At 59.8% G+C, this 55866-nt stretch carries 55 protein-coding genes (2 of these 55 only partly in view); 22 read left to right on the forward strand and 33 right to left on the reverse strand.

The features are described from left to right. The 3 genes in view from leuS to holA are tightly spaced (at most 11 nt apart) and all read left to right on the forward strand, a layout consistent with a single transcriptional unit that may run on beyond the window. Positions 1–1235, forward strand: the 3' end of a protein-coding gene (gene leuS / locus ACQZ5K_RS11215; RefSeq protein WP_448740388.1) for a leucine--tRNA ligase. 1396 nt of this gene lie to the left of the window's left edge; only the last 1235 of its 2631 coding nucleotides appear in the window; its start codon lies beyond the left edge, outside the window; the stop codon is at positions 1233–1235. Then, positions 1228–1773, forward strand: a complete 546-nt coding sequence (gene lptE / locus ACQZ5K_RS11220) for an LPS assembly lipoprotein LptE (RefSeq protein WP_161987770.1) — start codon at positions 1228–1230, stop codon at positions 1771–1773. The genes leuS and lptE overlap by 8 nt, the downstream gene beginning before the upstream one ends. A gap of 11 nt (positions 1774–1784) precedes the next feature. Beyond that, positions 1785–2822 (forward strand): DNA polymerase III subunit delta, encoded by a 1038-nt coding sequence (gene holA, locus ACQZ5K_RS11225; protein WP_448740389.1) that lies wholly within the window; start codon positions 1785–1787, stop codon positions 2820–2822. Positions 2823–2897: 75 nt separating this feature from the next. On the opposite strand, the gene fdxA is transcribed toward holA, so the two are convergent. The 4 genes from fdxA to ACQZ5K_RS11245 all read right to left on the reverse strand — a co-directional run bounded on the left by fdxA (position 2898) and on the right by ACQZ5K_RS11245 (position 8679). Continuing rightward, a complete protein-coding gene (fdxA, locus tag ACQZ5K_RS11230) occupies positions 2898–3236 on the reverse strand; it encodes a ferredoxin FdxA (protein WP_448740390.1) in 339 nt (112 codons plus the stop codon). Positions 3237–3394: 158 nt separating this feature from the next. Then, a complete protein-coding gene (locus tag ACQZ5K_RS11235; RefSeq protein ID WP_448740391.1) occupies positions 3395–3811 on the reverse strand; it encodes an RNA-binding S4 domain-containing protein in 417 nt (138 codons plus the stop codon). Between the two features lie 4 nt (positions 3812–3815). After that, entirely contained in the window at positions 3816–6896 is a 3081-nt protein-coding gene (locus ACQZ5K_RS11240; protein ID WP_448740458.1) for a helicase-related protein, read from the reverse strand. Between the two features lie 457 nt (positions 6897–7353). Continuing rightward, positions 7354–8679, reverse strand: a complete 1326-nt coding sequence (locus tag ACQZ5K_RS11245) for a ubiquinone biosynthesis hydroxylase (RefSeq protein ID WP_448740459.1) — start codon at positions 8677–8679, stop codon at positions 7354–7356. On the opposite strand from ACQZ5K_RS11245, the gene tesB reads away from it, so the two are divergent. The 6 genes from tesB to ACQZ5K_RS11275 all read left to right on the forward strand — a co-directional run bounded on the left by tesB (position 8655) and on the right by ACQZ5K_RS11275 (position 16101). Further along, a complete protein-coding gene (gene tesB / locus ACQZ5K_RS11250) occupies positions 8655–9539 on the forward strand; it encodes an acyl-CoA thioesterase II (protein WP_448738012.1) in 885 nt (294 codons plus the stop codon). The two genes, ACQZ5K_RS11245 and tesB, sit on opposite strands and share 25 nt — an antisense overlap. A 212-nt stretch (positions 9540–9751) precedes the next feature. After that, positions 9752–10102: a P-II family nitrogen regulator gene (locus ACQZ5K_RS11255; protein WP_004444057.1), complete on the forward strand. Its 351-nt coding sequence runs from the start codon at positions 9752–9754 to the stop codon at positions 10100–10102. A gap of 29 nt (positions 10103–10131) precedes the next feature. Next, positions 10132–11478, forward strand: coding sequence for an ammonium transporter (locus tag ACQZ5K_RS11260; RefSeq protein ID WP_003520288.1), 1347 nt, complete (start codon positions 10132–10134; stop codon positions 11476–11478). Positions 11479–11692: 214 nt separating this feature from the next. Next, positions 11693–14359, forward strand: a complete 2667-nt coding sequence (locus tag ACQZ5K_RS11265) for a DNA translocase FtsK (protein ID WP_168208090.1) — start codon at positions 11693–11695, stop codon at positions 14357–14359. A 50-nt stretch (positions 14360–14409) separates the two neighbouring features. Continuing rightward, positions 14410–15135, forward strand: a complete 726-nt coding sequence (locus ACQZ5K_RS11270; RefSeq protein WP_052025744.1) for an outer membrane lipoprotein carrier protein LolA — start codon at positions 14410–14412, stop codon at positions 15133–15135. 162 nt (positions 15136–15297) lie between these two features. Further along, positions 15298–16101, forward strand: coding sequence for an exodeoxyribonuclease III (locus ACQZ5K_RS11275; protein WP_448740392.1), 804 nt, complete (start codon positions 15298–15300; stop codon positions 16099–16101). Between the two features lie 20 nt (positions 16102–16121). On the opposite strand, the gene ACQZ5K_RS11280 is transcribed toward ACQZ5K_RS11275, so the two are convergent. Further along, positions 16122–16577 carry a cyclic nucleotide-binding domain-containing protein gene (locus ACQZ5K_RS11280; RefSeq protein ID WP_020810625.1) on the reverse strand — a complete coding sequence of 152 codons (456 nt, stop codon included), beginning with the start codon at positions 16575–16577 and terminating at the stop codon, positions 16122–16124. 147 nt (positions 16578–16724) lie between these two features. Continuing rightward, positions 16725–17408 (reverse strand): response regulator transcription factor, encoded by a 684-nt coding sequence (locus ACQZ5K_RS11285; protein ID WP_003505216.1) that lies wholly within the window; start codon positions 17406–17408, stop codon positions 16725–16727. Positions 17409–17694: 286 nt separating this feature from the next. Between ACQZ5K_RS11285 and ACQZ5K_RS11290 the strand changes: the two genes are divergently transcribed. Next, positions 17695–18198, forward strand: a complete 504-nt coding sequence (locus ACQZ5K_RS11290) for a L,D-transpeptidase family protein (protein WP_448740460.1) — start codon at positions 17695–17697, stop codon at positions 18196–18198. Between the two features lie 72 nt (positions 18199–18270). Here the strand turns inward: ACQZ5K_RS11290 and ACQZ5K_RS11295 are convergent, their stop codons facing one another. Continuing rightward, complete coding sequence (locus ACQZ5K_RS11295) at positions 18271–18840, reverse strand: CarD family transcriptional regulator (RefSeq protein ID WP_003505223.1); 570 nt, start codon at positions 18838–18840, stop codon at positions 18271–18273. A gap of 542 nt (positions 18841–19382) precedes the next feature. On the opposite strand from ACQZ5K_RS11295, the gene ACQZ5K_RS11300 reads away from it, so the two are divergent. Beyond that, complete coding sequence (locus ACQZ5K_RS11300) at positions 19383–24143, forward strand: NAD-glutamate dehydrogenase (protein WP_448740393.1); 4761 nt, start codon at positions 19383–19385, stop codon at positions 24141–24143. A gap of 106 nt (positions 24144–24249) precedes the next feature. After that, positions 24250–25626, forward strand: a complete 1377-nt coding sequence (locus tag ACQZ5K_RS11305) for an MFS transporter (RefSeq protein WP_448740394.1) — start codon at positions 24250–24252, stop codon at positions 25624–25626. A 56-nt stretch (positions 25627–25682) separates the two neighbouring features. Here ACQZ5K_RS11305 and phaR read toward each other — a convergent pair whose 3' ends face one another. Continuing rightward, positions 25683–26258, reverse strand: coding sequence for a polyhydroxyalkanoate synthesis repressor PhaR (gene phaR, locus ACQZ5K_RS11310; protein WP_003520279.1), 576 nt, complete (start codon positions 26256–26258; stop codon positions 25683–25685). A 243-nt stretch (positions 26259–26501) separates the two neighbouring features. On the opposite strand from phaR, the gene ACQZ5K_RS11315 reads away from it, so the two are divergent. From ACQZ5K_RS11315 to bfr, 4 genes are all read left to right on the forward strand, one after another. Further along, the gene (locus ACQZ5K_RS11315; protein WP_080815507.1) at positions 26502–27683 is read left to right on the forward strand and encodes an acetyl-CoA C-acetyltransferase; all 1182 of its coding nucleotides are present in this window, start codon (positions 26502–26504) and stop codon (positions 27681–27683) included. Between the two features lie 171 nt (positions 27684–27854). Next, positions 27855–28580: an acetoacetyl-CoA reductase gene (gene phbB / locus ACQZ5K_RS11320; RefSeq protein ID WP_448740395.1), complete on the forward strand. Its 726-nt coding sequence runs from the start codon at positions 27855–27857 to the stop codon at positions 28578–28580. Positions 28581–28846: 266 nt separating this feature from the next. Beyond that, complete coding sequence (locus ACQZ5K_RS11325; RefSeq protein ID WP_003505234.1) at positions 28847–29158, forward strand: (2Fe-2S)-binding protein; 312 nt, start codon at positions 28847–28849, stop codon at positions 29156–29158. Continuing rightward, entirely contained in the window at positions 29124–29609 is a 486-nt protein-coding gene (gene bfr / locus ACQZ5K_RS11330) for a bacterioferritin (RefSeq protein WP_003520274.1), read from the forward strand. Before ACQZ5K_RS11325 ends, bfr begins: the two co-directional genes overlap by 35 nt. Before the next feature lie 42 nt (positions 29610–29651). Here bfr and ACQZ5K_RS11335 read toward each other — a convergent pair whose 3' ends face one another. The 14 genes from ACQZ5K_RS11335 to rplU form a co-directional block, all read right to left on the reverse strand. Continuing rightward, entirely contained in the window at positions 29652–30164 is a 513-nt protein-coding gene (locus ACQZ5K_RS11335) for an RNA pyrophosphohydrolase (protein WP_020811992.1), read from the reverse strand. 46 nt (positions 30165–30210) lie between these two features. After that, complete coding sequence (locus ACQZ5K_RS11340) at positions 30211–31410, reverse strand: divergent polysaccharide deacetylase family protein (RefSeq protein ID WP_448740396.1); 1200 nt, start codon at positions 31408–31410, stop codon at positions 30211–30213. A gap of 62 nt (positions 31411–31472) precedes the next feature. Continuing rightward, positions 31473–32801: a S41 family peptidase gene (locus ACQZ5K_RS11345; protein WP_448740397.1), complete on the reverse strand. Its 1329-nt coding sequence runs from the start codon at positions 32799–32801 to the stop codon at positions 31473–31475. After that, the gene (locus ACQZ5K_RS11350) at positions 32791–34188 is read right to left on the reverse strand and encodes a murein hydrolase activator EnvC family protein (RefSeq protein ID WP_080857110.1); all 1398 of its coding nucleotides are present in this window, start codon (positions 34186–34188) and stop codon (positions 32791–32793) included. Before ACQZ5K_RS11350 ends, ACQZ5K_RS11345 begins: the two co-directional genes overlap by 11 nt. A 159-nt stretch (positions 34189–34347) precedes the next feature. Continuing rightward, positions 34348–34830, reverse strand: coding sequence for a 23S rRNA (pseudouridine(1915)-N(3))-methyltransferase RlmH (gene rlmH / locus ACQZ5K_RS11355; RefSeq protein WP_174039746.1), 483 nt, complete (start codon positions 34828–34830; stop codon positions 34348–34350). Between the two features lie 159 nt (positions 34831–34989). Beyond that, positions 34990–35433, reverse strand: coding sequence for a ribosome silencing factor (gene rsfS, locus ACQZ5K_RS11360; protein ID WP_035236703.1), 444 nt, complete (start codon positions 35431–35433; stop codon positions 34990–34992). A 113-nt stretch (positions 35434–35546) separates the two neighbouring features. Next, complete coding sequence (locus ACQZ5K_RS11365; protein ID WP_127756613.1) at positions 35547–36131, reverse strand: nicotinate-nucleotide adenylyltransferase; 585 nt, start codon at positions 36129–36131, stop codon at positions 35547–35549. 42 nt (positions 36132–36173) lie between these two features. Further along, on the reverse strand, positions 36174–37460 hold the full coding sequence (locus ACQZ5K_RS11370) for a glutamate-5-semialdehyde dehydrogenase (RefSeq protein ID WP_175422046.1): 1287 nt from the start codon (positions 37458–37460) through the stop codon (positions 36174–36176). After that, complete coding sequence (gene proB / locus ACQZ5K_RS11375; protein WP_059759775.1) at positions 37453–38622, reverse strand: glutamate 5-kinase; 1170 nt, start codon at positions 38620–38622, stop codon at positions 37453–37455. The genes ACQZ5K_RS11370 and proB overlap by 8 nt, the downstream gene beginning before the upstream one ends. Continuing rightward, positions 38619–39689 (reverse strand): GTPase ObgE, encoded by a 1071-nt coding sequence (gene obgE, locus ACQZ5K_RS11380; RefSeq protein WP_448740398.1) that lies wholly within the window; start codon positions 39687–39689, stop codon positions 38619–38621. Before obgE ends, proB begins: the two co-directional genes overlap by 4 nt. 168 nt (positions 39690–39857) lie before the next feature. Then, complete coding sequence (locus tag ACQZ5K_RS11385; RefSeq protein ID WP_003520260.1) at positions 39858–40451, reverse strand: GNAT family N-acetyltransferase; 594 nt, start codon at positions 40449–40451, stop codon at positions 39858–39860. After that, a complete protein-coding gene (locus ACQZ5K_RS11390; protein ID WP_003505256.1) occupies positions 40448–41080 on the reverse strand; it encodes a GNAT family N-acetyltransferase in 633 nt (210 codons plus the stop codon). Before ACQZ5K_RS11390 ends, ACQZ5K_RS11385 begins: the two co-directional genes overlap by 4 nt. A 131-nt stretch (positions 41081–41211) precedes the next feature. Next, positions 41212–41481 carry a 50S ribosomal protein L27 gene (rpmA, locus tag ACQZ5K_RS11395; protein WP_003492686.1) on the reverse strand — a complete coding sequence of 90 codons (270 nt, stop codon included), beginning with the start codon at positions 41479–41481 and terminating at the stop codon, positions 41212–41214. A 40-nt stretch (positions 41482–41521) separates the two neighbouring features. Then, a complete protein-coding gene (gene rplU / locus ACQZ5K_RS11400) occupies positions 41522–41836 on the reverse strand; it encodes a 50S ribosomal protein L21 (protein WP_386910712.1) in 315 nt (104 codons plus the stop codon). Positions 41837–42166: 330 nt separating this feature from the next. Here rplU and ACQZ5K_RS11405 point away from each other — a divergent pair, with 330 nt between their 5' ends. Continuing rightward, positions 42167–42607 carry a metallopeptidase family protein gene (locus ACQZ5K_RS11405; protein ID WP_003520258.1) on the forward strand — a complete coding sequence of 147 codons (441 nt, stop codon included), beginning with the start codon at positions 42167–42169 and terminating at the stop codon, positions 42605–42607. 19 nt (positions 42608–42626) lie between these two features. Here the strand turns inward: ACQZ5K_RS11405 and ACQZ5K_RS11410 are convergent, their stop codons facing one another. Together ACQZ5K_RS11410 and ACQZ5K_RS11415 are read right to left on the reverse strand one after the other, a co-directional pair. Continuing rightward, positions 42627–42833 carry a DUF1737 domain-containing protein gene (locus ACQZ5K_RS11410; RefSeq protein ID WP_003505258.1) on the reverse strand — a complete coding sequence of 69 codons (207 nt, stop codon included), beginning with the start codon at positions 42831–42833 and terminating at the stop codon, positions 42627–42629. Beyond that, positions 42830–43741, reverse strand: coding sequence for an HpcH/HpaI aldolase/citrate lyase family protein (locus ACQZ5K_RS11415; protein WP_448740399.1), 912 nt, complete (start codon positions 43739–43741; stop codon positions 42830–42832). The genes ACQZ5K_RS11410 and ACQZ5K_RS11415 overlap by 4 nt, the downstream gene beginning before the upstream one ends. Before the next feature lie 110 nt (positions 43742–43851). On the opposite strand from ACQZ5K_RS11415, the gene ACQZ5K_RS11420 reads away from it, so the two are divergent. The 3 genes from ACQZ5K_RS11420 to leuB all read left to right on the forward strand — a co-directional run bounded on the left by ACQZ5K_RS11420 (position 43852) and on the right by leuB (position 46189). Further along, positions 43852–44082, forward strand: a complete 231-nt coding sequence (locus ACQZ5K_RS11420; protein ID WP_003520256.1) for a hypothetical protein — start codon at positions 43852–43854, stop codon at positions 44080–44082. 166 nt (positions 44083–44248) lie between these two features. Then, on the forward strand, positions 44249–44854 hold the full coding sequence (gene leuD, locus ACQZ5K_RS11425) for a 3-isopropylmalate dehydratase small subunit (protein WP_448740400.1): 606 nt from the start codon (positions 44249–44251) through the stop codon (positions 44852–44854). Positions 44855–45076: 222 nt separating this feature from the next. Next, positions 45077–46189 carry a 3-isopropylmalate dehydrogenase gene (gene leuB, locus ACQZ5K_RS11430; protein WP_031233748.1) on the forward strand — a complete coding sequence of 371 codons (1113 nt, stop codon included), beginning with the start codon at positions 45077–45079 and terminating at the stop codon, positions 46187–46189. On the opposite strand, the gene ACQZ5K_RS11435 is transcribed toward leuB, so the two are convergent. From ACQZ5K_RS11435 to cobA, 3 genes are all read right to left on the reverse strand, one after another. Beyond that, the gene (locus ACQZ5K_RS11435; protein ID WP_448740401.1) at positions 46170–47420 is read right to left on the reverse strand and encodes a cytochrome-c peroxidase; all 1251 of its coding nucleotides are present in this window, start codon (positions 47418–47420) and stop codon (positions 46170–46172) included. The two genes, leuB and ACQZ5K_RS11435, sit on opposite strands and share 20 nt — an antisense overlap. Positions 47421–47643: 223 nt before the next feature. Continuing rightward, positions 47644–48960, reverse strand: a complete 1317-nt coding sequence (locus tag ACQZ5K_RS11440) for a cobyrinate a,c-diamide synthase (RefSeq protein ID WP_448740402.1) — start codon at positions 48958–48960, stop codon at positions 47644–47646. Further along, a complete protein-coding gene (gene cobA / locus ACQZ5K_RS11445) occupies positions 48957–49745 on the reverse strand; it encodes a uroporphyrinogen-III C-methyltransferase (protein ID WP_448740403.1) in 789 nt (262 codons plus the stop codon). Before cobA ends, ACQZ5K_RS11440 begins: the two co-directional genes overlap by 4 nt. A 58-nt stretch (positions 49746–49803) precedes the next feature. Here cobA and ACQZ5K_RS11450 point away from each other — a divergent pair, with 58 nt between their 5' ends. Beyond that, on the forward strand, positions 49804–50934 hold the full coding sequence (locus ACQZ5K_RS11450) for a cobalt-precorrin-5B (C(1))-methyltransferase (protein WP_448740404.1): 1131 nt from the start codon (positions 49804–49806) through the stop codon (positions 50932–50934). Here ACQZ5K_RS11450 and cobM read toward each other — a convergent pair. Genes cobM through cbiE form a run of 3 tightly spaced genes read right to left on the reverse strand, consistent with a single transcriptional unit; the run spans position 50889 to position 53331 of the window. After that, positions 50889–51662, reverse strand: coding sequence for a precorrin-4 C(11)-methyltransferase (cobM, locus tag ACQZ5K_RS11455; protein WP_448740405.1), 774 nt, complete (start codon positions 51660–51662; stop codon positions 50889–50891). The two genes, ACQZ5K_RS11450 and cobM, sit on opposite strands and share 46 nt — an antisense overlap. Beyond that, on the reverse strand, positions 51662–52078 hold the full coding sequence (locus ACQZ5K_RS11460) for a cobalamin biosynthesis protein (protein WP_448740406.1): 417 nt from the start codon (positions 52076–52078) through the stop codon (positions 51662–51664). The genes cobM and ACQZ5K_RS11460 overlap by 1 nt, the downstream gene beginning before the upstream one ends. Next, positions 52072–53331, reverse strand: a complete 1260-nt coding sequence (cbiE, locus tag ACQZ5K_RS11465; RefSeq protein WP_448740407.1) for a precorrin-6y C5,15-methyltransferase (decarboxylating) subunit CbiE — start codon at positions 53329–53331, stop codon at positions 52072–52074. The genes ACQZ5K_RS11460 and cbiE overlap by 7 nt, the downstream gene beginning before the upstream one ends. Between cbiE and ACQZ5K_RS11470 the strand changes: the two genes are divergently transcribed. Further along, positions 53330–54112, forward strand: coding sequence for a cobalt-precorrin-6A reductase (locus ACQZ5K_RS11470; RefSeq protein WP_448740408.1), 783 nt, complete (start codon positions 53330–53332; stop codon positions 54110–54112). The two genes, cbiE and ACQZ5K_RS11470, sit on opposite strands and share 2 nt — an antisense overlap. Here the strand turns inward: ACQZ5K_RS11470 and ACQZ5K_RS11475 are convergent. The 3 genes in view from ACQZ5K_RS11475 to ACQZ5K_RS11485 are tightly spaced (each overlapping or abutting the next) and all read right to left on the reverse strand, a layout consistent with a single transcriptional unit that may run on beyond the window. After that, positions 54079–54840: a precorrin-3B C(17)-methyltransferase gene (locus tag ACQZ5K_RS11475; RefSeq protein WP_448740409.1), complete on the reverse strand. Its 762-nt coding sequence runs from the start codon at positions 54838–54840 to the stop codon at positions 54079–54081. The genes ACQZ5K_RS11470 and ACQZ5K_RS11475 overlap by 34 nt on opposite strands. Further along, positions 54837–55604, reverse strand: a complete 768-nt coding sequence (locus tag ACQZ5K_RS11480; RefSeq protein WP_080856889.1) for a precorrin-2 C(20)-methyltransferase — start codon at positions 55602–55604, stop codon at positions 54837–54839. Before ACQZ5K_RS11480 ends, ACQZ5K_RS11475 begins: the two co-directional genes overlap by 4 nt. After that, positions 55601–55866 carry the end of a precorrin-8X methylmutase gene (locus ACQZ5K_RS11485; protein ID WP_448740410.1) on the reverse strand. Its footprint extends 367 nt past the window's final position, so 266 of the gene's 633 nt are visible here — the last part of the coding sequence; its start codon lies beyond the right edge, outside the window; its stop codon occupies positions 55601–55603. Before ACQZ5K_RS11485 ends, ACQZ5K_RS11480 begins: the two co-directional genes overlap by 4 nt.

A 55866-nucleotide genomic window follows, 5' to 3' on the forward strand; every position in this document is an offset into this window, starting at 1 on the left:
TCAAGCTGCCCGACGACGTGACTTTCGACGTGCCTGGCAACCCGCTGGACCGGCACCCCACCTGGCGTCATGTCTCCTGCCCGCAATGCGGCCATGACGCGCGCCGCGAAACCGACACGATGGATACTTTCGTCGATTCCAGCTGGTATTACACGCGCTTCACCGCGCCGTGGGAAGACGCACCGACCGATCCGAAGGTCGCCAATCACTGGCTGCCGGTCGATCAGTATATCGGCGGCATCGAGCACGCGATCCTGCATCTGCTCTATTCGCGCTTCTTCACCCGCGCCATGCGCGAAACCGGCCATGTCGGCGTCAAGGAACCCTTCAAGGGCCTGTTCACGCAGGGCATGGTGGTGCACGAGACCTATAGCCGCGGCGAAGGCACCGCACGCGAATGGGTGCCGCCGGCCGAACTCAGGATCGAGGAAAGCGACGGCGCGCGCCGCGCCTTCCTGCTCTCGTCCGGCGAAGAGGTGAAAATCGGCTCCATCGAGAAGATGTCGAAGTCGAAGAAGAACGTGGTTGACCCGGATGACATCATCGCATCCTACGGCGCCGATACCGCACGCTTCTTCGTGCTGTCGGACTCTCCGCCCGATCGTGACGTCATCTGGTCCGAAGCCGGGGTGGAAGGTGCAAACCGATTCGTCCAGCGCGTCTGGCGCATCATCGGCGAAGCGGCGGAAGAGCTGAGAACCGTCCAGCCGAAGCCTGCGACCGAAGGAGAAGGGCTGGCGGCCTCCAAGGCGGCCCACAAGACGCTGAAGGCTGTTCAGGAAGATCTGGACAAGCTCGCCTTCAACAAGGCCATCGCCCGCATCTACGAACTGGTCAATGCGCTGGCCGGCCCGCTCGCCGATGTTGCTTCTGGCGGCAAGCCTGACAACGTCAAGGCGGCCGCGCGCGACGCCGTCGAAATCCTCATCCGCATCATCGCCCCCATGACGCCGCATCTGGCGGAAGAATGCTGGTCCGCACTGGGTAATACGGGCTTCGTGGCCCAGACGCCATGGCCGGCCTTCGTCGCTTCGCTGGTCGAGGAAAACGATGTGGTCATGCCCGTGCAGGTCAACGGCAAGAAGCGTGGCGAATTGACAATCGCGCGCGATGCGGATCAAGATGCGGTCCGAACGGCCGCCCTTGCGCTGGATGCCGTCAAATCGATTCTTGCCGGTGGCGAGCCCAAGAAAGTCATCGTGGTTCCGCAGAGGATTGTGAACATTGTTGTCTGACGTTTTTTCAAGATGGGGCCGCGTCGCGGCAGCGATTTCCGTCGTGACGATGGCTGGTCTTCTGGCAGGCTGCCAGGTGCGCCCGCTTTATGGCGAAGCTTCGGGAACCAAGGAGAGACTGGCGGCCGTCAGCGTCTCCGAGACCGGCGGCAGAGTTGGGCAGGAAGTCCGCAACCAACTAATCTTTCTGATGTCCGGCGGCGCTGGCGAACCCGCCACGGCGCAATATAATGTCAAGGTTTCCGTAAGCTCGAGCGCGACGTCAACGGAAGTGCAGAATTACGACCTGACGACCCGCGCGAACAACAATTACGATGGCCCATACCCTGGTCGTGTCGTGATGAGCGGTCAATATGTGCTGACGCGCGTTTCCGACGGTCAAATCCTGCGCTCTGCACGGCGCAGCGTAACAGCGCAGGTGGACCTGCCGCAGCAGGAATTCGCCAAGATCAGGGCAACCCGCGACGCCGAGAACCGTGCGGCCCGGGAACTGGCTGAAATCATCCGCACCGATATCGCCGCCACGCTCGGCCGCTGAGAGCGGCGGCCGTGACGGAGATAAAGTCCCATGAATTTGAGCGCTTCGCCGAAAATCCGGCGGAGCGCTTTCGCGTTTTCGTGCTTTACGGCCCTGATCGCGGTCTCGTATCGGAACGCGCAGGCCTCATCGCCAAAAAGACCGGTATCGATCCCGATGACGCTTTCGCATCGCTGAAACTGACCGCATCCGATCTGCAGGGCGACCCCGGCCGTCTGCTCGACGAGGTGAATGCCATCGGCCTTTTCGGCGGCGAAAAACTCGTCTGGGTCAAAGGTGCCTCGGCCGAAAAGGCGCTGGTGGACGCGCTGCAGATTCTTGCCGAGACACCGCCGGAAGCAAGCTTCCTCATCATCGAAGCAGGCGACATCAAGAAGGGTACGGGACTGCGCAAGATCGCAGAACCGGCGCGCTCCATCGCCGCAATTCCCTGTTATGCCGACGATGCGCGCTCATTGAACGCATTGATCGATCAGGAACTCTCCGCCGATAATCTGCGCATTGCGCCAGCCGCACGACAGAGGCTAATCGAATCCCTGGGTGGTGACCGTATCGCCTCCCGCAACGAAATCCGCAAGCTGGCGCTCTATTGCCGCGGAGCCGATATAGTTGAGGAAGACGATGTGCTGGCGATCATTGGAGACGCCAGCACGGTTTCCGCAGACGATGCCGTCGACGCCATTCTGAAAGGCGACAGAAACGCCTTTTTCCACGCGACGCAGAAGATCGTCTCTTCGAAGACCCCGATCTTTCTTGTGCTCCAGGGGTGCCTCAAGCAATTCCAGTTGCTCGACCAGATGCGGGCCGAAATGGATGAGAAAAAACTGCAGGCCGGTCAGGTCATGCAGACACTTGGACGCCACATCCATTTCCGCAGAAAACCCATCATCGAAAGAGCCCTGCGAACCTGGCAGCCAGCGGCGATCGCCCGCGAGATGAACCGTCTGCAGGCCGCTATCCTGCAAAGCCGTCAGCGGCAAAGCCTGGAGGAAAGCGTGGCCCTTCTGACATTGCTGTCGACCACGCTGCAATCCGGCCGCGGCGGATGAGATCTAGCAAAAAGCCCTCGCGCTGCTGCTGCGAGGGCTTTTTAAATCATGGTTTCGCGGTCAGGCCGTAAAAACTCAGTCGCCCTGTCCGGGCTCGGCGGAGAAATAAAGCTCGAGCTTGCCTTCGACACCGTCCATTTCCTTGGCTTCCGGCATCGAATCGCGCTTGATCGTGATATTAGGCCAGATTGCGGCATATTCGGCATTGAGCTTCAGCCATTTGTCGAGACCCGGCTCCGTATCGGGCTTGATGGCTTCGGCGGGACATTCCGGTTCGCACACACCGCAATCGATACATTCATCGGGATTGATCGCGAGGAAATTTTCACCCTCGTAAAAGCAGTCGACGGGGCAGACCTCAACGCAATCGGTATATTTGCAGCGGATGCAATTGTCGGTCACGACATATGTCATGATGAACTCCAGAATATGCAGGCCGGGTCTGTGGGCTTCGGAACACAAGCCGTCGCCCGGAATTCAGACAGGGCAATTTCGCAAGTGACGTAATGCCTTTGCTTGCAGATAGCAAGGATAAACAATTCTGAAAAACGGGTGTGACCCGGAGGTTTATTCTAATCTTTGCTGCCGTCGCTGTCAGACAGAAACCTGTCGAGCGCCCTGCGCTCTTTTTTGGTGGGACGCCCGCTGCCCGGCTGGCGCAACGCCTGCTCGAGAGGTGTCAGCCTGTCGGAAGGTTCCCTTGGCGGCGTCTCGTCGTCATAGAGAAGTCTGGCTTCCTCATAGGGTCCACGCCGTGTTCCGCCGGACTTGACGACGAGCACCTTGTCCATCCGCTCAAAGCCGATCTCCAGCCTGTCGCCCGCCTTCACCACATGGCTGGACTGGCGAATGGCAATGCCGTTGACCTTGACGTGGCCTGACTGAATGTAGCTCTGGGCAAGCGAACGGGATTTCGCCATGCGGGCAAAGAACAGCCACTTGTCCAGACGCTGACGCGTGCTTTCCAGTGACTGTTCGTTGCTTCCCATGGTCTTACTTCTTCAGCTGCTCCTTCAGAGCAGCGAGCTTTGCGAAGGGTGAATCCGGATCGAGCGGCTTCTCCTTGCGCGGCGGCTTGGCTTCGAAGCGCTGCTGACCCTGCGGCTTTCCGCCACGATCATTGCGTTCCGGCCGATCCTTGCGCTCCCCGCGATCGTGACGATCATTGCTGCGGTTGTTGCCACGGTCCGGACGTCCGCCATCACGCTTGCGCTCGCCGTCGCCATTGCGATTGGAAGCTTCGCGATTTGCACCGTCACGATTGTCGCGACGGCCTTCACCACGACGCTCGCCCTGTTCGCGCGCTCCTTCACCACGGCCCTGACCGCGATTGCCGGGACGACGGTTTTCGCCACGCTGATTTTCGTTGCGACCACCCGGACGCCACAGAAGAACGGGTTTGGGCTCGGCGGCCTCGGCGCCTTCCGACACGGCCTCGGCTGCGACAGCCTCTTCGCTGGCAGCTTCCGCAACCGGCGCCTCGACAGCTTCGCCTTCGACAGCAGCCGCCGTCTCGGACACCTGTTCTTCGGAAGCCGGCTCGTGTTCCTCGGTCTCGACGCTTTCCTCTTCAGCCGTCGCCGCTTCCGCGGCAGTCGGAGCAGAGGCACCGGCGTGGCTGGCGAGGAAGGCCTGCGCCTCTTCCGCCGTCACCTGATCGGCGCGGTAACCGAGGCCCTTCAGAATTTCTTCCATGTCGTCAAGCGTCGCGCCGAGAATGGAAAGCATGGCGGTCGTGGTCGTGAAACGGCGACCGTCATAGGCGCCTTCCGGACGCGGCTGCTGACCGGGTTTCCACTGCAACAGCGGGCGGATGAGATCGGCCAGGCGCTCGAGAATGTCGATACGCACGGCGCGCTTTCCGAGGAAACGGAAACCGGCGAGCTTGTAGAACATGCGCTCGAAGCTGGCATCGGTGACGACCGAGGTACGGCCTGCGGCCAGCACCGGAATGAGGTCGCCGTAACCAGGCTTGCCGAGACCGTCATTCTTCAAAGCCCAGAGCAGCGTCACAAGCTCCGCCGGGGCGGGCTTGAGAAGCGCAGGCAGGAAAACGTGATAGGCGCCAAAACGTACGCCGTAACGGCGCATGGAGGCGCGCGCATCCTGATCGAGAGACTTCACGTCTTCGGCAACGTCGCGGCGGAACAGCACGCCAAGATTTTCCACGAGCTGGAACGCCAGACCCTTCGCCAGACCCTGAAGGTCTTCGGCACGGGAAATATCGTCCAGCGGCTTCAGCACGGTCGCAATCTGATGATTGACGAAACGCTCGACGCGCGCCAGCGCGTGATCACGGGCATTGCCGTTCAGCTGCTCGTCGGCAAGCAGGATCACCCGCGGCTTCATGATGTTGTCGCCGGCCGAAAGGCGGGCAACCGGTTCGCCCAACCAGCGAACCAGACCATCGGAGCTCAAAGCGAGATCGCCATTTCCACTGGCATGCAGACGCGCGGCACGCGCCTCGAATTCGAGCGCAAGCGCCTTCTGCGCCGCAGCCTGCACGGCCTTCTGATCCGGCCCTTCCATTCCCGGCACCGGCGTGAACCGGAACCCGGCCAACTGGCCGACGTGATGACCTTCTACGAAGACATCACCATTTACACTGATTTCAGCTTCAAGCATCGCATTCTCTCTCAGGCGCCTCATGAGCACAGATGTCCTGCGATCAACAAAGCGTTTCGTCAACCTTTCATGTAGCGCATCGGACAATCGATCCTCGATTTCCCGAGTCTTTTCTTGCCAGTGTGTCGGATCGGCAAGCCATCCTGGGCGGTTCGATACATAAGTCCATGTTCTGATCTGCGCAATCCTCGCAGACAAGGTATCGATCTCTCCATCCGTCCGGTCGGCGCGACGCACCTGCTCGGCCATGAAATCCTCGTTCACCGCCCCGCGTTTGACGAGGTCGAAATAGAGCGTGGAGATCAGGTCCGCATGCTGGGCAGGAGCAATGCGGCGATAGTCTGGAAGAGCGCACGCCTCCCAGAGTTTTTCCACCCGCGCATCGCTCGTCGTCACATCGATGATCTCGGGATAACGCGACAGATATTCCAGCGCCTGCTGGTCGATTGCCGGCAGGGCGCGCGAAAGTCCCTGGATCGCCGGCGCGGCATCGAGGCTCAGGCGCAGATTGGCGATGGAGGAAAAATCGAAATTTTTCGTCCGCCACTGCAGAACCTTAACCGCATCGAACTGATGGGTTTCGATCCGCTCCACCAGCTCGTCATCGAACGGATCGACACGCCCCGTCACGCCGAATGTGCCATCGCGAAGATGGCGGCCGGCGCGGCCGGCGATCTGGCCGATCTCGCCGGGATTGAGATTGCGGAACTGATAGCCGTCGAATTTGCGGTCCTGCGCGAAGGCGACATGGTCGACATCGAGGTTGAGACCCATGCCGATGGCGTCCGTCGCCACCAGATATTCGACATCGCCGGATTGGTAGAGCCCCACCTGCGCATTGCGCGTGCGCGGCGAAAGCGCGCCCAGCACCACGGCAGCACCACCGCGCTGGCGGCGCACCAGCTCGGCGATGGCATAGACCTCATCAGCGGAAAAGGCGACGATCGCCGTGCGTTGCGGCAGGCGGGTGATCTTCTTCTGACCCGCATAAAAAAGCTGCGACAGACGCGGGCGTTCCACAACGGTAATTCCCGGCAGCAGCTTCTCGAGGATAGGGCGCATCGTGCCCGCGCCGAGCAGCAGCGTTTCCTCCCGCCCGCGCAGATGCAGCACCCGGTCGGTGAAGATATGCCCGCGTTCAAGATCGCCCGCCAGCTGCACCTCGTCGATCGCGACGAAGGCGGCCGTCGTCTCGCGCGGCATGGCTTCCACCGTGCAGACGGAATATTTGGCTTTGGGCGGTGCGATTTTTTCTTCGCCAGTAATCAGCGCCACATTCGGCGCACCCACCTTTTCAACGAGGCGGGTATAGACCTCCCGCGCCAGAAGACGCAGCGGCAGGCCAATGACACCGCTGCCATGCGCGACCATCCGCTCGATCGCGTAATGGGTCTTGCCGGTATTGGTGGGGCCGAGAACGGCCGTGACACCGCGGCCGCTCAGGATCATGGGGCGAAAATTCAACGTAGCATCCGCGAATCGACTTCATCTGCTTGCCGTGCGCCCGCCATTACCGATGCGGGTCGCACGCACCACACATGGCAACGCCCGCAGACAAAGGCAATAGGCCTCACCCGCAAAGTGGCGCAGGGCGACCTGTCGACGGAATTTTCCGTTCAGATTCAGCTAGTTGAGCAAACAAAAAGAATCCGGCGAAAATGAAATCGATTCGGCTGCGGAACAGTCTGCGAACGAATCGAATACGAATCGCTGACTCGATGGGATTCAGCTTTTGTTCTCCGCAATATCTGGGTGCCTAGGGCGCAGACCATACCAGATTATGAATCCGGATAAGTCCTTGGCCGGATTCGGCTTTACGGTAAAGCCGCCGGGCAGAAAATCCCGGAATCGGCTGTCAAGCGGCAATCCCGGAAAAGCCGATCAGAAACATGCAGGTAGGGTCGGATCAGAGCGCCTCGCCGGCAAGCAGACGCGGCGCATTCGCATCCGTCGTGCCGGCGGCCTGACCGATGAAATAGGATTTGAGACCCGGCAAACGATCCACGACGCCGAGACCGAAATCACGCATGATACGGATGGGTGCAATATCGTTGGAGAAAAGCCGGTTCAGCACATCCGTCGTCACGCCCATCCGCAACGTGTCGAAACGCCGCCAGGACTGGTAACGCTCCAGAACGTTGAGTGAGCCGATATCGAGGCCGAGACGGTCGGCCTCGACCACGGTTTCGGCGAGAGCCGCCACGTCCTTGAAGCCAAGATTGAGGCCCTGCCCGGAAATCGGGTGAATGCCGTGCGCCGCATCGCCCGCAAGCGCGAAACGCGGTGCAACGAAAGAGCGCGCCAGCGTCAGACCCAATGGGAAGGCGCGGCGGGGACCGACCGGACGAAGAGGACCGAGCTTGTGACCGAACCGGCGCTCCAGTTCTTCCTCGAACACCAGATCGTCGGAAGCCACCAGCCTGTCGGCATCGGCCGTGCGTTCGGTCCAGACGAGCGAAGAGCGGTTTCCCTTAAGCGGCAGGATGGCGAAGGGGCCGGATGGCAGGAAATGCTCTTCGGCGCAGCCCTCATGCGGCCGCTCATGCTCAACGGTCGTCACGATTCCGGACTGATCGTAAGCCCAGTGCACGGTCTTGATACCGGCCATGTTCCTGAGCGCGGAGCGAACGCCGTCACAGGCAATCAGCAATCGCGCTTCGAGCGTCGACCCGTCGGAGAGGCGAATGGCCGTCGACTGGGGACCCGCGGTAAAATCGGAAACACTGAGACCGTGACGGATTTTTATGCCAAGGCGCTCGCACAGACCTCGCAATGCGCCCACCAGAGCGACGTTCGGAACCATATGGGCAAACGGCCTGCCTTCTTCCACGGCGCCGTCGAAAGTCAGGAACACGGGACGCACCGGATCGGCGGTCTTCGAATCGGTGACGATCATCTTGTGTATCGGCTGGGCTTCCGGTTCGATCTCGTTCCATATGCCGAAAACATCGAGCATCCGGGTGGCTGCCGCGATGATGGCGGAAGCGCGAACGTCCTTCGCCCAGACATCCTCGGGAGAGGCCTCAACCACCTGCACATCAAGATGCCGGGCTGCCTGCTTGATTGCGACAGCAACGGAAAGACCGACATATCCGCCGCCTGCCACCACTACGTCCAGCATCGCGCTTCTCCTCAAATCTTGTGCACGCATCATCGGCGCACTATAGACCATGTGACGTCTTCCTACAGCCGGAGCAGGCCGAAAAAATGTCGCATCCCTCGCAAACGTCAGACCCGATGGCCAATCTCATCGCCACACTCGATCTTGAGAAGCTGGAAGAGAACCTGTTCCGGGGCGAAAGCCCGCAGATCGGCTGGCAGCGGGTTTTCGGCGGCCAGGTCATCGCGCAGGCCCTGATCGCCGCGCAGAGGACCGTGGATAACGACCGTTTCGTGCATTCGCTGCATGCTTATTTCATGCGCCCCGGCGATCCGCTGGTGCCTATCGTCTACCAGGTGGAGCGCATCCGCGACGGCGCGAGCTTCTGCACACGCCGGGTGGTCGCCATCCAGCATGGCAAGGCCATTTTTTCCATGTCGGCCTCGTTTCAGATTTTCGAGGACGGCTTCGACCATCAGATCAAAATGCCTGACGTGACACCGCCTGAAAAACTGATGAGCGAAGAGCAGATGCAGGCAGCCTTTCTTGCCAAGGCGCCCGCCTCTATCCGCAAATACTGGAGCAACAAGCGGCCGATAGAGATACGGCCGGTATCGCTGACCCACTATATCTCCAAGGAAAAACTCGAACCGCAGCAGGATATCTGGGTTCGCGCCGTCGGCAACGTGCCTGATGATCCGCGTCTGCAATCGGCCATTCTCGCCTATCTCTCAGACATGACCCTGCTCGACACCTCGCTCTACGCCCATGGCACGACCATCTTCGATCCGTCCATTCAGGTGGCGAGCCTCGACCATGCCATGTGGTTCCACCGCCCCTGCCGACTGGATGACTGGCTGCTCTACACACAGGACAGCCCCAGTGCTTCAGGCGCACGCGGTTTGACCCGTGGCAATATTTTCACCAGACAGGGTGAACTGGTCGCCTCCGTGGCGCAGGAGGGTTTGATCCGCAAAAGGGCAAATGATTAAAAAATGTGCTTTTTCTGAAAATCGCACATTTAATAGACGCAAATTTTGGCGACAAATGCCCCTTTTTCAGACGCCTTTCATATAAGTTTTATATTTCAATACGTTAGATACACACTCAAAACTGGCACGCCCTTTGAATGTATGTCCGCAGTCGCTGTTACTGATCTGCCAGCGGCAGGAGAGTCGGCTCCGTGCCGAGGACAAAACAAAGGATGGGAAACCAGATGAAAATTGTGATGGCCATTATCAAGCCGTTCAAGCTGGATGAAGTGCGCGAAGCGCTCACCGGCGTCGGCATCCAGGGCCTGACCGTGACCGAGGTAAAGGGTTACGGACGCCAGAAGGGGCATACCGAGATTTATCGCGGCACGGAATATGCGGTGAGCTTCCTTCCCAAGCTGAAGATCGAGATCGCAGTTCCATCCGACGTCGTCGACAAGGCTGTCGAAGCGATCGCGTCTGCGGCAAAGACCGGGCAGATCGGTGACGGCAAGATCTTCGTCTACTCTATCGAACAGGCCGTGCGCATCCGTACCGGCGAAACCAACACAGAAGCGCTTTGAAGCACGGCTGACAGGGGAGTTTTCTAGCTATGCAACTCAATAAGTTTTCAACGCTCGGCAAGCTGGGCGCCGCAGCGGCGGCCCTGATGGCTCCGGCCATCGCCTTTGCCCAGGATGCCGCGCCGGCAGCAGCCGCAGCGCCCGTTCCGGAAAAAGCCGACACCGCATTCATGTATGTCGCGACGATCCTCGTGCTTTTCATGATCATTCCGGGCCTCGCCCTGTTTTACGGCGGTCTCGTCCGCACCAAGAACATGCTCTCCGTTCTCATGCAGTGCACGGTCGTCGGCGCAGTCATGATGCTCGTCTGGGTAATCTACGGTTACTCCTTCGCCTTTGGCGGCGGCACCGGCCCTTATTTCGGCGGTTTCGGCAAGCTGTTCCTGTCGGGCGTTTCGCTTGACAGCACCTCGGCAACCTTCTCCCAGGGCGTCGTGATCTATGAATATACATTCATCGCCTTCCAGATGACCTTCGCGGCCATCACGCCGGCGCTGATCATCGGCGCCTTCGCAGAACGCGTCAAATTCTCCGCCGTCATCCTCTTCACCATCCTGTGGGCCACCTTCGTGTATTTCCCGATCGCTCACATGGTCTGGGATGCAAACGGCCTGATCTTCGGCATGGGCGCCCTCGACTTCGCCGGCGGCACCGTCGTTCACATCAATGCCGGTATCGCCGGTCTGATCGGTGCGATCATGGTCGGCAAGCGTACCGGCTTCGGCAAGGACATGATGGCCCCCCACTCGATGACGCTGACCCTCGTCGGTGCAGCCATGCTGTGGTTCGGCTGGTTCGGCTTCAACGCCGGTTCCAACCTCGAAGCATCGGGCGGTGCGGTTCTCGCAACCATGAATACCTTCCTCGCAACCGCAGCCGCCATCGTTTCCTGGTCGCTGGTTGAAAGCTTCACCCGCGGCAAGGCCTCCATGCTGGGCGCCGCTTCGGGCATGATCGCCGGCCTCGTCGCCGTCACACCGGCTGCAGGCTCCGTCGGCCCGATGGGTGCCATCGTTCTCGGCCTCATCGTTTCGCCGATCTGCTACTTCTTCGTCTCCGTAGTGAAGAACAAGTTCGGTTACGACGACACGGCTGACGTCTTCGGCGTCCACGGCATTGGCGGCATCATCGGCGCTCTCGGCACCGGCATCTTCACCTCGCCGCTGCTTGGCGGCACCGGCAAGCCTGAATTCTCCATCGCCTCGCAGCTCTGGACGCAGTTCGTCGCCGTCGCCATCACCATCGTCTGGTGCGCCATCGTCTCCGCGATCCTCTACAAGATCGTTGACGTGATCGTTGGTCTGCGTGTTCCGGTCGAAGCCGAACGCGAAGGCCTCGACCTCGCAACCCACGGCGAAGCCGCCTACCACTCCTGATATCCGGGAAAAGGGGTTCTCCATCCCCTCTCCCAAAAGAAGGCCCGCTCCGGCGGGCCTTTTTCTTTGCCGTAAAGCCGAAGCGCCTCAAAAAACCGCATGGTTAACACGACATTAACCAGCAAGCGGTTAGTTTTCCCTGTCAATCCGGGATCAGGTCTCCTGCCGGATCTTGCCGAAACCATAAAACGACGGGTTCAGGGACATGGGCAGAATGCATTCTCCGACATTCGATGGTCGTCACACGCGCTTCGTGTTGACGGCGTTTTTCGTGCGTCAGATCATGGCTCTCGCCGGTTTCGCTCTGCTGGCCACGATTGCACTGGGCATCGCCGCGCTCGCGACGTGGAATGTCGCGGATCCGAGCCTCTCCTACGCGACAGGAAACCAGCCCACCAATCTTCTGGGCTACGGCGGTGCGATTTTCGCCGATATCGTGATGCAGTTCCTCGGGCTTTCCGCAATCATCTCGCTCCTGCCCGTCATCGCCTGGGCGATCGCGCTGATCGCCGGACGCAAATTCCACCGCATACCCGTTCGCCTCGTGGCCTGGGTCGCAGGCGCCATCGTCTGCGCCGCCTCGCTCGGCTGTTTTCCGGCCCCCGTGACATGGCCGCTGCCGAACGGCATCGGCGGCGTCATCGGTGACATGATCCTGCGTTTTCCCGCCCTTTTTATCGGCGCTTACCCCACCGGCACGATTGCCACGGTACTGGGTGTCATATTTGCGGCGCCTGCCGCATGGCTGATGCTGTTTGCCGCCGGTGTCGTTGGCGGTCTGGATGATGAGCTGGAACGCGAAGAAGCCGCTCCAGTCGCCACCAGCAAGGCCCGCGCCGCCCGTGAGGCCGAAGAGGATGATGAAGACGACGGCGAGGGTTTCTTCGCCAATATGCTCGCCTTCGGCGCGCTGGCGCATTACTGGTACATCACCCAGGCGCGCCTGCGCCGCCTGTTCGGCCTCAAGTCTAAATCCCTGCACGATGAATTCGAACATCCTTACGACTTCAACGAATATGAATTCGGCACGCTGAACGAACCGTCGCGCCTCAAGACCGCGATCAACCGTCTCGACCAGCGCGCAGAGCCGTCTTTCGAAGAACGCGCCGCATCGCGTCGCCAGATGTCACCTCCCTCCATCGCGCTCGATCATGACGAGGACATGGATGACGAACAACCCTTCGACGCGGATGGACGCCGGCTGCCGAACGGCATTCTCTCCGACGACGAGTCCGACCAGAAATTTACCGCCCGACAGGCGCCGGGACGCGGGCAACCCAGAATAACCGCCCCTTCCGCGCGCCCGAAGCCCAGCGAGCGCGTGGCAAGGGAGGCGCAGGCCTCTTTCATCGCCGCAGACGGTTTCCAGCTCCCCACGGTCCATCTTCTGGCGGAGCCGAAGAATGTCGTGCGCGACAATATGCTGAGCGAGGAAGTGCTGGAACAGAACGCCCGCCTTCTGGAAGGCGTTCTTGAGGATTTCGGCGTCAAGGGCGAAATCATTCATGTCCGCCCCGGCCCGGTCGTCACGCTCTACGAACTGGAACCGGCACCCGGCATCAAATCCTCTCGCGTCATCGGCCTTGCCGATGACATCGCCCGCTCCATGAGCGCGATCGCCGCCCGCGTCGCCGTCGTTCCCGGCCGCAATGCCATCGGCATCGAACTGCCGAACCAGACGCGCGAAACCGTATTCCTGCGGGAACTGATCGGCAGCCGCGATTTCGAAAACAGCAAGGCCAAACTCGCCATGGCGCTCGGCAAGACCATCGGCGGCGAACCCGTCATCGCCGATCTCGCCAAGATGCCGCATCTGCTCGTTGCCGGCACCACCGGTTCGGGCAAGTCGGTCGCCATCAACACCATGATCCTGTCGCTGCTTTACCGCATGTCGCCGGAACAGTGCCGCCTGATCATGATCGACCCGAAAATGCTCGAACTGTCGATCTATGACGGCATTCCGCATCTGCTCTCTCCCGTCGTTACCGATCCGAAAAAGGCCGTCGTGGCGCTGAAATGGACGGTGCGCGAGATGGAAGAGCGCTACAAGAAGATGTCGAAGATCGGCGTGCGCAATATCGATGGCTTCAACAGCCGCGTGCAACAGGCGCTGGACAAGGGCGAGATACTCACCCGCACGGTACAGACCGGCTTCGACCGCCAGACCGGCGAGGCGATCTACGAGACGGAAGAATTCGATCTGAAGCCCCTGCCCTATATCGTCGTCATCATCGACGAGATGGCCGACCTGATGATGGTCGCCGGCAAGGACATCGAAGGCGCGGTGCAGCGCCTGGCGCAGATGGCGCGCGCCGCCGGCATCCATGTCATCATGGCCACCCAGCGCCCCTCCGTCGACGTCATCACCGGCACGATCAAGGCAAACTTCCCGACCCGCATCTCCTTCCAGGTGACGTCGAAGATCGACAGCCGCACCATCCTTGGAGAGCAGGGCGCAGAGCAGCTACTCGGCATGGGCGACATGCTCTATATGGCAGGCGGCGGACGCATCCAGCGCGTGCACGGTCCTTTCGTCTCCGACAACGAGGTGGAAGAGATCGTCGCCTATCTGAAGACACAGGGCGCACCGGAATATCTGGAAGCGATTACCGAGGAAGACGACGAGGAAGGCAATGGCGGCGGCCCGGCCGGTGCCGGCAGTTTCTCCGATTCCGAGGACCCTTACGATCAGGCCGTGGCCGTCGTGCTTCGCGATGGCAAAGCCTCCACCTCCTATGTGCAGCGGCGTCTCGGCATCGGCTATAACCGCGCCGCCTCGCTGATCGAGCGCATGGAGCAGGAAGGCATTATCGGCCCCGCCAACCACGCCGGAAAACGTGAAATACTCGTACCGACGGAAGCAGACATCATCGAGCGGTAACGTCCGCAACCAAGCGGGGCGAAGAAGCGTTATTACACGCTTTCAACGTCATGAAGCCGCCGCCTTTTATGCGGACAATCGCTGCGATGAAGGAGAATAGAATGAACGACCTCACCACCGGCGAAACGGCCAACGCAAACACACCGCAAAACGGCGTGACGCGTCGTGGCGTGCTGACGGCATTTTCCATGGCCGCAATCATGGCCGGCCTGTCGCCGCTTGACGCCTTTGCCCAGGCGGCCGGCAACACGGCGACAGCGCAGAAAATCGCCAATCACTTCTCGTCGGTCAAAACCATGATGGGGGAATTCGTCCAGTTCGGCCCGCGCGGTGAACAGACCGGCGGCAAGTTCTACATCGAACGCCCCGGCAAACTTCGCTTCAATTACGAAGACCCCTCGCCCATGCGGGTCATCGCCGACGGCAAGAACGTCGTCATCGGCAATATGAAGCTCAAGACCTGGGATCTTTATCCGCTCTCCAAGACGCCGCTCAGCCTGCTTCTGTCCGACAAGATCGATCTCGGCAACCAGAAGGTTCGCAACGTCAAGGAAGAATCGGACCTGACCACCATCGTGCTGGGCGACAAGAGCGTCTTCGGCGATTCCACCATTACCCTGATGTTCGATCCGAAGACCTTCGATCTGCGGCAATGGACCACGACCGACGCCCAGAACAAGGACACGACCGTCATGATCTTCAACGTCCAGACCGGTGTGAACCTCGATGAACGCGTCTTCAACATCAATTACGAGGAAGTCCGCAAAGGCGGCTGAGGCTTTAAGCCCCAAGGAAATTCTTCAAAAGGCGACCCTGCGGTCGCCTTTTTCATTTTACCGCTAAAATACATTCCCGTTTTCATCGCGATGTTATAAGCCTGCGCCCCGGAAACATGTCACGGGCCAAGCGGTTCGCGGCAGTAAAAGCGGAGCACATGCATGTCGTTTTCGATAACCACCTGGAACATCAACTCGGTCAGGCTCAGAATGCCGATCGTTGAGCAGTTTCTGGTACGTTACAAACCCGACATTCTTTGCCTGCAGGAAACGAAATGCCCGAATGGCGAGTTTCCGATGAAGCCGCTGAAGGCGCTCGGTTATGAGCATGTCATCATCCATGGCCAGAAGGGCTACCACGGCGTGGCGATCGCCTCGAAAATTCCGCTGATCGAAGACCACCGGCAGGACTATTGCGGTATCGGCGACGCACGCCACATTTCCGCGATTTTTGAGGTCGGATCGCGCCGCGTGCGGCTGCATAATTTTTATGTGCCGGCAGGCGGTGACGAGCCGGATCGCTCGATCAATCCGAAATTCGGCCACAAGCTGGATTTCATCGAGGAAATGAAGGCGCTGCGCGCCGATGGCGTGCCTGGCACCTCGTCCATTCTCGTCGGCGATCTCAACATCGCACCGCTCGAAAATGACGTCTGGTCGCACAAGCAGCTTCTGAAGATCGTCAGCCACACGCCTGTCGAAACCGAAGGCATGCTTGACATCATGAAAAAGGGCAACTGGCTCGATCTGATGCGCCTGAATGTGCCGGAGACGAAAAAGATCTATACTTGGTGGAGCTACCGCGCCAAGGACTGGGAAGCGGCTGATCGCGGCCGCCGCCTCGACCATATCTGGTCTTCGCAGGATCTCGGCTCCTCACTCGAAAAAATCGACATATTGCGCGAGGCCCGCGGCTGGAACCGGCCATCCGACCATGTTCCCGTCACCGCCCATTTCCGATTCTGAACAGGCGGAATTGTCTGGCGTCAGACGAAGCGGTTCTGCAAACGGGCCGCCCCCGCCGCCAGCGACGCGATATTGTCGCGAATACGCGCCGACACGATATCGGCAACCTCCGGAAACTCCTCCACCAGCCGGTGGAAGAGGATGCGCGTTATGCGGATGACTTCGGAATCCTCCGCTGCCACGGCAGTGAACTTCCGTTCGCAGAGCGTGAAAAGCGCCAGCTCCGAAAGCAGCGCCCCCTTGCCGGGCGTCGCCTGCAGCACGGGCTTGCCATCCCGCCCTGCCGTGAAAAGCTCGAAATGGCCAGCCGTCACCGCAAAAGCGCATTCGGCCGGTGAGTGTTCCCGGAACAATGTCTGCCCGGCCGATACACGGCGGCGCTCCGCACCGAAGGCGATAAGCCGCAACTGGTCATCGCTGAACCCAGCAAATAACGGCACTTGCCCCAGCAGCATGATATCGTCCGTCAAGGCCATGTCGATCGTTACTCCGGAAAAACGCCTGCATCACTATAGCGGTTTTCCAATATCGGCCCTCAAAATACAAGCTGTTAGAACGCCGCGCGCCTTTTCGGACGCGCAGCGTGAGCTTTGAACATGTGACAGGTGCAAAGAGCCCCCTGCTCAGGGAACGATCTTGTATCCACCGTTCTCGGTCACCAGAATTTCAGCGTTGGACGGGTCGCGTTCGATCTTCTGGCGCAGACGATAGACATGCGTTTCCAGCGTGTGCGTTGTCACGCCGGAATTGTAACCCCAGACCTCTTCCAGCAGGACGTCGCGGGTAACGACGGTGCTGCCGGCGCGGTAGAGATAACGAATGATCGCCGCTTCCTTTTCCGTCAGCCGGATTTTCTTGCCGTCCTCCGTCGTCAACAGCTTCTGGCTGGGCTTGAACTGATAGGGACCGACGGTGAAAACCGCATCCTCACTCTGCTCGTATTGACGCAGCTGCGCCCGGATACGCGCCAGAAGCACTGCGAAACGGAAGGGTTTCGTCACATAGTCGTTCGCCCCGGCTTCCAGCCCAAGAATAGTATCGGAATCGGTATCATGCCCGGTCAGCATGATGATCGGCGCCTTGAAGCCGCCCTTACGCAGCAGCTTTACCGCCTCACGGCCGTCCATGTCCGGCAGGCCTACGTCCATGATCAGAAGATCGACCTGGGCGGTCTTGGCGGTCTGCATCGCCTGCGCGGCATTGGCGCCGCTGAGCAGCGAGAATTCCTCATAGGGAGACAATTGCTCGGTCAGCGTCTCCCGAAGATCGTCGTCATCGTCCACCAGAAGGATAGTGCGAGCCGTCATTCGGATTCTCAGCCTTTCTTACTTTAGCGCATCGGCCCAAAAATCAGGCTCGATTTTCGAGAGACACGATGCGTAGTTTAAAAGAGTTAGAGCGTGCCTTGTGCATCCCCAAAGACGCCCGGCGCTCTAATTATCAGCCAATTCAGCGGTTTGCCGATAAAAGGTCAACCCATTGCCATGATATAACGAAGTGCTATGACTTCACGTTAAATAACCTGCAAAGCAAAATCTCGTGAAAAACATGAGCACCCAGCCCGTAAGACAACGTAAACGCGCATCGACACTCATGGTTCGGCCGGCTCCCTCGAAAATCAGCCGCGCCATCGTCCAGCTCGGGCATCTCACCTTTCCAGCCGCGATCGGACGCAATGGCCGCACTGCGCTGAAACGCGAAGGAGACGGAAAATCTCCCATCTCGACCATCGGCCTGCTGCACGGGTTTTATCGCGGCGACCGCCTTCCCGGCATCGCTACGGCATTGCCGATGCAGCGAACACGCAAGTCCATGCTGTGGTGCGACGAGCCCCGTAGTCCCAGTTACAACAGGCTGGTCAAGGCGCCCTTCGCCCCGAGCCATGAAGAGATGATGCGGAAGGACAGCCTCTACGACGTCTGCCTGGTGCTCGACTGGAATATCACCTCGAAAAGCCGCAACCGCGGCTCGGCAATCTTCATACATCTGATCAGACCGGGATATGAGCCGACCGCGGGCTGCGTCGCCCTCCATCCCCGTGACATGCGGCGCATCCTGCCGCATCTGCGCAAAGGCACGAAAATCCGCATCCTGTGAATTTCAGCCTGCAATCGGGCAACAAAAAACCCGCCATCAAGGCGGGTTTTTTTAGAGGGAAAAAGCCGGTTATTAAGCGGCTTCGTCCTGAGAATCGTCCTCTTCGACGGTCTTGCCGCGCTTGGGGCCCTTGGCAAGGTTCACTTCCACCAGGCGAACAGCCTCGGTTTCAGACATCTTGTTGACAGCGGCGATTTCGCGCGCCATGCGGTCGAGAGCAGCTTCATAAAGCTGACGCTCGGAATAGGACTGCTCCGGCTGATTTTCCGCACGGTAGAGATCGCGCACGACTTCCGCAATCGCGATGAGATCGCCGGAATTGATCTTCGCATCATATTCCTGCGCGCGGCGCGACCACATGGTACGCTTCACACGCGCCTTGCCCTGCACCACTTTCAGCGCCCGCTCGACAAAATCGCCTTCGGAAAGCTTGCGCATGCCGATGCTGACGGCTTTGGCGACGGGAACCTTAAGACGCATCTTGTCTTTTTCGAAATCAATGACAAAAAGCTCAAGCTTCATGCCGGCGACTTCTTGTTCCTCGATTGCAGAAATGGTACCGACACCATGAGCGGGATACACAATCGCTTCACCGGTCTTGAAACCGTGATGTGCTGGAGATTTCTTCTGCTGGGTCGTCATTCGTTCTAAAAACTCCCTGTTACATACCCGGGGATGCCGGGGTTGGGTCGGTCAGGCCCTGATGAGACGGGGGAACCGTCAGGTGACTCCGCACTGGTCCAGCCGTGCACGCAAAAACACACCTTCCCGTCTTGCGGGGTTCGATAACGTAAACGCTCGATATGTCACGGAAACCGCGTGCAAAAGAGGTGTTGCTTTCGTGGTGTTTTTGGGCACACAAATGCCACGCTGTGGATCAGTGTCGTTGGTGTACCACAAAAATAGGCGCAAATCAATAATTTGCTTCGACCGTGGCCGCAACATCACATGGCAGCCAAAGAACCGCCTAAAAATTAGCCGCAGAAATACTGTCAAAATGCTTCGTGACAGGCCCTCATGGCAAAAGGAGCAAAAAAATTTCACTTACCGACCGAAGAAACACGAAAGCCTCTTAAACTCTTCGTAATTCCACGCCAATATCCGATTCGACTGAAAAGGCAAAATCCGCAAATTGGCGATGCTTTTTTATATTAAAGTGTGATTTTTGGAGGAATCCACGTCAAATGGGCTACAGAAATAATCCAAAACGCGAAAAACAGATCGAAAAAGCGCGCCAGCAGGCAATTGCCGAAAATGTCCAATTTCTTGACCCAGGTATTCTTTATGGAAGGGCAAGCGCCGACGATATAGAATATTATTCCGCAGAGATGCTGGCTGCGAGCGCCGCTCACAGTTTCGAGGCGCTTTCGCACTGGACCGGAGACGTTCCGTACATCGGCATCTCCCAGGTGGAGGGCGTTTCGCCGCGGGATATTCCGGTAACGGTCCTGACCATTATCGGCCGCAATATGCCCTTCCTTTACGATTCCGTCATGGGCGAGGTCACCAGCAGCTATCGCGGTCTTTATCTCGCGGTGCACCCGATCCTGGTGCGCGACGAAAGCGCGCAGGCGGGCTATCGTCTCGCGGAACCCGAGGATGACCCCGCTGAAAATATCAGCCTCATCCAGCTGCATATCGCGCCGCTCACGACGCAAGCCGCCGCAGCGCTGGAAGAAAGACTGCGCTTCGTGCTGACGCAGGTTCAGTTCGCCTATCGCGACTGGCGGCCCATGCTGGCGAAACTCGACGAGGCGCTGGATGAATTGTCCAAGCGTGGTTCGTCACGGCGCAAGACCGAGCGTACGGAAGCCGTCGAATTCCTCAACTGGCTTCGCAACGACAATTTCACCTTCCTCGGCATGCGTGACTACACCTATTCCGGCAAGGGAAAGAACGCGAAGATCGAGCGCGGCGACGGCGTCGGTCTCGGCAGCCTCAGCGATCCGGATGTGCGCGTGCTGCGCCTCGGCAAGAATGCCGTGACGACCACGCCGGAAATCCTTGCCTTCCTCGACGGCCCGGATTTCCTCATCGTCACCAAGGCCAATGTGAAATCGATCGTGCACCGTCGCGCCTATATGGATTATATCGGCATCAAGCGCTTCGACGAGGACGGCAATGTCATCGGCGAACTGCGCATCGTCGGCCTCTTCACCGCCACCGCCTATACGCGCTCGGTCAAGCAGATACCGCTGCTGCGCGCCAAAGTCGCGGAAGTCGAGCGGCATTTCGGCTTCGATCCGAACAGCCACTCGGGGCGCATCCTGCAGAACACGCTGGAAGCCTATCCGCGTGACGATCTTTTCCAGATCGAAACCGATCTTCTGATCCGCTTCGTCGAGCAGATCATGGAACTGAGCGACCGGCCGCGCGTGCGCGTGCTTGCACGTATCGACCGTTTCGACCGTTTCGTTTCGGCCATCATCTTCGTTCCGCGCGAGGAGTATAATTCTTATGTGCGCGAGAAGATCGGCGATTATCTGAGCAGGGTCTATGACGGGCATATTTCCGCCTATTACCCCGCCTTCCCCGAAGGCGCCGTCGCCCGCGTCCACTTCATCGTCGGCCGAACGGAAGGCAAGACGCCGCGCATCGCCCAGGATAAGCTTGAAGATGCCGTCAGCGACATTGCGGCGCGCTGGATAGACCATTTCGTCGCCCTCTCCGAGCCGGGTGCACCGGTGCTGGAGGTCGATCAGGCCTATCAGGAAGCCTTCACGCCGGAAGAAGCGATCGGCGACATGCCGGATATTCTGGGCGCCGCGAAGGGCGAGCCGGTCCGCATCGAATTTTACCAGCAGGAAGGTCAATCAGCGGAGACGCTGTCGCTGAAGATTTTCCACCGCGACGGCCATCTACCGCTTTCACGCCGCGTGCCCCTGCTCGAAAATCTCGGTTTCAATGTCATCAGCGAACGCACCTTCGATATCGGCGTCGTTTCAGACGGCGAAAAGCGCGACATCGTGCTGCACGACATGGAACTGTCCGTCGCCAAGGGAACGACGCTCGATCTGCCGCACTATGGACAGAAACTCGAAGAAGCTTTCCTCGCCGCCTTCTCCGGCAAGGTCGACAATGACAACTTCAACCGCCTGATCCTCGCCTGCGGCCTAACCGTGCGCGAAGTCTCCGTACTGCGCGCCTATGCGCGTTATCTCCGCCAGACCGGCATCGTCTATTCGCAGGAGCATATTTCCGAAACGCTCTATAAGTATCCGGCGATTTCCCGCAATATTTTCGCGCTGTTCAAGGCCGGCTTCGATCCGTCCGTCGACGAAAAGAAGCGGCTGAAGAAACTCGCCGAAATACACAAGGCAATCGAAGCGGCATTGAGCGGCGTTCCCAATCTCGATGAGGACCGCACGCTCAGGCGTTACGTCAACGCCATCGACGCGACGCTTCGCACCAACTACTTCCAGAAAAATGCCGATGGTACGCCGCGTGACCTGTTGGCCTTCAAGTTCGATCCCAAGCATCTGGACGGCCTGCCCGACCCACGTCCCTTCCGCGAAATCTTCGTCTACGGAACAGAGGTCGAAGGCGTGCATCTGCGCTTCGGCAAGGTCGCACGCGGCGGTCTGCGCTGGTCGGATCGCGGCCAGGATTACCGCACGGAAGTGCTCGGTCTCGTCAAGGCGCAACAGGTCAAGAACGCGGTGATCGTTCCGGTCGGCGCCAAGGGCGGCTTCTTTCCGAAGAACCTGCCGGCCGGCGGCTCCCGCGACGAGGTCTTCAATGCCGGCCGCGAAGCCTACAAGACCTATATCCGCACCCTGCTCTCCATCACCGACAATATCGTCGACGATGCCATCGTGCCGCCAGCCGACACGCTGCGGCTCGACGGTGACGACCCCTATTTCGTCGTCGCCGCCGACAAGGGAACGGCAACCTTCTCCGATACGGCGAACGGTCTTGCCCATGAGGCCGGTTTCTGGCTGGACGACGCCTTCGCATCGGGCGGTTCGGCCGGTTACGACCACAAGAAGATGGGCATCACCGCCCGCGGCGCCTGGGAAACGGTGAAACGCCATTTCCGTGAAATGGACACCGACATCCAGACCACCCCCTTCACGGTGGCGGGCGTGGGCGACATGTCCGGCGACGTCTTCGGCAACGGCATGCTGCTGTCGGAAAAGATCAGGCTTATCGCCGCCTTCGATCACCGCGACATCTTCATCGATCCGGATCCCGATACCGACAGGTCCTTTGCCGAACGCAGGCGGCTTTTCGAACTGCCGCGTTCCAGCTGGCAGGATTACGATCGTTCGGCCCTCTCCAGCGGCGCGATGATCATCTCCCGCTCGGAAAAATCGGTGACGCTGACACCGGAAGCCGTGGCCGCCATCGGCATCGACAAATCCGTCGCCACGCCCTTCGAGATCATGACGGCCATCCTGAAAGCGCCAACCGATCTTCTGTGGTTCGGCGGCATCGGCACCTACATCAAGGCGGCGGTGGAAACCAATGCCGAGGTGGGTGACAGGGCGAACGACCCCATTCGCGTCAACGCAACCGAGCTGCGCGCCAAGGTCATCGGCGAAGGTGCCAATCTGGGCATCACGCAGAAGGGGCGCATCGCCTATGCGCTTTCGGGCGGGCGATGCAATTCCGACGCCATCGACAATTCGGCCGGTGTGAACTCCTCGGACGTCGAGGTCAACATCAAGATCGCGCTTGCCTCCGCCGTTAACAGCGGTCGCCTGACGATGCCGAAACGCAACCAGCTTCTCGCTTCCATGACGCCGGAAGTGGCGCAGCTGGTATTACGCAACAACTACCTGCAATCGCTGGCGATCTCGCTGACGGAGCGACTGGGCCTTTCGAACCGCGAAGAACTCGGCCGCCTGATGAGCGCGCTGGAGGCGACCGGGCAACTGAACCGCAAGGTCGAAACCCTGCCCAACAATGTCGAATTCAGCGAAAGATACGCCATCGGCAAACCGCTGACCCGGCCGGAAATCGGCGTGCTCCTCTCCTATGCCAAGCTCACTTTGTTCGACGCACTGGTGGCAAGCACGCTTCCCGACGAACCCTATCTCCAGCATCTTCTGGTCGATTATTTCCCGGCCAAGATGCAGAAGAACTATGCGGACGATATCAAGTCGCATCGTCTGCATCGCGAAATCGTCGCGACCGCGCTCGCCAATGCCGTCGTCAATCGCGGCGGCCCGGGCTTTGTGCAGAAACTTGCCGATGCGAGCGGCCTTCTGGCGGCCGACGTCGTTAAGGCTGCGGTGATCGTCGAGGATGGTTTCGGTCTCAAACGTCTGTGGAGCGAAGTCGACGCGCTTGACGGCAAGGTCGGCGGTGAAGTCCAGAACGGGCTTTATGCCACGATCACGCGCATCTTCTCGGATGCGAGCAGGCTTTACCTGCAAACCGGGAGCGCGGGTGCGGCCGCAGGCGACATGGCGACCGAAATCGAGCGACTGAAAACCGCCATCAAGACGCTATCGCCGGCAGCGGCGAAGTATCGTCGCGAACTCGGCGTCACGGAAATCGACGGCGTTCCTTCCGGTCTTCTTGAGGAACTCGATACGCTTTCCCTGCTCGTCTATGTGCCGGAGATCATGCGCATCGCCGAAAGCGCTGGCACCACGCTTGCCCGCGCCGCCGAAAGCTACGCCACCGTCTCGTCGACCTTCCGCGTCGCGCGTCTGCTGGATGCAAGTCAGCGCATCACACCGGCGGATCATTATGAGAGTCTGGCTCTCCTGCGCAGCCAGGACCAGATCTCCTCATCGAGACGCCGGATCGTCATCTCCGCGCTGACCGAATATGCCAGGGAAAAGGACCCGGTTCAGGCCTGGTATGCGGCGGACCGCGTGCGGGTCAACCGCATCGTCTCCGAACTCGGCGCGCTCAGCGACAGCGGCGATACCAACCTTGCCCGTCTGACGGTCGCGGCCGGGCTGCTTGGCGATATCGTTCAGGCACGCTGATCGGCAGCCTCAAAAACGCCATCCGGGTCCCCCCCGGATGGCGCCAGACAAAATGGATGCACCCGCATCGCGCATTTTATTTCCCGATTTTCCGATAGGACGATGAATGACTGTCCCTTCCCCAAATGCGGAAACAGTGGTTGCCAAACGCGGCATCTGGGGCTGGGTGATGTTCGACTGGGCGGCGCAGCCGTTTTTCACGGTCGTCACGACCTTCGTTTTCGGGCCTTATTTCGTCGCACGGCTCACCGATGATCCGATTTCAGCGCAGGCGACATGGAGCAATATGGCAACGGTGTCTTCGATCATCATCGCCCTCTTCTCCCCCATTCTCGGCTCCATCGCCGACCAGTCCGGCGCACGCAAGCCGTGGATCGCCTTCTTTGCCGTCATCAAGATTGTCAGTCTCTTTTTCCTCTGGTTTGCCGCACCCGGTTCGCCGCTCATCCTTCCGATCGTCTGCATGATCCTCGCCTCCATCGCGGCGGAATTTTCTATCGTCTTCAACGATTCCATGATGCCGCGCCTGACCAACCCGCAAAATGTCGGGCGCATCTCCAATCTCGCCTGGGGGCTCGGTTATCTCGGCGGCATGGTGGTGCTGATTGCCGTGGTGACGCTTCTGGCCGCCAATCCACAGACCGGTGTGACCATCGCCGGTATCAAACCTCTTTTCGGCCTCGATCCCGCAACCGGCGAGGATGCCAGAATAACCGGCCCGCTCGCCGCGCTCTGGTATCTCATCTTCATTCTGCCGATGTTTATTCTCACTCCCGATGCTGAAAAGGGCTTGCCCTTCGCAGCCGCGATCCGCTCGGGATTGGGGGAACTGAAGATCACGCTACGCGAGCTGCGCTACCGCCCCGTGCTGTTGCGGTTTCTGATTGCGCGCATGCTTTATCAGGATGGCGTCAATGGCGTTCTCATTCTCGGCGGGGCCTTCGCTGCTGGCATGTTCGGCTGGGCAACGATGGAAATCGGCCTCTTCGGAATTCTGCTCAATATCGTTGCCATTGCCGGCTGCTTTGCCGCCGGGCGCGTCGACCAGAAACTAGGTTCGCGCATCACCATCCTCATCAGTCTGGTACTTCTGCTGCTGGCAACGCTCGGAATCGTCTCGACGGAAAAGGGCTCCACCCTGTTCGGCTGGATACAATTGTCGACCGCAGATAATGGCGGCATCTTCGCCACCGGCGCGGAAAAGGCCTATCTGCTTTATGGTGTGTTGATCGGCCTTGCCTTCGGCCCCGTTCAGGCCTCGTCACGATCTTATCTCGCCCGCAACATCACCGTGGCGGAGGCGGGCCGTTATTTCGGCATTTATGCGCTCTCCGGACGCGCCACCAGCTTCATGGCGACGCTGTCGTTTTCCATAGCAACCACAATAAGCGGCTCCGCCCATATCGGCATGGCGACGCTCATCGTATTTCTGGGATCCGGCTTACTGCTGTTGCTGCGCGTGCCGGAAAGAACGACAGGCTGAAAGTCTGAAGCAAAAGCCGATGCGGTTTGCTGAAACCGGGCATCGGCCCGACAGGATCAGAGCTGATCGAGCTTTTGCTGCAATGCGCGCAACTGCGCCTTCAGCTCGTCGATTTCGGATGCATTCGGCTTGCGGGTTTCCTTTGGCGCCTGCGGCATTGCGAAAGGTGTGAAACCCTGCATCGCCTGCCGGAACAGTTCCGTATTGCGGCGGATCTGCTCTTCCATCATTTGCAGCGGCGCCTGAAAATTGCGGGCAAGCGAACCATCGCCGAAAGCCTTGGCCATATGCTCCTGCATCTGGCTCTGCTGGTCGGAGAAGGTCTTCATCGAATGTTCGAGAAATGTCGGCACGACCATCTGCATCTGGTCGCCGTAATAGGAGATCAATTGCCGCAGAAACGCCGTCGGCAGCAACGTATTGCCGGTTTTGGCCTCCTGTTCGACGATGATCTGCGTCAGCACCGCATGCGTGATGTCTTCGGAGGACTTGGCATCCTGAACCTTGAAGTCCTCGCCGCGCTTGACCATCTGCGCCAGATCATCGAGCGTCACATAGGTGCTGGTGCCGGTATTGTAGAGCCGCCGGTTGGCGTATTTTTTAATGATTGTTTCGCCGTCGTGTTTCGCCATGCCCGCCTCCTCGCGATGATGGTATTTTCTTGTTTTTTGGTGTTATTGCTCTTCCCGCCGCAAAGTGTATGCGCAAAACGAGCCCTCTGACAAATGTTTTGTGCATCGCAACAGTTTGTTTTTTGCGCAGCAATTTTCCGCAAGATTTCGGCGTGATTTAGCAACATCTTTTAAAGCAACTTTCGCCATTTGACTTGTATTGAAAGCTTTGCCAGTCTCCGCCCGCAAGTGAGGAGAAAACTGATGACCCTGCCTTCAATCGTGATTGCCAGCGCCGCGCGCACAGCCGTCGGCTCTTTCAATGGCCACTTCGCCAATACGCCAGCCCATGAGCTCGGGGCGACCGTCATCAGCGCCGTGCTGGAGCGCGCCGGTGTCGCGGCGAAGGAAATCGATGAAGTCATTCTCGGTCAGGTCCTGACGGCGGGCGAGGGGCAGAACCCGGCGCGGCAGGCTGCCATGAAGGCGGGCATTCCACAGGAAGCGACCGCCTTCGGCCTCAATCAGCTTTGCGGCTCCGGCCTGCGCGCCGTGGCCCTCGGCATGCAGCAGATCGCGACCGGCGACGCGAACATCGTCATTGCCGGCGGGCAGGAATCCATGTCCATGGCTCCCCACTGCGCCCATTTGCGCGGCGGCGTGAAGATGGGCGATTTCAAGATGATCGACACCATGCTGAAAGATGGCCTTACCGATGCCTTTTATGGCTACCACATGGGCATCACCGCTGAAAACATCGCCCGCCAATGGCAGCTTTCCCGCGACGAGCAGGACCAATTCGCCGTCGCATCGCAAAACAAGGCCGAAGCCGCGCAAAGCGCCGGCCGTTTTGCAGATGAGATCGTGGCTTTCACGGTGAAGGGCCGTAAGGCCGATATCGTCATTGATACAGATGAGCATATCCGCGCCGGAGCTTCGCTGGAAACCATGGCCAAGCTGCGCCCCGCCTTCGACAAGGAAGGGACGGTCACAGCCGGCAACGCCTCCGGTCTGAACGATGGCGCCGCCGCCACGCTTTTGATGTCGGAACAGGAAGCAGGAAAGCGCGGTATCAGGCCGCTCGCCCGTATCGCCTCCTGGGCGACGGCAGGCGTCGATCCGCAAATCATGGGCACCGGTCCCATCCCTGCCTCCCGCAAGGCGCTGGCCAAGGCCGGCTGGTCGATCAGCGATATTGGCCTTGTGGAAGCCAACGAAGCCTTTGCGGCCCAGTCCTGCGCCGTGGTGCGCGAACTTGGCCTTGATCCTGCTATCGTCAACGTCAATGGCGGGGCGATCGCCATCGGTCATCCGATCGGCGCCTCCGGCGCGCGCGTCCTCAACACCCTGATTTTCGAAATGCGCCGCCGTAACGTGTCGAAGGGTCTCGCAACGCTCTGCATCGGCGGCGGCATGGGTGTCGCCATGTGCATCGAAGCACTCTGAAACCGCCGCACGACTTGCCAAAAAGCAATTCCGGTTCAGCGCGCAATAGGGTAAAAGCGGCCTCCCATTGGCCGCATTTCTGTGGCCGGTGAGCACGACGAACAAGTTCTGCAAGATATGGAAGCATCCTCGCATATGCAGGCGCTTCAATGACAGGTCATGGAGGCCTATATGAGCCGGGTTGCGTTGATTTCCGGCGGGACGAGCGGCATAGGCGCCGCAATCGCCCGCGTCCTGCAGGCGGCCGGCTACCGGGTGGCCGTCAATTACGCCTTCACGACGGACAGGGCGGAAGCATTCCAGAAAGAAACTGGCATCCCCGCTTTTCAGTGGGATGTGCGCGACTATGACGCCTGCGTCAATGGCATAGCCAGGGTGGAAGAGACCTTCGGTCCCGTCGAGGTGCTCGTCAACAATGCCGGCATCACCCGCGATGCGATGTTCCATAAAATGTCGCCGCAGCAATGGCGCGAGGTGATCGACACCAACCTCACCGGCGTGTTCAACATGACCCACCCTGTATGGCCGGGCATGCGCGACCGCGGCTTCGGCCGCATCGTCAACATCTCCTCCATCAATGGCCAGAAAGGCCAGGCGGGACAGGCCAATTATTCCGCCTCGAAAGCGGGCGACATCGGCTTTACCAAGGCGCTCGCCCAGGAAGGCGCCAGCCGCAATATCACCGTCAACGCCATCTGCCCCGGCTATATCGGCACCGAGATGGTGAGAGCGATACCGGAGAAGGTTCTGGCGGAACGGATCGTGCCGCAAATTCCCGTTGGACGGCTGGGTGAGCCGGAAGAAATCGCGCGCTGCGTTCTGTTTCTGGTTTCCGACGAGGCGGGTTTCATCACCGGTTCGACCATGACGGCCAATGGCGGACAATATTTCGCCTGAGGCCGTCGATCCTGCCTTCCCGGCCGCCTGAACCCAGTAAACTTTCCGTGATCTTAGCTTCGATAATTTTGCCGCGCACAAAAACTTGAAGATGAAATACTGGAATGACGTGCCGCCTAAACTAATGAAAATACGATAGTTTTTGTATAGTTTAGAATGAGTCTAGAAAATCCTTGGCGACTCATTAAGAGGTTTTTCTTGACATTTGCTGTCCTGTTTTGGTTTAAGAACGAAAACAACGTGTTGCGTCATACAGGCAGTCCATCATGCTGGTTTGCAGCTGCAATTACATCACCGATCACGATATCCGGGACGTCATCAACGAGCTCCTCGACGAGGACTGTTGGCAGCTCATCGTTCCTGCAAAAGTGTATCACGCTATGGAAAAACGTGGCCGCTGCTGCGGCTGTTTCCCCACCGTTGTCGACCTGATCATCAAAACCACTGAAGAATATCATGCCCGTCGCCACTCGACTGAGGCCGATGTTTTTGATTTTATGTCCCGCCTGAAGCAATTCCATGAAGAGAACAGGAGAGCGGACATTGAAAGGCGACAAAAAAGTCATCGAGCGGCTTAACGAGGCCCTTTTTCTCGAACTCGGTGCGGTAAACCAGTACTGGCTTCACTATCGTTTGCTGGAAGACTGGGGCTACACGAAGCTCGCCAAAAAGGAACGTGCTGAATCCATCGAGGAAATGCAGCACGCCGACAAGCTGGTCGCACGCATCATCTTCCTCGAAGGCCATCCCAACCTTCAGACCGTCGCGCCCCTGCGCATCGGCCAGAACGTCAAGGAAGTTCTAGAATCCGACCTTGCCGGCGAATATGACGCCCGCACCTCCTACAAGAAATCGCGTGATATCTGTTATGAGGCCGGAGACTACGTCTCCATGAAGCTTTTCGAAGAACTGCTGATCGACGAGGAAGGCCATATCGACTTTCTCGAAACCCAGCTCGAACTGCTCGGCAAGATCGGCGAGGAAAAATACGGCCAGCTCAACGCCGATTCCGCCAACGAAGCGGAATAAGCACTGGCGACAAAACAGAAAAGGCGGCCTTGGCCGCCTTTTTTATTTGCCGGAAAGGTGCTGGAACTCCGCTACGACCTGTTCGTATACCGCGCGCTTGAACGGCACGATGAGCTCCGGCAGGCTTTCCATCGGCTTCCAGTCCCACGCATCGAATTCGGCCGTGTGCCCGGTCGGCGGCGGATCGATCTGGATCTCGCTTTCGTCGCCTTCGAAACGGAACGCAAACCAGCGCTGTGCCTGCCCGCGATATTTGCCCCTGAGACCGATACCGATCAGTTCGGGTGGCAGGTCATAGTGAATCCAGTCGCTCGCCTCCGCAAGCAGGCTCACCGTTTTCATGCCTGTTTCTTCGTAGAGTTCGCGAATGGCGGCCGTCAAAGGCCGCTCACCGTCATCGATGCCGCCCTGCGGCATCTGCCACAGATGCGGTGAGCCATCATATTCGGAATTGCCTTCCTTGATGCGCCTGCCGGCCCAGACAAGGCCCTCGGCGTTCAGCACCATAATTCCCGCACAGGGACGGTAAGGCAAATCTTCTGCTTTGATTGTCATGGGAAACCCGCACTGTCTGAGCGCCAGAAATGGCCGCACGCAAGGTTTACTGCCCTGCCTGCCCGGAAACAAGCGCAGAAACACCGACAATCTCGATGCCGCGCCCGCCAGCCTCGCGCGACCATTTGGAGATCGCGGCAACGCTTTCATCGAAAGCCGAAGCAACGCCGATCGCCTGGCCGTTACGCCGCGCAATTCGTTCCAGCTCGTCCAGCTTGCGCAGAATGGCAGCTTCGGTGACTTCGCCGTCGAGCAGAATATCGGCAAAACCCTGTGGCGCGGAAATCGCCTTGGCAATGCCGCCGCTCAGCGACTGCGCTGAAGAGCCATCATCCAGAAACAGCAGGCCACGCTTGCCGATATCGCGCATTACCGGCTCCAGCGCCGCCTGCTCGGCAAGGAAACGCCCACCGAGATAATTCATAATGCCGGTGTAATTGGTGATCTTCGCCATGGAGCGATGCAGCCGGTCGATGTTGACCTTGGCGGGATCACCCGCCAGCAGGGTGTCCGGGCCGGGATTGGTGCCGGGGTAACCGAAAGGCTCAAGCGGTATCTGCAGAAGGATTTCATGTCCCTGTCGGCGCGCTTCCTGCATCCAGCGCTGCAGGCTGTTGCCGCTGGCGGCAAAACCGAGCGTCACCTCCGGCGGCAGCTCCCGGATCGCTTTTTGCGACCCCGTCTGGCTGAGACCCAGCCCGCCGACCACGATCGCCACCCGGGTGCCGCGTGCACCAGACCAGGGCCGCGCATATTGCTCCATCGGCCGCAAACCATCCGCACCGACAACCGGCAATTTGCCAAACGCAGTTTCTTCCAGCAGTTCCTCATTGGGTCGCGTCGCCATGCGCGGATCCTGACCATAGGTCTGGCCACTCATCAAAACAGGCCCGTCGCCCTCGCGCGGGCGGGGAGAGTACACCGATACGACATTGCCATCCGGCATCGTCTCGCGATTGATATTGGCGCCGGAGCGGCCGCTTTGCGGCTGGATACCGGCGGCGTCGCCGGGAGCCGTTACATCGGCCGGTGCGATTTCAGGTGTCTTTTCGGCAAGCTGAGACAGTGCATCCGGTCCGGCCGCCGTCTTCTGCAAATTGCCGGGCGAAAGCGCCGTATAGACGGACAGGCCGCCGATTGAGAAAACCGCAAGCACCGACAGAGCCATAATGACGGAAAAGCGCCGGTTGATACCGGCGCTTTTTTTCTGACGACCCAGAAGCGGTTTTCGTAGGTCCGAAGGCAATGAACGATCCGTCCAAACGGTTGGGCAATAGATGGAATGCGCCGGCTGACCGGCGCACTATCTTACTGCTTGTTGACCACAGCCTTTTCCGGGTTCGGCGGGAAAGACGGATCCGTCTTGGTGCCGCGCAACAAGTCCAGAGCATAGTTGAGCTGGATGTCGTCCTTGGCTTCCGGCGGAACATAAGCGGAGGAACCCGAACCTTCGTCGGTTTCGCTCTGGCCCTTGATGTGGCCGGAAAGACCGGATTCACCTTCGGTGGTCACCTTGCCCTGCAACTCGGGCGGCAATGGCTGCTCCACCTTGATATCAGGTTCAATGCCCGTACCCTGGATCGATTTACCCGACGGCGTGTAATAGAGCGCCGTGGTCAGGCGCAGCGCGCCCGCCTCGCCGAGCGGAATGATCGTCTGGACCGAACCCTTGCCGAAGGAACGCGTGCCGACCACGGTGGCACGGCGCAGATCCTGCAGGGCGCCGGCAACGATTTCCGAAGCCGAAGCCGAACCGCCGTTGACGAGCACGATTACCGGCTTGCCATCGGTCAGATCGCCTGCCGTCGCGTTGAAGCGGCGGGTCTCGTCGGGGTTACGGCCACGGGTCGAAACGACCTCACCGCGCTCGAGGAAGGCGTCGGAGACATTGATCGCCTGATCGAGCAGACCGCCCGGATTGAGGCGAAGGTCGAGCACATAACCCTTCAGCTTGTCGGCCGGCACATCCGCCTTGATCTTCTTGATCGCCCTTTCGAGATCGTCATAGGTCTTCTCGGTAAAGGAGATGACGCGCAGATAACCGACATTGTCGCCCTCGACGCGGGACTTGACGGCCCGCACGGCAATGACATCGCGCATGACGGTGAATTCGAGCGGCTTGTCGGCGCCCTGGCGGATGATCGTCAGCTTGATCGGCGTTTTCACCGCGCCGCGCATCTTTTCGACCGCCTGTTCCAGCTTCAGGCCGCGAACCGGCGTACCGTCGATTTCCGAAATGAAGTCGCCGGCCAGAATGCCCGCGCGGGAAGCCGGTGTATCGTCGATCGGCGTAATGACCTTGACGAGCTCATTCTCCATGGTCACTTCGATGCCGAGACCGCCGAATTCACCCTTGGTCTGGGTGCGCATGTCGTTGGCATCCTTGGCATTCATGAAGCTCGAATGCGGATCGAGCGAGCTCAGCATGCCGTTGATGGCATTTTCCACCAGCTTCTCGTCATCCGGCGGCGTCACATATTGTGCGCGCACGCGCTCGAACACATCGCCAAAGATCGACAGTTCCTTATAGGTCGAAGGCCCGGCCGCCTGTGCCGGCATGCTCGCCGAATAAATCACGCTCATCGCCGTGGCGCCCATAAGCCCACCGATAAGGAGAAGCGAAACCTTACGAATCATTGTGCGCCCTTCCGGTATTTTTTGCGGTCCACCATGGTTGAGAATCAACCGGTACACCATCTTTCCTGAACTCAATGTAGAGCGTTGGCCTGTCGGTTTCCAGCGCCAATGCTGCTGCACTCGCTACTCTTTTTGCACCCATGGAGGCGATGGGCTCTCCGGAGAACACGAACATTCCCTGCCGCGTCCTCACATTGTCCATGCCCGTCATCACCACATGATATCCATCACCCGTATTGAGGATGATCATCCGGCCATAACTGCGAAAATCTCCGGCAAACACCACGAACCCGTCTGCAGGCGCCGTCACGATGGCTTCCGGTCCGCTCGCGACGACAATTCCCTTGGAAAAGTGGCCCGTTCCATCCGCATCGCCGAAGCGCCGCAGCACTTCGCCGGTAACCGGCAGCTCCAGCTTTCCCTTCAAACTCGCGAAGGGATATGCGGGCGCAATACGGTTTTTATCGGGCATTCCAGCCTCGGCCGCGGCCCGCTCCTTTTCGCGTTCCGCCTCCGAAAGACGGGCCAGGCGCTGCTCTTCCGCCCGCGCCTTTTCCATCGCCTCCCGCACCGAGGTAATCTCGCCTTCAAGCGAACTGACCAGCCCCTCGAGGCTCGTCGCCTTGCTCGCGAGCTCTTCGGATCGCTTGCGTTCCGCCTCCAGCTCCGCCGCCGTCTGGGTGTTCTTGCGATCGTTTTCGGCAATCAGCAGGTCGAGGCGTTTTTCCTCTTCCAGACTTGCCGTCATCATACCCGTAAGATCGTCCTTTTCGCGAGCGATTGCCTGCCTCAGATCGGTCAATTCTTTGAGAGCGGCGACCAGCTTGTCGGTTTCACCGCGAATGCCGGGCACGACGGCGCCGAGAAGAATGGCGCTTCGCACGGACGCCAGCGCATCCTCGGGCGAGACGAGAAGGGCGGGGGGCGGGTTTCGGCCCATGCGCTGCAACGCCGCCAGAACCTCCGCCAGCACACCGCGTCTTTCCCGCAACGACGCCTTGACGCCATCCTCGCGCACCGAAAGCTTGGCCAGGCGATCCTCACCGTCGCTGATCTTGGTTTCCAGCGCCTTGCGCCGGGCAGCCGATGCGATCAGCTCCTCCCGGATGCGGGCGCTGTCCTGATTGAGGGAGGCGATGCTTTCCTCAAGCTTCCTTGTCTTGTCTTCCGAAAGACCGATGCTGTCGACCAGCTCCTCCAGATCCTGCCGGTTCTGGTCGCGGCGCTTCTCCAGCGTTTGCAGCGCATCCGGCGACGAATCATCGCCTGCGGCAGGAACGGCGCCCGCATCGTCCCGCGAATAGGTCGGACCGATGCCCATGACGAAAGCAGCAATAACCGCGCCCGCAAGGGCAGCGTGCCGTTTTCGTTGAGGCCTGTTGTCCATGTGAACTTTCTTTGATGCCGAAGCAGAAGCGCCGATATTAGGGATTTTGCCGCGATCTTCCAAGAGGCCCTGGAAAGGCCGCCGCCAAAGCCGTGCGCTGTCAGCGGTGTCGCGGAGCTTCATGTTGAAATTGAGACAATTATCCGAATCGAAACCCGATCAAACGCGATGATAGGGATGACCGGAGAGGATCGTGACGGCACGGTAAAGCTGCTCTGCGATCAGGATACGAACGATCTGATGCGGCCATGTCAGCTTGCCGAGATTGAGAACGGCCGTCGCCTTGTCGTAAAGCGCGGGATCGAGCCCATCGGCTCCGCCTATGGCGATCACGAGGTCTCGCTTGCCGCTATCGCGCAAATCGCCAAAGAATGAAGCAAAGGCAGGACTGTCCAGCGCCTTTCCGCGCTCGTCCAGCAGGACGAGGGCTGCTCCGTCAACCAGATGTTTTTCCAGCATCGCGGCTTCTTCGCGCTTGCGGGTCTCTGCATTGGAAGCGCGGCTTTCGGCAACCTCGATCACCCGCGAAAACTCCAGCCCGATCGCCGGGCCGGTCTTTGCCAGGCGCTCGATATAACGGGCCGCAAGATCCTTTTCGGGGCCGGATTTCAGCCGTCCCACCGCAAAAATTGAAATCCGCATCGCAAACCTGCATTCGTCGTGACCCAACAGGGTCACGCTCTTAACAGCATAGCCTGCGGATTCCTATGCGGCCGGTCAGATTTCCGGCCAGAGGCACCGTTTCCGAAGTCAGATATGATCTTCGGCAAAAGCGATGCACTCGCTCAAAGGCTCACCGCATCAATGCAGCGTCTCTTCCGGCATGTCCGGCGTCGCCCACATTTTTTCAATGTTGTAGAAGGCGCGGATTTCCGGGCGGAACACGTGAACGATGATGTCGCCGGTATCGATCAGCACCCAGTCTCCGGTCTCGAGACCTTCGACGCGGGCGTTTCCGAACCCTTCATCCTTCATGTCCTTGAGAAGATGCTCGCAAATCGCCGAAACATGCCTGTTCGACCGCCCGGAGACCACGACCATGTAGTCCGCAAGCGCCGATTTTCCGGCAATGTTGAGAGAGACGATATCTTCAGCCTTGGAGTCCTCGAGGCTCGCGAGGACGGTTTCGAGGGCATGGCCGGCGGCATCGGCGCCACTGTCCTGGCCCTTCGGGATAGCAACAAATGCTCTTCCCTTGGCGTGTACTGTTGTCAGAGGTTTTCCTTTCCAAGAATGACAAAACAGGTACTGGCGACGCGATTCTCTGCGTCACACAATGAAGGTGGCATCAAAGCATTAACTTTTCAAGATATGGACCCTTCGACACCCGGCACATACATCATTTGTGATCGAAGGCGTCATTTACGACCGTTGCGCAACGCCGTGGAGCTGAGCGTCGAGCGCGGACCGTGAATGAAAACCCAGGCAGGGGCCGCTTTTTTCCACAAAACGCCGGCATCGTCCTCATCCACCCGTGCATGGCTGAAGGCCTGCGCCATGGTGGATGAGAGATAAGAGAGCGTGGAGCCTGGCCGATCGATCACGGCAATCGGGAATGTCTCGGCGATCCGCCGCCATTTCTGCCAGCGATGGAAGCTTTTCAGATTGTCCGCTCCCATGACCCAGATGAAACGGACATGCGGATTTTTCGCCTTCACCTTGGCGAGCGTATTGGCCGTATAGCTCATCCCCAGTGATTTTTCGAAGGCCGTCACCTTGATGCGCGGATCGTGGACCAGCTTTTCGCAGGCGGCGATGCGATCTTCCAGAGACGCCAACTCCGAGCGGCTTTTCAGCGGGTTGCCCGGTGTGACGATCCACCAGAGCTGGTCGAGACCGAGCCTGCGCAACGCAATCTCGGCCACAAGCGCGTGACCCGCATGCGGCGGATTGAAAGAACCGCCGAACAGGCCGACGACCATGCCGCGCTCCACATGCGGCATGGTGAGATAACGTCTGTCGAGGCGCTTGTCAGCCGGCAAATATCAGGTCCGTGTCTGGCCGGTGCCGTGCACCCGGTATTTGAACGAGGTGAGTTGCTCGACGCCGACCGGGCCGCGCGCATGCATCTTGCCGGTGGCAATGCCGATTTCAGCACCCATGCCAAACTCGCCGCCGTCCGCAAACTGTGTCGAAGCATTGTGCAGCAGAATGGCCGAATCGAGTTCGTTGAAGAAACGCGCGACCACATCGGGATCTTCGGCGATCACCGCCTCGGTGTGGTTGGACGAATAGGTGCCGATATGCTCGATCGCGCCCGAAATACCCTCCACCACGGCGACCGAAATGATCGCATCGAGATATTCGGTGCGCCAGTCCTCTTCCGTCGCCGGCGTGAGACCCGCCACCACATCGCGAACGGCCTGCGAACCGCGCACTTCGCAGCCGGCTTCGATCAAGGCTTTGACGAGCGGCGTAAGATGCGTGGAAACGGCAGCGGCATCCACCAGCAGCGTTTCGGCCGCCCCACAAATACCGGTGCGGCGCATCTTGGCATTGACGACGATACGTTTCGCCATGTCGAGATCGGCCGATTTGTCGATATAGACATGACAAATGCCTTCCAGATGCGCAAAGACCGGCACGCGGGCTTCCGACTGCACCCGCGCCACGAGGCTTTTGCCGCCGCGCGGCACGATAACGTCAACCGTGCCGTTCAATCCACTCAGAAGCGCGCCGACAGCGGCGCGGTCGGTCACCGGCACCAGCTGAATGGCATGCTCGGGAAGGCCGGCGATCTTCAGGCCTTCCACGAGGCAGGCATGGATAGCACGCGATGAATGTTGCGAATCCGAGCCGCCGCGCAGGATGACGGCATTGCCCGCCTTCAGGCACAAAGCGCCGGCATCCGCGGTCACATTCGGGCGGCTTTCGTAGATCACGCCGATGACGCCGAGCGGCGTGCGCACGCGCTCGATCTTCAGCCCATTCGGACGATCCCAGGCGGCGATGACTTCACCGACCGGATCGGGCAGCGCCGCAACCGAACGGATGCCTTCGGCAATACCGGCGATCCTTGCATCGTTGAGGGTCAACCTGTCCACGAAGGAAGCGGCAAGGCCTGCGCTTTCCGCCGCGGCCAGATCTTTCCTGTTGGCGGCAAGGATCGCATCCCTGGATGCTTCGATGGCAGAGGCCATGGCAAGCAGCGCGCGGTTCTTCTGGTCTGTGCCGGCGATGGACAACGGTCGCGAAGCAGCTTTCGCCTGAGCGCCGATGGTGATCATCAGCGCGTCAATATCATGGCTCTGCTTCACGGCCTGTTCAGGCATGGACCTCATCCTTCTTTGCATTTTTAACTTTGACGGCAGCGCCCGTCATCACCAGATCGTCACGATGAATCATGGCCGCCCGCCCGACATAACCGAGGATCGCCTCGATCTCGTTGGACTTGTGACCGATGATAAGACGCGCCTCTTCAGCATCGTAACCCGCAAGACCACGAGCGACTTCACGGCCCTCCGCACCGATAATGGCGATTGCGTCACCACGGCCGAAATTGCCCTTCACCAGTCGCACGCCCGCCGGAAGCAGGCTTTTTCCGGCATAGAGAGCCTTTTCCGCACCGGCATCCACATGGATTTCGCCGGCCGGCTGCAATTGCCCGGCAATCCAGGTCTTGCGCGCCGTCACCGGCGTGCCCGAAGGCGCAAACCATGAGGAGCGCGCGCCGTTTTCAATAGCCTTCAAAGGATTAAGCGTCTTGCCGGAGGCGATGATCATGCCGCAGCCGGCAGCGGTCGCGATCTTGCCCGCATCGATCTTGGTACGCATGCCGCCGCGTGAAAGCTCGGATGCCGCACCGCCTGCCATGGCCTCGATTTCGGGCGTAATGTCGGCAATCGTCTCAAGGAATTTCGCGTCGGGATCGAGATGCGGCGGAGCCGTGTAAAGCCCGTCAATATCCGAAAGCAGCACCAGAAGATCGGCGCCCGTCATGGTCGCCACACGCGCCGCCAAACGGTCATTGTCACCATAACGGATCTCGGTGGTCGCCACGGTATCGTTTTCATTGATGATCGGGATAGCGCCGATCTTCAGCAACTGGTTGATGGTGGCGCGCGCATTGAGATAACGGCGACGCTCTTCGGTATCGGAGAGCGTCAGAAGAATCTGGCCGGCAACGATCTCATGCCGCGACAGGCTTTCCGACCATGCCCGCGCAAGCGCGATCTGGCCGACAGCCGCCGCCGCCTGGCTTTCCTCCAGTTTCAATGCGCCGGAGGGCAGGCCAAGCACGGTGCGGCCAAGCGCGATGGCGCCCGAGGACACCACCTGCACATCAGCGCCATTTTTCTTCAGCGCGGCGATATCCTCGCAGATGGCGTCGAGCCAGTCTTTCTTGAGACCGGTCTTCCGGTCCACCAGAAGCGCCGATCCGATCTTGATGACGATCCGGTGATGGCTCGCCAGCGGCTTGCGCGTCAGGCTCATAGGCGGTCGTCCTCTTCCTCGGCCTCGCTGTCCTCATGCGGCATCGACCGGTCGGGCAGGGCGGTTTCGCCGCCATTGCTCGCCGAGACAATGATATCGCGAAGGGCGCGCAACGCTTCCGTCATGCCGATATGGGCGGCAGCGGAGAGAAGTAGCGGGGGACGGCCGCAGGCCTTCTCCAGTTCCTTGGCCTTCTTTTTCAGCTCTTTTTCATCGAGCACGTCGATCTGCGACAGCGCCACGATTTCCGGCTTGTCGGTCAGCCCGCCGCCATAGGCGTCCAGCTCGGCCTTAACGGTCTTATAGGCCTTGCCGACCTTCTCTTCCTGCGCGGAAACGAGATGCAGAAGCACGCGGGTACGCTCCACATGGCCGAGGAAACGGTCACCGATGCCCACACCCTCATGCGCGCCTTCGATGAGGCCGGGAATATCGGCCAGCACGAATTCACGGCCATCGATGGTCGCGACGCCCAGGTTCGGATGAAGGGTGGTGAAGGGATAGTTGGCGATCTTCGGCCGCGCACGGGTGACCGTCGCAAGGAACGTGGATTTGCCGGCATTGGGCAGACCGACGAGACCGGCATCGGCGATCAGTTTCAGGCGAAGCCAGACTGTTTTTTCCTCGCCTGCGAGGCCGGGATTGGCATGGGTGGGGGCCTGGTTGGTCGACGACTTGAAATAGGCATTGCCGAAACCGCCATTACCGCCGGCGGCAAGACGAAAGCGCTGGCCTTCCTTCGTCAGATCGACGATCAGCGTCTCATTGTCTTCCTCGAAGATCTGCGTACCGACGGGTACCTTCAGCACCACATCCGAACCCTTGGCGCCGGTGCGGGTCTTGCCCATGCCGTGCTGTCCGATCGAGGCCTTGAAGTGCTGCTGGAAACGGAAATCGATCAGCGTGTTGAGGCCGTTGACCACCTCAACCCAGACATCGCCGCCGCGTCCGCCATCGCCACCGTCAGGACCGCCGAATTCGATGAATTTTTCGCGCCGGAAGGAAACGGCGCCCGCGCCGCCGTCGCCGGACTTGATATAGACTTTTGCTTCATCGAGAAATTTCATCGGACTGCCGTTCTGTCGGTTTGCGGACGCAACAATCTTGCCGTTGCGTCGAACAAAAATATCGTCGTTTCGAATACAAGCGCTTCTTCACGAGGTCAAAGACTATCGTGCGGGAAGCCCATGCGCGAGACAAGGCCGGTTTGGATCAAACCGGCCTTGCAATGCTCCTCAAGTACGATGCGGCTGAATGAAATCCTCAGCCTTAATCATGGTACCGATATGCGCCACCATGGCGGCGCGCGCCGTGGCGTAGACCTGATGGCAACCGGTCACACGGAAGCCGAGTTTTTCCTGCACGCGCAGCGAAGCGGGGTTATCCGCAAATACGCCGGAGTGAAGGGTCACCCCCGGCATGCGGCGGAAGAACCGCTCTACCACGGCGGCCACCGCCTCGGTCATGTAACCCTTGCCCCAGTAGAAGCGGTTCAGCCAATAGCCGAGATGCCACTCGCCGTGCCGCAATTCCACCGAGACGACACCGATCAGGGTATCGTCGCCGCTGGTAATGGCGAAATCCCAGTCGGGCAGGGTGCCAGAAGTGCGCAAGACCAGCCATTCCAGCGCATCCTGCCTGTGGTAGGGCGCGGGAACGCGGGCCAGCATTCTGGTCACAGCGAAATCGCCAAGCGATTCCGCAATGCTGCCGGCATCGGAAAGCCGCTGCGGCCGCAGCACCAGACGCTTTGTCTCGATGACAGGGCAGGGGCCGGGCGGCGCCACGGCAGTGGCGGCGCGGCGACGGGTAAGCTCTATCGTGCTCATCCCATGTCCCCCCAGCTCTTCAGCGAAACCCAGGTCTTGCGGTCCAGCCTGTACCATTCGACCGGCACCATGCCGCCAAGCGCCAGCGAACCGACCATGCCGGAGCCCTGGAACTGGAAACCGCATTTCTGGATGACGCGGCGCGACGCGATGTTGGTGACCCGGCAACGGGCATCGATCTGGTCGATTTCACGCGTGCGGAAGGCCATGTCGATCAGCGCATGCGCTGCTTCCGTCATGTAACCCCGGTTCCAGTAGGGTTCCCCCAGCCAGTAACCGATTTCCAGCGTCTTTTCATCTTCCTGGGGTTCGAGCGCGCAGCAGCCCAGAAACTCGCCATTGTCCATGCGGGTAATCGCATAGACGCACTTGCCAATCTCGCCAGCTTTGGAGCGTCGCACAAAATCCGCGGCGTCTTTGGCCGTGTAAGGGTGCGGCATACGCGACACCATGGTCGCGATATTGGCATTGTTGGCAAGATGGGCAAGGGCGTCGATGTCTTCTTCGTGAGGCTTGCGCAAAACCAGCCTCTGCGACAGTAAAACGGGGCAATCGCTCCTCGACCGATCGGGCCTCGGCCGTTCCTCGGGTGACCGTGATTGGTCAACCCTCAACAATTCAGCTTGCATGGTTCAGTCCCTCCTTGGGGTTAAAGAAAAAGGGGAGTTGGGTGGTGCCCCATCTCCCCTGTTTTCTTGACTGAACCTGATACGTCTCAGCCGGGTCGATGGGACACCGGCTGCATATGACGCTTACCGGCTTATTCTGCGGCTTCCGCTTTCGGTGCCACGGATACGAATACGCGGCCATTGGCCTTCGTACGGAAGTTCACGTTACCTGCGGTCAGTGCGAAAATCGTGTGGTCCTTGCCGATGCCAACATTGGCGCCCGGATGCCACTGCGTGCCGCGCTGACGCAGAATAATGTTGCCTGGAATGACAGCTTCGCCGCCGAACTTCTTTACGCCAAGGCGCTTGGATTCGGAATCGCGACCGTTACGCGAGGAACCGCCAGCTTTTTTGTGTGCCATTGGAGTTCTCCTTTAAACCTTGTTTCCCGTGTCGCGCCGATCAGGCAGCAACGATGTCCGTGATGCGGACGACAGTGTGATGCTGACGATGGCCGCGCGAACGCTTGGAGTTCTGACGACGACGCTTCTTGAAGGCGATGACCTTCTTGCCGCGGTTGTGCTCGACAACTTCAGCCTTGACGATGGCACCCTTGACGAAGGGAGCACCGAACGTGGCGTCGGCACCTTCGCCAACAACGAGAACTTCGGTGAATTCTACAGTTGCGCCTGCCTCTGCTTCCAGCTTTTCGATGGTCAGCACGGCGTCGGCCGCTACGCGGTACTGCTTACCGCCGGTCTTGATGACTGCGAACATTTTTTATCCTTTCATGTTCGTTCCGGCTCTGCCCGCAAATGCAAGCTGGCCGTCTTTTTATCAGTCGGAGTAGCGGAAATCCGTCAGGACTGAATGCCCCTTTGAATGTCTGCCGGTGAAGCCGCCTTTTGAGGGGCGGAATAAACAGAAGGCGCACTACGCCATCAATTTGGGTGCCGATTACGCGAGACGCCCGTTTATGTCAAGATGACGACGGCTTGAAAAGTAACTGTAACGCCAAGAATTTCATGCTTTTTCGGCAGGTGAAGCAGTCGGGTCTCGAAATTTGTCCAGCAAGTGTTTATATGGGCCTTCCAACAAGGAGCAGAAATGGCCCGCATAGACCAGACCGACGATTGGCGGGACCGCCATGCGCCGACACTTTCCGCCTTCGAGTCGCTTGCGATCGAGGCATATGGCCACCTGCCGGAAGAATTTCGCGCACTGACGAAAGATCTCATCATCGAGATCGCCGATTTTCCGACCGATGACGTGTTCGAAGACATGGCGCTCGAAACACCCTTCGATCTTCTCGGACTGTTCGAAGGACGCGGCATCTCCGAACGTTTCACCATGGAAACGGGCGAGATGGTGAACCGCATCACGCTTTATCGCCGTCCCATTCTCGACTACTGGGCCGAGAATGAGGAAACGCTGGGCGATATCATCACCCATGTCCTCATCCACGAAATCGGCCACCATTTCGGCCTGTCGGACGACGACATGGAGCGGATCGAAGAAAGCGCCGACGAGGCCGCCGCCGATCGCTGATCGGGGCGGCTACCGCCGCTCACTGCTCGCCGAGCTTCATGTCCGGATGGTATTCCTTGCCCTCGACCACCTTGGTCACGGCCTGGCCGCAATGCATGACGCCGCTTGCGGCGTTGAAGGCATAGCTCGGCGAACCCGCGAGTTCCCAACCCTTGTTCAACGCCTCGGTGACCCGGTGACAGAATTTCGCGTCGTCGGGACCGGTTATGAAACGATAGACCTTCACGTCTTATTTGCCTCTCTTTGTGCGATGATATCGGCCATGGCGACCAGCCTTTCGGCCTGCCCCACATGCAGCCGTTCGATCATCCGCCCGTTCATGTTGATGACGTTCAATTCCACAGATTCGGGTTTTGCGAAAGCGGCAATGATCTCGCGGGCTTCCGCAACAGCGGCGTCGTCCGGGGCGAAGCGCTGATTGGCCGGCTCGATCTGGACCGGGTGGATCAGCATCTTGCCATCGAACCCCATGGCGCGACCCTGCTCACATTCGGCTTCGAAAGCGGCGATATCGCGGAAATCGTTCGAGACGCTGTCGATGACATCCAGACCATAGGCACGGGCGGCAAGCACCACCTGCATCATCCAGGGCACGAGATAAGTGCGTCCAGGAAGGGCCGGCACCCGCGTTGCCTTACGCAGATCGTTGAGCCCGATGACAAAAGCCGAAAGCCGCGCATCCGGCGTGTGGGCCGCGTCAGCAATCGAGGCGGCATTTAGGACACCAAGCGGCGTTTCGATCATCGCCCAGATTTTCAGGTGCTCCGGCACATCCGCCTCGGCCAGAAGATCAGCCACCTCGTGAATATCGGCCGGCTGCTCCACCTTCGGCAAAAGAATTGCATCCGGCCGGCAGGAAAGCACAAGCTGCAAATCCGCCTTACCGTCGGGCGTGGAAAGCGGGTTGATGCGGATAATGGTCTCGCCCGCTGCAAAAGGCCCTTCCGAAAACAGCTTTTGCAGATTGTCCCGCGCCTCGTCCTTCATCCCGGGCGCGACCGAATCCTCCAGATCGAGGATCACTCCGTCACAATCGAGATCGTGGATTTTTTCCAGTGCCCGGACATTGATGGCCGGCACGGAGAGCAACGAACGACGTGGTCTCACAAGAATATTTTCGGAAAAGTTGACCATGCCGCACTTGTGTCAAGCTTTTGTGACATCTGCAAGCTGACAATCCACTGAATCCTCTTGCAAGCCGGAAGAAGAAGGCCCACATTCGTCTGGATAGAAAGGTTTGGATCATGCAAGGCATACGTTCGTTTTTCATCGCCGCATCCGGCATTGCAATTCTGGCGATAGTCGCCCTTTTCACCGCGTCGCTTACGGTCGCTTTCATCGGCGTGCTCGCGGTTCTCAGTGCTGCCCGCCTGCTTTCCGCGCGTCTGAAGCCGGCCCCTGTTCCGGTTAAGCCCCGTAACCAGCGCGATATGCGCGTCTGGAACGACGGCAAGGGCACGATTATCGATCTCTGAGATCGTCTCAAGTCGGCAAAAATGCCAGAGCGCCGCGCGCGGCGTACCGAAGAACGCGGGTTTGCGCTTCTAAAGTGATGAGTTTTGCAGTATTTCCCGGCAGAACACGTCCGGTGAGCTTTAACCAGCCCCGGATTTTGTTGAAGGGAAACACGGGAAGCGACAGATGGAAAAATTCACCAAGCTGACGGGCGTTGCCGCGCCCATGCCGGTGGTCAATATCGACACCGATATGATCATTCCGAAAGACTATCTGAAGACCATCAAGCGCACCGGCCTCGGCAAGGGCCTCTTTGCCGAGTCGCGTTATCTCGAGGATGGTTCGCCCAATCCGGATTTCGTACTGAACAAGCCCGCTTATCAGAACACCCAGATTCTTGTCGCGGGTGACAATTTCGGTTGCGGCTCTTCGCGCGAACATGCGCCATGGGCGCTTCTCGATTTCGGCATCCGCTGCGTGATCTCCACCAGCTTCGCCGACATCTTCTACAATAACTGTTTCAAGAACGGCGTCCTGCCGATCGTCGTCAGCCCCGAGAACCTCGAAAAGCTGCTGGACGATGCATCGCGCGGATCGAACGCCGTTCTCTCCATCGATCTGGAAAGTCAGGAAATCAGCGGCCCCGATGGCGGCACGATCACCTTCGAGATCGATGAATTCAAGCGTCACTGCATGCTGAACGGTCTGGACGATATCGGTCTGACGCTCGAACATTCGGGCGCTATCGATACCTTCGAAAAGGCAAACGCCTCGGTCCGCCCCTGGGCCTGACCACATTTCTGCTCTTCAAAAAAGCCGATCCCGTACCAAACCGTACCGGATCGGCTTTTGCTTTGCTTGAAAAGCCCTTGAGGCGGAGATAAGAGACCTCCCATCCCGTCCGGCTGCGACACGATTTGCCATGTTCAGGACGGAATGAGTTTGACGCCGCGCTCGCCGCAATCGAAAACCCTTCAGGATGTTTTTCGGCGCGCCGCCCAAGGAGGGTTTATCATGACAGTCCGCTCGCTTTTCCTTCTGCCCGGTGACGGTATCGGCCCCGAAGCCATGGCCGAAGTCCGCAAGCTGATCGATTATATGAACAGCGCGCACAATGCCGGTTTCACCGTCTCGGAAGGTCTGGTCGGCGGCTCTGCCTATGACGCCCATGGCGTGGCGATTTCCGATGCGGATATGGAAAAGGCGCTAGCTGCCGATGCGATCCTGTTCGGCGCCGTTGGCGGCCCGAAATGGGATGGCGTCCCCTACGAGCACCGCCCGGAAGCCGGCCTGCTGCGTCTGCGCAAGGATCTGGAACTCTTCGCCAATCTGCGCCCGGCCATCTGCTATCCGGCACTTGCCGCAGCCTCTTCGCTGAAGCCGGAACTGGTCGAAGGCCTCGATATCCTCATCGTCCGCGAGCTGACGGGCGGCGTTTATTTCGGTGAGCCGAAGCAGATCATCGATCTCGGCAACGGCCAGAAGCGCGGCATCGACACGCAGATCTACGACACTTTCGAAATCGAGCGCATCGCCAGCGTCGCTTTCGAACTGGCCCGCACCCGCGACAACCGCGTCTGCTCGATGGAAAAGCGCAACGTGATGAAATCCGGCGTTCTGTGGAACCAGGTGGTCACCGAAACCCACGCCGCCAAGTTCAGGGATGTTCAGCTGGAACATATGCTGGCCGATGCCGGCGGCATGCAGCTGGTGCGCAAGCCCAAGCAGTTCGATGTGATCGTGACCGACAACCTCTTCGGCGACATGCTCTCCGACGTCGCCGCCATGCTGACCGGCTCGCTCGGTATGCTGCCCTCCGCTTCGCTTGGCGCGCCTGACGCCAAGACAGGCAAGCGCAAGGCCATGTATGAGCCGGTCCACGGTTCGGCCCCGGATATTGCCGGCAAGGGCATCGCCAACCCCATCGCCATGATCGCGTCCTTCGCCATGTGCCTGCGTTACTCGTTCAACATGGTGGATGAGGCAACAAAGCTCGAAGCAGCGATCGCAAACGTGCTCGACAAAGGCATCCGCACCGCCGACATCATGGCCGAGGGCAGCCGTCAGGTCGGAACCTCTGAAATGGGTGACGCGGTTCTCGCCGAATTCAAGGCGCTTTCGGCGTAACGCTGGACGAAACCGGCTGGGCAGGCGGCACCTTCGCCTGCCCATCTTCCTTCGGCAGAAGATGCTCGTATCTTTTGTCAGTCAGCGTCTTCAGAAAGGCGACGATGGCGTCCACGCGCTTGTCGTCCAGCGCCGGCGCGGATGTCAGTTCCGCCATGGCGATATTTTCAGGCACTTCCGGCGCATCCCACGTCTTGCCCGTTTCAGGATTGATCTGGCGGCTCGGTTTCTTGCTTTTATATTTCACATAAAACAGCACCACCGTGCGCAAATCCTTGAACACGCCATTGTGCATGTAAGGACCGGTGACGGCGACATTGCGCAGCGTCGGCACCTTGAACTTGCCACGCTGGGCGGCATCGCCGGCAACTTCAGGATTTTGCGCCAGACCCAGATCGAGCGCGCCCGGCTTGGAGCCGTTCACGGCCCGAACCGATATATTGGCGGGAACGCCGATGTTGAAATATTTGTGGTTGGTGAAGAGGCCGTCTTCCAGGCCCCTTGCGCCACGGATTTCATGGCAGGTATTGCAATTGGTGAATTGCGTCGAAGAGATCAGGACCCGACCCAGCTCTTCCTGATCGGTCAGCTTCTCCTCACCGCGCAGGAAACGGTCATATTTGGAATCGAAAGTGGAAAATTCATCGGAGCGCTCGAAGCTCGCCAGCGCCTTCGTCATCGCGGCATAGGCAGTGTCGTCGCTCTCAAAAACATCCTTGCCGAACTGCGTGCCGAAAGCCGCGACATAATCCGGGTTTTCCCTGAGCCGTTTGACGACCGAGGCCTTGTCCGGCATGCCCATTTCGAGGGGATTGAGGGGCGGACCGCCCGCCTGATCTTCAAGCAGGGAGGCGCGGCCATCCCAGAACTGCCCGCCGACATACTCGCCCGCCGCATTCCTGCCGAAAGGCGGCGTGAAGCGGGCATAAGCTGCAGTCGGCGCGTTGCGGTCACCCAGTGAAATACCGTCATCGCCAAGCGATACGTCCCGCCCCACCTTATCGCTCTCCCGCGCATCGGAAAAACCGACGGCCTGCATGTGGCAGGTGGAACAGGCCATGGTGCGGTTCATCGAAAGGCTGGGATCGTCGAACAGTGCCGCACCGAGCTTTTCCAGCGTCGCATAGTCTTCACCGCCATGGGCAGCCATACCATCGACACCGGTGCCCAAGGGGGCCAGCAGAATGGATGCGGCAAGAGCAGCGGAGACAAAAAATCCGGGTTTCATCATCGGTAGGCACGCTCGATATAAATGCGCGAGAGCAGGTTCGGACCGAAAAATATGAAGCGGCTTTCGGTCCCGCCACGCTTCACCGAGCATGGATCACGGGAGATAACTCCGCGCTTCCATGCCCTATAAAGAAATCTATAGCACTTTCCCGTGATCCAGGCCTACAAACTTTCACAGCTTGGTCCACTTTGCCGCAGGTCCTCGGACAACACCCCGGAAACGATCAACCGCCTCTGGCGATGGCGTGGAAAAAAGTCCCCGAGACAAGACCTCTCCTGCCGCCCGATGGCCCGAGCGGACGACCCTGCCCGTCCGCAATCTGGGCGAAGGGTTCATCGCGGCCAGGATCGGTAACCCGCGCATAATGGAATTCATGGCCGCGCAGAACATCACCCGCCGCGCCAAGCGGTCCGCTTGCCGCGATTGTTGCCTGCCGGTAGCCGAGATTCATCTTGCGCGTCGCAAAGCTGGTGGCATGCGACAGAAGCCCGGTCATGGCATGGGTCACCCCATCCGCATCTTCCAGCGCCTCTCCGAGCACCATGTAGCCGCCGCACTCGCCATGAACAGGCTTTGTCGCAGCAAAGCGGGCAATACCAGCCTTGAAACCAGCCGCATCCGCAAGCTTTCCGGCAAAAAGCTCGGGATACCCACCCGGCAACCAACAAATATCGCAGCTCCCGTCGGGCGCCTCATCCGCGAGCGGGGAGAATGGCACGATCTCGGCCCCGGCCGCCTGCCAATGCTTCCTGAGATGCGGATAAAGGAAAGTGAACGCCGCATCCTCTGCCAGCGCGATGCGCTGGCCGGGCGGCGCAATCGCCGTGTCCACCGAGCCGGAAGGCACATTCACCGGCGCGGCGAGAGAAAGCAGGGCATCGAGATCGATGGATTTTTCCATCGCATCCGCCAGCCGTTCGATATGCGCATCGATTTCCGGATGTTCGCTGGCCTGCACCAGCCCCAGATGCCGTTCGGGCAGGATGAGCGACGGATCACGCAGCATGCAGCCGACAACGGGAAGGCCGATTTTTTCGATGGCTTCCGTGCACAGCGTCCGGTGTCTTTCGCTGCCCGCCCGGTTCAGCACCGCCGCCGCCATGGTAACGGCCGGATCGTAGTGGGCAAAACCATGGGCGATGGCAGCGGCCGTCTGCGACTGGCCGGATACGTCGAGCACCAGCAGCACGGGAATGCCGAACAGCCGCGCCAGATCCGCGGCCGAACCCGTGCGATTTTCCGCAACCGGAATACCGTCGAACAGGCCCATGGCGCTTTCGATCAGAACAAGTTCCGCATCCCCGGTCTGCTGCGAAAACAGATACCGCAGCAATTCCGGCCGCATGGCCCAGCTATCCAGATTAAGACCTGATGTGCCGGTGGCGAAGGCATGGAAACCGGGATCGATGTAGTCAGGTCCTGTCTTGATGCCGCGCACCTTGATACCGCGTCGGGCAAAGGCCCGGAGCAGGCCGATAGTCACGCTGGTCTTGCCGGAGCCCGAGCGCGGCGCACCGATGATGATCGCCCGCGCCGTCATGAACCGGAAACTCCAAGACGCGCCCGCATCGAAACAATCTCGCCGATGACGATCAAAGCCGGTGCTTCGAAATTTTCCCGCTTTGCATCGTCAGCTATGCTTTCCAGCGAGCCGATGAAAATCCGCTCCTGCGCCGTCGTTGCCGACATGATGACGGCGACCGGCGTTTCGCCGGAACGGGCACCCTGCATCAAGAGGCTGGCGATCGTGCCGATATTCTTCAGCCCCATGTAAACGACGATGGGTTCCCGTGTTTTCGCCAGCGCCAGCCAGTCCAGATCCTCTTCGGTGCCCGCCGCGTGGCCCGTGGCCAGCGTTACGGCGCGGCTGATGCCGCGCATGGTGGCGGGGATGCGGGCGGAAGCAAGCGCGGTGAACGACGAGGTCATGCCCGGCAATATGCGAAACGGAATGCCGGCTTGGACAAGCGCCTCCGCCTCTTCGCCGCCGCGCCCGAAAATAAAGGGATCACCGCCCTTCAGCCGCAGCACCTTTTTGCCCTGGCCGGCGAAATCGATCAGCGAAGCGGTAATATCGTCCTGTGTCGCGGAGGGCTTGCCACCCCTTTTGCCCGCAAAAACAATCTCTGCCTGCGGACCGAGGGCAACGACTTCGTCGCTCACCAGCGCATCGCGCACGATGATATCGGCCTGAGACAGCGCGAGCGCCACTTCCAGCGTCAGATAACGCACATCGCCCGGCCCTGCGCCCGCGAGCCAGACGTGGCCGGCCTCGAAGACCGGACCTTTTGCGGCAATGCTGTTCAAAATCTGCGCTATCGACATTCTTCTTGGCTGCTTTTTAACGATGACGGAAAAAGCCGTCCCGGCTATAGAAATTCATATGGATACGGATGGAAAGACCCTTCGCCGCGGCTGGACCACGGGCACCTGCGCGGCAGCCGCCACGAAGGCGGCCTGCGCCGCCCTTCTGACCGGCGAGTTTCCTTACCCTGTCGAGGTCGAACTTCCAAGCGGCGCGAGGCCGGCATTTTCCCTCGCCACCGAGGAAAAGGGCGAAAACTTCGCCCGCGCCGGCGTCGTCAAGGACGCGGGAGACGATCCGGATGTTACCCACGGTGCGCTGATCGAAAGCACGGTCAAACGCGGTCAACCGGGAAGCGGCATCACCTTCAAGGCCGGAAAGGGCGTCGGCACCATCACCCGGCCGGGCCTGCCCCTGCCGCCGGGAGAACCCGCCATCAATCCCGTACCACGCAAGATGATCGAAACCGCCATTCGCGAAGTGGCTGGCGAAGAGGCCGATTTCGAGGTCGAGATTTCCGTCCGCGATGGCGAGAAACTGGCGGAAAAAACCCTGAACGGCAGGCTCGGCATCGTCGGCGGCATTTCCATCCTCGGCACCACCGGCATCGTCATTCCCTTTTCCTGTTCCGCCTGGATCCACTCCATCTGGCGCGGCATCGATGTGGCGCGCGCCACCGGCTGCACCCATGTGCTGGGCGCCACCGGCAACACCTCCGAAAAAGCCGGGCAGGCGCTTTACGATCTGCCGGAAACCGCGCTGATCGATATGGGCGATTTCATCGGCGGCATGCTGAAATATCTGCGCAGCCACCCCGTCGAGCGGGTGACGATTGCCGGCGGCGTCGCCAAGATGACCAAGCTCGCCCAAGGCATGCTCGATGTACACTCCAAGAAGGGTCTCGCCGATCTCGATGCGCTGGCGGCATTGGCGACGGAAGCCGGAGGAGATGAAAATCTCGCCATTGCCATTCGTCAGGCCAACATGGTCGCGCACGCCTTTGAGCTCGCCGAACACGCGGGGATAGACCTCGGCGCGATCGTGGCGGAAAAAGCCTGGGTAACCGCAGCGGCGGCGCTGAAGACGCCAGCCATTGCGCTCGATATTCTGGTGTTCGATCGTCAGGGCGCGCTCAAGGGCCGCACCGCCTCCACGCCGTCGCATCAGCCTTTCGCATCGTCCTTCGGAGAGCGGAACCGCCGGACATAGTCGGTGCTATAAAGCGCGCTTTCGCGAAAATCCGTGGAGGCAAGCCCACGCCCGACGAAGATCAGGGCAGTCCGCTCCACCGGTTCGGCGGCGAGCTTGTCCTCAATGTCGAACAGCGTGCCGCGAATGACCCGCTCATCCGGCCAGGAGGCGCGAACGACGATGGCGACCGGGCAATCGGAGCCGTAAAGTGGCGTCAGCTCTTCCACCACCTTGCCGATGGCATGAATGGCGAGATGGACGGCGAGCGTCGCGCCCGTCGCACCGAAAGCCTTCAGCGTCTCACCGTCAGGCATCTTCGATGCGCGCCCGGAAATGCGGGTCAGCACAAGGCTCTGCGCCACTTCCGGCACCGTCAGTTCCCGCTGCAAAGTGGCGGCCGCAGCGGCAAAGGAGGGCACGCCGGGCGTGACGGTATAATCGAGACCCAGCCGCTCCAGCCGGCGGATCTGCTCGCCCATGGCGCTCCAGACGGAAAGGTCGCCGGAATGCAGCCGCGCCACATCCTTGCCGGCCTTTGCTGCGGCCACGAATTCCGCCTCGATCTCGTCAAGCGAGAGCGCTGCCGTATCGACGATCCGTGCACCCGGCGGGCAATAATCGATGAGCGCCTTCGGAACCAGCGAGCCGGCATAAAGGCACACCGGGCAGGCGGCGATAAGATCGCGCCCGCGCACCGTAATAAGATCGGCGGCACCCGGACCGGCGCCGATGAAATGAACCGTCATTATTGTTCTCCATGTTCGATGGCGCAGCCGCTATCAGGTGAGGCATCGTCAGTTGTTGCGATGGCCACCGTCACATCGCCAACCACAAGACGCGGCGCGACCAACCTTGCATTCTCGCCAGCGGCGGCAAGCGCCGCCGCTTCGCTCACGCTCGGCGAGCCGGCATGATCAAGGCTTGCCTGTGAAAATGTCATTATTTTCGAAGCAACCGCCTCAAGCCGTTCCTGCGATACGATTTCAAGCGACAGCGACAAGCTCTTCGCCGCCTCCACGAGACCGGCTTCATCGGCTTTGAGCGGCGCAGTCGCTAAGCATTCCGCCATCATGCCAAAAGCATGCTCCGCAGCACGCACGGCGGCAATGACAGCAGCAGCACCCGTGCCTCTGCGACAACCTATGCCAGCCACTGTCACCATGGCTTGTTCCAGCTCCATTGCGTCACCGGCATTGCCGGACGCCAACCCGACATGGAACCGACAGCCGTCACCCGCGACACATCCAGACGGATCATCGATCCGCCGTGCCGCGCATGGGCGGCAAGCAGCACCGCCTCCATTTCCAGCGTCACCGCATTGGCGACCAGCCGCCCACCCGGTTTCAGGGCCTCCATAGCCCCCTCGAGCACGCCCGCTTCACTGCCGCCACCGCCGATAAAAATAGCATCCGGCTGAGGCAAGCCTTCAAAAGCTGCAGGGGCCGCGCCGATCATGACCTCAAGCCCCGGCACACCGAAAGCTTCGGCATTGCGGGCGATACGCTCCGCCCTTTCCGGGTGTTGTTCTATGGCGATGGCGCGGAGGGAGGGGTGCGACAGCATCCATTCTATGCCGATCGAACCCGAACCGGCACCGATATCCCACAGCAACTCACCCCGCCGTGGGGCAAGAGAGGAAAGTGTCACGGCGCGGATTTCACGCTTGGTGATTTGCCCGTCATGTTCGAACAGGCTGTCATCAAGCCCAGATGTGAAAGGCAGAACGCGCGCACGTTCATTCGCCACGACATCAATCGCCACCACATTCAGTGCATCAATATCAGCAAACGTAAAATCAGCCGCCTTGACCTGCCGCCGCCTCTCCCGCTCTCCACCCAAGGCTTCGAGCAAAATGAATTCCGACTGGCCGAAACCCAAATCGGACAACAATTCCGCTATCAAGGCCGGGGCGTGAGCGTCCGAGGTGAGCGCGATAATGCGTGCACCGGTTTGGAGATAAGTCCGCAGGAGATCGATGGAACGTCCGTGCAGCGAAACGCAGTCGACCGCTTGCAGCGCCCAGCCAAGCCGTGCGGCGGCCAGCGAGAAAGCAGAGGGCGAGGGATAACAAACTGTCTCACCCGCCTCGATACGGCGCAGAAGCGTAACACCGACGCCATAAAAGAACGGATCGCCGGAAGCCAGCACGCAAACCCGCTTGCCACGCAGCGCTACGACATCGCCCATATCCGTGTCGAACGGCACCGGCCAGCGCCGTGCTTCACCACGAATGGCCGTAGCCGCCAGTTCCAGATGGCGTCTGCCGCCGAAAACCACCTCGGCCGCCTCTATCGCCTCTACCGCATTCCGGCCCAGCCCCTTAAGCCCATCCTCGCCAATGCCGACGATGGCAAGCCACGGCTTTTCTTTCTTTTCGGTGGAAGCATCGCCCGTTCCGGAATATTCAGACGTCATGACACGCTCCATACTCATCCTTGGCGGCACGGCGGATGCCCGCATTCTGGCCGGCAGGCTGGCCGAAGAATCCGGCTACCGAATTCTGCTCTCCATGGCCGGTCGCACGCTCTCGCCGGTCGAACAGCCGGTGCCAGTGCGCAGCGGCGGTTTTGGCGGCGCGGGCGGTCTTGCGGATTTTATTCGCACCGGGGGTTTCGATATTCTGGTGGACGCCACCCATCCCTATGCGGCAAAGATTTCCGCCAATGCCATTGAGGCAGCAGGGCTTGCCAAAGTTCCGCTGGTCGTCCTTTCGCGTCCTGCTTGGCAGCGCCAGCCGGGTGACAGGTGGCATGAGGTCGACACTGTCGAACAGGCTGTCACCGCGCTCGGCAGCGAAGGCAAACGCGTGTTTCTGGCTTTGGGACGGCAGGAGCTTCTTCCTTTCGAAGCCGCGCCCCAGCACAACTATCTCATCCGCAGCGTCGATCCGGTGGAGCCGCCACTGAAACTGCCGCATGCGCGCTATATTACCGCGCGCGGCCCCTTTTCGTTGGACGACGAAATCCGCATACTGGAAGAAAACCGCATCGAGACGGTGGTCTCGAAAAACTCCGGTGGCAGCGCGAGCTATGGCAAGATCGAAGCAGCGCGACGGCTCGGCCTGCCGGTCATCATGATCGAGCGGCCGCGACAGCAAAACGAGGCGTCCCCGGATGGCACGACCGTGCCGGATATTGCCGCTGCGCTCACCGCCATTCGCCATCAGCTCTCTCTTCTCGAAAAACGCGGCGAATAAACCAGCGGTTCTTTGCCGGAACGTTCGATCAGACGGGTTTCAACCGAGCCGACGATGATGCAGGTGGCCATATCCGCCATATCGCTTGAGGCTTCCGATAGAGGCACGACCCGGATACGCTCATCCACCCGGCCTGCCGCACGACCGAAAATCACCGGCACTGAACCGGGCAAATGCGCCCGCAATAGATCAAAAGCGGTACCTAGCTGGTGCGGCCGCGACTTGCTGACGGGATTGTAGAAAGCCATCACAAAGCCTGCTTCCGCCGCCGCGATCAGCCGTTTTTCAATGATGCCCCAGGGTTTCAGATTATCCGACAGCGAAATGGCGCAGAAATCATGGCCAAGCGGCGCGCCGGCCTTTGCTGCCACGGCCAGCATGGCAGTCACACCCGGCACGACGGAGAAATCGATATCGCGCCATTCGGCGGGGCCACTTTCGATCGCCTCGCAAACCGCAGCCGCCATGGCGAAAACACCGGGATCGCCGCCGGACACCACACAGACTTTGCCGCCGGAAGACGCAAGCCGCAGCGCCTGTTCGGCGCGTGAGATTTCCTCACGATTGTCCGAAGCATGGCGGCGTTGATCGGGTCTCAGCGATAGACGGTCGAGATAGGGAATATAGCCGAAGAAATCCTCCGACGCCTCGACGGCGACAAGCGCCTCCGGTGTTACCTGCACCGCACTGCCGGGGCCGAGGCCGACAACGACCAGCCTGCCCGTCATGGCTTTTCACCAGCAGAGGGTCTGGTTTTCCAGCCCGGCACCAGAACCAGCGAAAAATAGGGGGCAGGCGATGTATCGCGTTCGATGAGCCGCACCGCATGGCTGTTGGCCATTGTGCCGCGCTCGACATAAAGCGCGTCTTCAAGCTTACCGGCCTTTTCCAGCGCCCGGCGAATCTTCGGCAGGTTGCGCCCCACCTTCATGATCACCGCGCCATCCGTGCCGGATAGACGTTCCGTCAGCACATCTTCGCCGAGCGTGCCGGGAAGCACGCTCAAAATATCGTCGCCCTGCACCAGCGGCAGACCGGCCATGGACCAGCAGCCGGACATGGCCGTGATGCCAGCAACGACTTCCGCCGGGTAAGACGGCGCAAGCCGCAGATGAAGGTGCATATAAGAACCGTAAAACAGCGGATCGCCTTCCGACAGCACGGCGACATTGCGCCCGGCTTCGAGATGCACAGCGATGTCCTTCGCCGATTGATCGAAAAAGGCGGCGATGGCATCGCGGTAATCGTTGCCGTTTTTATCGCTTTCGACGGTTACCGGATAGACCAGCGGCATTTCCAGCGTTCCGGGCCGGATGAAAGCTTCGACAATACCGCGACCGTTGCCGCTGCTGCCTTTCTTGCAGAAGAAGGCAAGCACATCGGCATTTTCAATGGCGCGGACAGCCTTCAGCGTCAGAAGCTCGGGATCGCCGGGGCCGGTGCCGACGCCCACGAGTTTACCCTTCGGATGTTCGAAAAGAGCCGCGCTCACAGGCCAGCCCTCGCAACGGCGTTGATGGCGGCAGCCGTCATCGCCGAACCACCCATGCGTCCCTTGACGATGGCATAGGGAATGCCGAGCGAACTTGCCTCCAGCGCATCCTTCGATTCCGCCGCACCGACAAAGCCGACGGGCATGCCGATGATGGCGGCCGGACGTGCGGCGCCTTTTTCCAGCATCTCAAGCAAGTAGAACAGTGCAGTCGGCGCATTGCCAATGGCAACGAGAGCGCCGTCCAGCTTCTCTGCCCAAA

This window comes from Agrobacterium sp. 22-226-1, assembly GCF_053522345.1.

What these genes read in the sequence shown, in the direction of transcription:
- fdxA (WP_448740390.1), bottom strand. Translation starts at nt 3,236, where the DNA reads ATGACATATGTCGTGACCGACAATTGCATCCGCTGCAAATATACCGAT.
- ACQZ5K_RS11235 (WP_448740391.1), bottom strand. Translation starts at nt 3,811, where the DNA reads ATGGGAAGCAACGAACAGTCACTGGAAAGCACGCGTCAGCGTCTGGAC.
- ACQZ5K_RS11240 (WP_448740458.1), bottom strand. Translation starts at nt 6,896, where the DNA reads ATGATCCTGAGCGGCCGCGGTGTCACGGCCGTTCTCGGCCCCACCAAT.
- tesB (WP_448738012.1), top strand. Translation starts at nt 8,655, where the DNA reads ATGTCGCATCCCTCGCAAACGTCAGACCCGATGGCCAATCTCATCGCC.
- ACQZ5K_RS11255 (WP_004444057.1), top strand. Translation starts at nt 9,752, where the DNA reads ATGGGAAACCAGATGAAAATTGTGATGGCCATTATCAAGCCGTTCAAG.
- ACQZ5K_RS11260 (WP_003520288.1), top strand. Translation starts at nt 10,132, where the DNA reads ATGCAACTCAATAAGTTTTCAACGCTCGGCAAGCTGGGCGCCGCAGCG.
- ACQZ5K_RS11265 (WP_168208090.1), top strand. Translation starts at nt 11,693, where the DNA reads ATGCATTCTCCGACATTCGATGGTCGTCACACGCGCTTCGTGTTGACG.
- ACQZ5K_RS11270 (WP_052025744.1), top strand. Translation starts at nt 14,410, where the DNA reads ATGAAGCCGCCGCCTTTTATGCGGACAATCGCTGCGATGAAGGAGAAT.
- ACQZ5K_RS11275 (WP_448740392.1), top strand. Translation starts at nt 15,298, where the DNA reads ATGTCGTTTTCGATAACCACCTGGAACATCAACTCGGTCAGGCTCAGA.
- ACQZ5K_RS11280 (WP_020810625.1), bottom strand. Translation starts at nt 16,577, where the DNA reads ATGGCCTTGACGGACGATATCATGCTGCTGGGGCAAGTGCCGTTATTT.
- ACQZ5K_RS11285 (WP_003505216.1), bottom strand. Translation starts at nt 17,408, where the DNA reads ATGACGGCTCGCACTATCCTTCTGGTGGACGATGACGACGATCTTCGG.
- ACQZ5K_RS11290 (WP_448740460.1), top strand. Translation starts at nt 17,695, where the DNA reads ATGGTTCGGCCGGCTCCCTCGAAAATCAGCCGCGCCATCGTCCAGCTC.
- ACQZ5K_RS11295 (WP_003505223.1), bottom strand. Translation starts at nt 18,840, where the DNA reads ATGACGACCCAGCAGAAGAAATCTCCAGCACATCACGGTTTCAAGACC.
- ACQZ5K_RS11300 (WP_448740393.1), top strand. Translation starts at nt 19,383, where the DNA reads ATGGGCTACAGAAATAATCCAAAACGCGAAAAACAGATCGAAAAAGCG.
- ACQZ5K_RS11305 (WP_448740394.1), top strand. Translation starts at nt 24,250, where the DNA reads ATGACTGTCCCTTCCCCAAATGCGGAAACAGTGGTTGCCAAACGCGGC.
- phaR (WP_003520279.1), bottom strand. Translation starts at nt 26,258, where the DNA reads ATGGCGAAACACGACGGCGAAACAATCATTAAAAAATACGCCAACCGG.
- ACQZ5K_RS11315 (WP_080815507.1), top strand. Translation starts at nt 26,502, where the DNA reads ATGACCCTGCCTTCAATCGTGATTGCCAGCGCCGCGCGCACAGCCGTC.
- phbB (WP_448740395.1), top strand. Translation starts at nt 27,855, where the DNA reads ATGAGCCGGGTTGCGTTGATTTCCGGCGGGACGAGCGGCATAGGCGCC.
- ACQZ5K_RS11325 (WP_003505234.1), top strand. Translation starts at nt 28,847, where the DNA reads ATGCTGGTTTGCAGCTGCAATTACATCACCGATCACGATATCCGGGAC.
- ACQZ5K_RS11335 (WP_020811992.1), bottom strand. Translation starts at nt 30,164, where the DNA reads ATGACAATCAAAGCAGAAGATTTGCCTTACCGTCCCTGTGCGGGAATT.
- ACQZ5K_RS11345 (WP_448740397.1), bottom strand. Translation starts at nt 32,801, where the DNA reads ATGATTCGTAAGGTTTCGCTTCTCCTTATCGGTGGGCTTATGGGCGCC.
- ACQZ5K_RS11350 (WP_080857110.1), bottom strand. Translation starts at nt 34,188, where the DNA reads ATGGACAACAGGCCTCAACGAAAACGGCACGCTGCCCTTGCGGGCGCG.
- rlmH (WP_174039746.1), bottom strand. Translation starts at nt 34,830, where the DNA reads ATGCGGATTTCAATTTTTGCGGTGGGACGGCTGAAATCCGGCCCCGAA.
- ACQZ5K_RS11365 (WP_127756613.1), bottom strand. Translation starts at nt 36,131, where the DNA reads ATGCCGCATGTGGAGCGCGGCATGGTCGTCGGCCTGTTCGGCGGTTCT.
- ACQZ5K_RS11370 (WP_175422046.1), bottom strand. Translation starts at nt 37,460, where the DNA reads ATGCCTGAACAGGCCGTGAAGCAGAGCCATGATATTGACGCGCTGATG.
- proB (WP_059759775.1), bottom strand. Translation starts at nt 38,622, where the DNA reads ATGAGCCTGACGCGCAAGCCGCTGGCGAGCCATCACCGGATCGTCATC.
- obgE (WP_448740398.1), bottom strand. Translation starts at nt 39,689, where the DNA reads ATGAAATTTCTCGATGAAGCAAAAGTCTATATCAAGTCCGGCGACGGC.
- ACQZ5K_RS11385 (WP_003520260.1), bottom strand. Translation starts at nt 40,451, where the DNA reads ATGAGCACGATAGAGCTTACCCGTCGCCGCGCCGCCACTGCCGTGGCG.
- ACQZ5K_RS11390 (WP_003505256.1), bottom strand. Translation starts at nt 41,080, where the DNA reads ATGCAAGCTGAATTGTTGAGGGTTGACCAATCACGGTCACCCGAGGAA.
- rpmA (WP_003492686.1), bottom strand. Translation starts at nt 41,481, where the DNA reads ATGGCACACAAAAAAGCTGGCGGTTCCTCGCGTAACGGTCGCGATTCC.
- rplU (WP_386910712.1), bottom strand. Translation starts at nt 41,836, where the DNA reads ATGTTCGCAGTCATCAAGACCGGCGGTAAGCAGTACCGCGTAGCGGCC.
- ACQZ5K_RS11405 (WP_003520258.1), top strand. Translation starts at nt 42,167, where the DNA reads ATGGCCCGCATAGACCAGACCGACGATTGGCGGGACCGCCATGCGCCG.
- ACQZ5K_RS11415 (WP_448740399.1), bottom strand. Translation starts at nt 43,741, where the DNA reads ATGGTCAACTTTTCCGAAAATATTCTTGTGAGACCACGTCGTTCGTTG.
- ACQZ5K_RS11420 (WP_003520256.1), top strand. Translation starts at nt 43,852, where the DNA reads ATGCAAGGCATACGTTCGTTTTTCATCGCCGCATCCGGCATTGCAATT.
- leuD (WP_448740400.1), top strand. Translation starts at nt 44,249, where the DNA reads ATGGAAAAATTCACCAAGCTGACGGGCGTTGCCGCGCCCATGCCGGTG.
- leuB (WP_031233748.1), top strand. Translation starts at nt 45,077, where the DNA reads ATGACAGTCCGCTCGCTTTTCCTTCTGCCCGGTGACGGTATCGGCCCC.
- ACQZ5K_RS11435 (WP_448740401.1), bottom strand. Translation starts at nt 47,420, where the DNA reads ATGATGAAACCCGGATTTTTTGTCTCCGCTGCTCTTGCCGCATCCATT.
- ACQZ5K_RS11440 (WP_448740402.1), bottom strand. Translation starts at nt 48,960, where the DNA reads ATGACGGCGCGGGCGATCATCATCGGTGCGCCGCGCTCGGGCTCCGGC.
- cobA (WP_448740403.1), bottom strand. Translation starts at nt 49,745, where the DNA reads ATGTCGATAGCGCAGATTTTGAACAGCATTGCCGCAAAAGGTCCGGTC.
- ACQZ5K_RS11450 (WP_448740404.1), top strand. Translation starts at nt 49,804, where the DNA reads ATGGATACGGATGGAAAGACCCTTCGCCGCGGCTGGACCACGGGCACC.
- cobM (WP_448740405.1), bottom strand. Translation starts at nt 51,662, where the DNA reads ATGACGGTTCATTTCATCGGCGCCGGTCCGGGTGCCGCCGATCTTATT.
- ACQZ5K_RS11460 (WP_448740406.1), bottom strand. Translation starts at nt 52,078, where the DNA reads ATGGTGACAGTGGCTGGCATAGGTTGTCGCAGAGGCACGGGTGCTGCT.
- ACQZ5K_RS11470 (WP_448740408.1), top strand. Translation starts at nt 53,330, where the DNA reads ATGACACGCTCCATACTCATCCTTGGCGGCACGGCGGATGCCCGCATT.
- cbiE (WP_448740407.1), bottom strand. Translation starts at nt 53,331, where the DNA reads ATGACGTCTGAATATTCCGGAACGGGCGATGCTTCCACCGAAAAGAAA.
- ACQZ5K_RS11475 (WP_448740409.1), bottom strand. Translation starts at nt 54,840, where the DNA reads ATGACGGGCAGGCTGGTCGTTGTCGGCCTCGGCCCCGGCAGTGCGGTG.